The sequence below is a fragment of the Nocardia veterana NBRC 100344 genome (genome assembly GCF_000308855.1).
Lineage (GTDB): Bacteria > Actinomycetota > Actinomycetes > Mycobacteriales > Mycobacteriaceae > Nocardia > Nocardia veterana.
Genome location: NZ_BAGM01000123.1, coordinates 1 through 55,693, shown reverse-complemented (window position 1 = coordinate 55,693; position 55,693 = coordinate 1). Strand labels below are relative to the sequence as shown.

Annotated in this window: 60 protein-coding genes and 4 tRNA genes (1 of these 64 cut by a window edge); 37 read left to right on the top strand and 27 right to left on the bottom strand. The window is 67.5% G+C overall.

Features of this window, described 5'->3' with window-relative positions:
• Window positions 1–58, bottom strand: the start of a protein-coding gene (locus tag ON37_RS23560) for a BldC family transcriptional regulator (RefSeq protein ID WP_051025198.1). 176 nt of this gene lie to the left of the window's left edge; the window shows 58 of its 234 coding nt (coding positions 1–58); it begins with the start codon at window positions 56–58; the stop codon falls past the left edge of the window.
• 223 nt (window positions 59–281) lie between these two features.
• Between ON37_RS23560 and ON37_RS23555 the strand changes: the two genes are divergently transcribed.
• The 5 genes from ON37_RS23555 to ON37_RS23535 all read left to right on the top strand — a co-directional run bounded on the left by ON37_RS23555 (window position 282) and on the right by ON37_RS23535 (window position 3,209).
• Window positions 282–620, top strand: a complete 339-nt coding sequence (locus ON37_RS23555) for a DUF4229 domain-containing protein (RefSeq protein WP_040722363.1) — start codon at window positions 282–284, stop codon at window positions 618–620.
• A gap of 67 nt (window positions 621–687) precedes the next feature.
• Complete coding sequence (gene cds1, locus ON37_RS23550; protein ID WP_040722361.1) at window positions 688–1,773, top strand: L-cysteine desulfhydrase Cds1; 1,086 nt, start codon at window positions 688–690, stop codon at window positions 1,771–1,773.
• Between the two features lie 154 nt (window positions 1,774–1,927).
• Window positions 1,928–2,149, top strand: a complete 222-nt coding sequence (locus ON37_RS23545; RefSeq protein ID WP_025353045.1) for a helix-turn-helix domain-containing protein — start codon at window positions 1,928–1,930, stop codon at window positions 2,147–2,149.
• Complete coding sequence (locus ON37_RS23540; protein WP_040722360.1) at window positions 2,149–2,736, top strand: Clp protease N-terminal domain-containing protein; 588 nt, start codon at window positions 2,149–2,151, stop codon at window positions 2,734–2,736. Before ON37_RS23545 ends, ON37_RS23540 begins: the two co-directional genes overlap by 1 nt.
• A gap of 83 nt (window positions 2,737–2,819) precedes the next feature.
• Window positions 2,820–3,209, top strand: coding sequence for a phage holin family protein (locus ON37_RS23535; RefSeq protein WP_040722358.1), 390 nt, complete (start codon window positions 2,820–2,822; stop codon window positions 3,207–3,209).
• Between the two features lie 15 nt (window positions 3,210–3,224).
• Here the strand turns inward: ON37_RS23535 and ON37_RS23530 are convergent, their stop codons facing one another.
• Window positions 3,225–4,094 (bottom strand): 1,4-dihydroxy-2-naphthoate polyprenyltransferase, encoded by an 870-nt coding sequence (locus tag ON37_RS23530; RefSeq protein ID WP_040722356.1) that lies wholly within the window; start codon window positions 4,092–4,094, stop codon window positions 3,225–3,227.
• A gap of 272 nt (window positions 4,095–4,366) precedes the next feature.
• Here ON37_RS23530 and ON37_RS23525 point away from each other — a divergent pair, with 272 nt between their 5' ends.
• Entirely contained in the window at window positions 4,367–7,840 is a 3,474-nt protein-coding gene (locus ON37_RS23525; RefSeq protein WP_083893234.1) for an AfsR/SARP family transcriptional regulator, read from the top strand.
• Window positions 7,841–7,935: 95 nt separating this feature from the next.
• Here the strand turns inward: ON37_RS23525 and ON37_RS23520 are convergent, their stop codons facing one another.
• The 8 genes from ON37_RS23520 to ON37_RS23485 all read right to left on the bottom strand — a co-directional run bounded on the left by ON37_RS23520 (window position 7,936) and on the right by ON37_RS23485 (window position 14,774).
• Complete coding sequence (locus ON37_RS23520) at window positions 7,936–8,775, bottom strand: ABC transporter permease (protein WP_040722354.1); 840 nt, start codon at window positions 8,773–8,775, stop codon at window positions 7,936–7,938.
• A gap of 44 nt (window positions 8,776–8,819) precedes the next feature.
• Window positions 8,820–9,836 (bottom strand): ATP-binding cassette domain-containing protein, encoded by a 1,017-nt coding sequence (locus ON37_RS23515; RefSeq protein WP_085997376.1) that lies wholly within the window; start codon window positions 9,834–9,836, stop codon window positions 8,820–8,822.
• Between the two features lie 108 nt (window positions 9,837–9,944).
• Complete coding sequence (menE, locus tag ON37_RS23510; protein ID WP_040722421.1) at window positions 9,945–11,090, bottom strand: o-succinylbenzoate--CoA ligase; 1,146 nt, start codon at window positions 11,088–11,090, stop codon at window positions 9,945–9,947.
• A gap of 103 nt (window positions 11,091–11,193) precedes the next feature.
• Window positions 11,194–11,544, bottom strand: coding sequence for a DUF3349 domain-containing protein (locus tag ON37_RS23505; protein ID WP_083893233.1), 351 nt, complete (start codon window positions 11,542–11,544; stop codon window positions 11,194–11,196).
• Window positions 11,545–11,585: 41 nt separating this feature from the next.
• Window positions 11,586–11,879, bottom strand: a complete 294-nt coding sequence (locus tag ON37_RS23500; protein WP_040722352.1) for a hypothetical protein — start codon at window positions 11,877–11,879, stop codon at window positions 11,586–11,588.
• On the bottom strand, window positions 11,879–13,261 hold the full coding sequence (locus tag ON37_RS23495) for an inorganic phosphate transporter (RefSeq protein WP_083893232.1): 1,383 nt from the start codon (window positions 13,259–13,261) through the stop codon (window positions 11,879–11,881). Before ON37_RS23495 ends, ON37_RS23500 begins: the two co-directional genes overlap by 1 nt.
• Before the next feature lie 106 nt (window positions 13,262–13,367).
• Window positions 13,368–13,763, bottom strand: a complete 396-nt coding sequence (locus ON37_RS23490) for a VOC family protein (RefSeq protein ID WP_040722350.1) — start codon at window positions 13,761–13,763, stop codon at window positions 13,368–13,370.
• A gap of 108 nt (window positions 13,764–13,871) precedes the next feature.
• Window positions 13,872–14,774, bottom strand: coding sequence for a 1,4-dihydroxy-2-naphthoyl-CoA synthase (locus ON37_RS23485; protein WP_040722417.1), 903 nt, complete (start codon window positions 14,772–14,774; stop codon window positions 13,872–13,874).
• Window positions 14,775–14,915: 141 nt separating this feature from the next.
• Here ON37_RS23485 and ON37_RS23480 point away from each other — a divergent pair, with 141 nt between their 5' ends.
• A complete protein-coding gene (locus ON37_RS23480; RefSeq protein WP_040722349.1) occupies window positions 14,916–15,572 on the top strand; it encodes a PaaI family thioesterase in 657 nt (218 codons plus the stop codon).
• 85 nt (window positions 15,573–15,657) lie between these two features.
• Window positions 15,658–16,104 (top strand): DUF6918 family protein, encoded by a 447-nt coding sequence (locus ON37_RS23475; protein WP_040722348.1) that lies wholly within the window; start codon window positions 15,658–15,660, stop codon window positions 16,102–16,104.
• A 132-nt stretch (window positions 16,105–16,236) separates the two neighbouring features.
• On the opposite strand, the gene ON37_RS23470 is transcribed toward ON37_RS23475, so the two are convergent.
• The gene (locus ON37_RS23470; RefSeq protein WP_040722347.1) at window positions 16,237–17,061 is read right to left on the bottom strand and encodes a siderophore-interacting protein; all 825 of its coding nucleotides are present in this window, start codon (window positions 17,059–17,061) and stop codon (window positions 16,237–16,239) included.
• Window positions 17,062–17,150: 89 nt separating this feature from the next.
• Here ON37_RS23470 and menD point away from each other — a divergent pair, with 89 nt between their 5' ends.
• Window positions 17,151–18,773 (top strand): 2-succinyl-5-enolpyruvyl-6-hydroxy-3-cyclohexene-1-carboxylic-acid synthase, encoded by a 1,623-nt coding sequence (gene menD / locus ON37_RS23465; RefSeq protein ID WP_040722346.1) that lies wholly within the window; start codon window positions 17,151–17,153, stop codon window positions 18,771–18,773.
• A gap of 68 nt (window positions 18,774–18,841) precedes the next feature.
• Here menD and ON37_RS23460 read toward each other — a convergent pair whose 3' ends face one another.
• Window positions 18,842–19,054 (bottom strand): Rv3202a family protein, encoded by a 213-nt coding sequence (locus tag ON37_RS23460; RefSeq protein WP_040722344.1) that lies wholly within the window; start codon window positions 19,052–19,054, stop codon window positions 18,842–18,844.
• A 215-nt stretch (window positions 19,055–19,269) separates the two neighbouring features.
• Here ON37_RS23460 and ON37_RS23455 point away from each other — a divergent pair, with 215 nt between their 5' ends.
• Entirely contained in the window at window positions 19,270–19,851 is a 582-nt protein-coding gene (locus ON37_RS23455; protein ID WP_040722342.1) for a TIGR03086 family metal-binding protein, read from the top strand.
• Window positions 19,852–19,899: 48 nt separating this feature from the next.
• On the opposite strand, the gene ON37_RS23450 is transcribed toward ON37_RS23455, so the two are convergent.
• Window positions 19,900–20,511 (bottom strand): TetR/AcrR family transcriptional regulator, encoded by a 612-nt coding sequence (locus tag ON37_RS23450; RefSeq protein WP_040722340.1) that lies wholly within the window; start codon window positions 20,509–20,511, stop codon window positions 19,900–19,902.
• 84 nt (window positions 20,512–20,595) lie between these two features.
• Here ON37_RS23450 and ON37_RS23445 point away from each other — a divergent pair, with 84 nt between their 5' ends.
• On the top strand, window positions 20,596–21,630 hold the full coding sequence (locus ON37_RS23445) for an aldo/keto reductase (protein WP_040722338.1): 1,035 nt from the start codon (window positions 20,596–20,598) through the stop codon (window positions 21,628–21,630).
• A gap of 3 nt (window positions 21,631–21,633) precedes the next feature.
• Here the strand turns inward: ON37_RS23445 and ON37_RS23440 are convergent, their stop codons facing one another.
• From ON37_RS23440 to ON37_RS33090, 6 genes are all read right to left on the bottom strand, one after another.
• Window positions 21,634–25,797, bottom strand: coding sequence for a bifunctional nitrate reductase/sulfite reductase flavoprotein subunit alpha (locus tag ON37_RS23440; RefSeq protein WP_040722336.1), 4,164 nt, complete (start codon window positions 25,795–25,797; stop codon window positions 21,634–21,636).
• 161 nt (window positions 25,798–25,958) lie between these two features.
• The gene (locus tag ON37_RS23435) at window positions 25,959–26,663 is read right to left on the bottom strand and encodes a demethylmenaquinone methyltransferase (RefSeq protein ID WP_051031967.1); all 705 of its coding nucleotides are present in this window, start codon (window positions 26,661–26,663) and stop codon (window positions 25,959–25,961) included.
• A 324-nt stretch (window positions 26,664–26,987) separates the two neighbouring features.
• The gene (locus ON37_RS23430; RefSeq protein ID WP_040722335.1) at window positions 26,988–27,263 is read right to left on the bottom strand and encodes a hypothetical protein; all 276 of its coding nucleotides are present in this window, start codon (window positions 27,261–27,263) and stop codon (window positions 26,988–26,990) included.
• A gap of 1 nt (window position 27,264) precedes the next feature.
• Window positions 27,265–27,582, bottom strand: a complete 318-nt coding sequence (locus tag ON37_RS23425; RefSeq protein ID WP_040722334.1) for a hypothetical protein — start codon at window positions 27,580–27,582, stop codon at window positions 27,265–27,267.
• 164 nt (window positions 27,583–27,746) lie between these two features.
• Window positions 27,747–28,121, bottom strand: a complete 375-nt coding sequence (locus tag ON37_RS23420; RefSeq protein WP_040722333.1) for a hypothetical protein — start codon at window positions 28,119–28,121, stop codon at window positions 27,747–27,749.
• Window positions 28,111–28,374 carry a hypothetical protein gene (locus ON37_RS33090; RefSeq protein ID WP_157171558.1) on the bottom strand — a complete coding sequence of 88 codons (264 nt, stop codon included), beginning with the start codon at window positions 28,372–28,374 and terminating at the stop codon, window positions 28,111–28,113. Before ON37_RS33090 ends, ON37_RS23420 begins: the two co-directional genes overlap by 11 nt.
• 66 nt (window positions 28,375–28,440) lie before the next feature.
• On the opposite strand from ON37_RS33090, the gene ON37_RS23415 reads away from it, so the two are divergent.
• Entirely contained in the window at window positions 28,441–29,655 is a 1,215-nt protein-coding gene (locus ON37_RS23415) for a helix-turn-helix domain-containing protein (protein WP_040722332.1), read from the top strand.
• On the opposite strand, the gene ON37_RS23410 is transcribed toward ON37_RS23415, so the two are convergent.
• The 4 genes from ON37_RS23410 to ON37_RS23400 form a co-directional block, all read right to left on the bottom strand.
• Complete coding sequence (locus ON37_RS23410) at window positions 29,652–29,960, bottom strand: putative quinol monooxygenase (protein ID WP_040722331.1); 309 nt, start codon at window positions 29,958–29,960, stop codon at window positions 29,652–29,654. The genes ON37_RS23415 and ON37_RS23410 overlap by 4 nt on opposite strands.
• A 62-nt stretch (window positions 29,961–30,022) precedes the next feature.
• A complete protein-coding gene (locus ON37_RS33085; protein WP_157171557.1) occupies window positions 30,023–30,196 on the bottom strand; it encodes a hypothetical protein in 174 nt (57 codons plus the stop codon).
• Between the two features lie 68 nt (window positions 30,197–30,264).
• Window positions 30,265–31,404: a glycosyltransferase family 4 protein gene (locus ON37_RS23405; protein WP_217999956.1), complete on the bottom strand. Its 1,140-nt coding sequence runs from the start codon at window positions 31,402–31,404 to the stop codon at window positions 30,265–30,267.
• A 74-nt stretch (window positions 31,405–31,478) separates the two neighbouring features.
• The gene (locus ON37_RS23400) at window positions 31,479–31,961 is read right to left on the bottom strand and encodes a DUF3592 domain-containing protein (RefSeq protein ID WP_373282076.1); all 483 of its coding nucleotides are present in this window, start codon (window positions 31,959–31,961) and stop codon (window positions 31,479–31,481) included.
• Window positions 31,962–32,001: 40 nt separating this feature from the next.
• Between ON37_RS23400 and ON37_RS23395 the strand changes: the two genes are divergently transcribed.
• Window positions 32,002–32,508, top strand: a complete 507-nt coding sequence (locus ON37_RS23395) for a DUF2505 domain-containing protein (RefSeq protein ID WP_040722329.1) — start codon at window positions 32,002–32,004, stop codon at window positions 32,506–32,508.
• 54 nt (window positions 32,509–32,562) lie between these two features.
• Here ON37_RS23395 and ON37_RS23390 read toward each other — a convergent pair whose 3' ends face one another.
• From ON37_RS23390 to ON37_RS23380, 3 genes are all read right to left on the bottom strand, one after another.
• On the bottom strand, window positions 32,563–33,012 hold the full coding sequence (locus tag ON37_RS23390) for a VOC family protein (RefSeq protein WP_040722328.1): 450 nt from the start codon (window positions 33,010–33,012) through the stop codon (window positions 32,563–32,565).
• 9 nt (window positions 33,013–33,021) lie between these two features.
• Complete coding sequence (locus ON37_RS23385; protein ID WP_040722410.1) at window positions 33,022–33,483, bottom strand: helix-turn-helix transcriptional regulator; 462 nt, start codon at window positions 33,481–33,483, stop codon at window positions 33,022–33,024.
• Window positions 33,484–33,575: 92 nt separating this feature from the next.
• On the bottom strand, window positions 33,576–34,859 hold the full coding sequence (locus ON37_RS23380; RefSeq protein WP_040722327.1) for a geranylgeranyl reductase family protein: 1,284 nt from the start codon (window positions 34,857–34,859) through the stop codon (window positions 33,576–33,578).
• A 324-nt stretch (window positions 34,860–35,183) separates the two neighbouring features.
• On the opposite strand from ON37_RS23380, the gene ON37_RS23375 reads away from it, so the two are divergent.
• The gene (locus ON37_RS23375) at window positions 35,184–36,206 is read left to right on the top strand and encodes a polyprenyl synthetase family protein (protein ID WP_040722325.1); all 1,023 of its coding nucleotides are present in this window, start codon (window positions 35,184–35,186) and stop codon (window positions 36,204–36,206) included.
• Between the two features lie 109 nt (window positions 36,207–36,315).
• Entirely contained in the window at window positions 36,316–37,194 is an 879-nt protein-coding gene (htpX, locus tag ON37_RS23370) for a zinc metalloprotease HtpX (protein ID WP_040722324.1), read from the top strand.
• On the opposite strand, the gene ON37_RS23365 is transcribed toward htpX, so the two are convergent.
• Window positions 37,191–37,682 (bottom strand): YajQ family cyclic di-GMP-binding protein, encoded by a 492-nt coding sequence (locus ON37_RS23365; RefSeq protein ID WP_040722323.1) that lies wholly within the window; start codon window positions 37,680–37,682, stop codon window positions 37,191–37,193. The two genes, htpX and ON37_RS23365, sit on opposite strands and share 4 nt — an antisense overlap.
• 163 nt (window positions 37,683–37,845) lie before the next feature.
• On the opposite strand from ON37_RS23365, the gene ON37_RS23360 reads away from it, so the two are divergent.
• From ON37_RS23360 to ON37_RS23255, 22 genes are all read left to right on the top strand, one after another.
• Window positions 37,846–37,926: transfer RNA gene (locus ON37_RS23360), tRNA-Tyr, on the top strand.
• A gap of 308 nt (window positions 37,927–38,234) precedes the next feature.
• Window positions 38,235–38,307: transfer RNA gene (locus tag ON37_RS23355), tRNA-Thr, on the top strand.
• A 76-nt stretch (window positions 38,308–38,383) separates the two neighbouring features.
• Window positions 38,384–38,456: transfer RNA gene (locus ON37_RS23350), tRNA-Met, on the top strand.
• A gap of 46 nt (window positions 38,457–38,502) precedes the next feature.
• A complete protein-coding gene (rpmG, locus tag ON37_RS23345) occupies window positions 38,503–38,673 on the top strand; it encodes a 50S ribosomal protein L33 (protein WP_011211653.1) in 171 nt (56 codons plus the stop codon).
• A gap of 219 nt (window positions 38,674–38,892) precedes the next feature.
• Window positions 38,893–39,966 carry a fused (3R)-hydroxyacyl-ACP dehydratase subunits HadA/HadB gene (locus tag ON37_RS23340; RefSeq protein ID WP_040722409.1) on the top strand — a complete coding sequence of 358 codons (1,074 nt, stop codon included), beginning with the start codon at window positions 38,893–38,895 and terminating at the stop codon, window positions 39,964–39,966.
• A gap of 251 nt (window positions 39,967–40,217) precedes the next feature.
• A tRNA-Trp gene (locus ON37_RS23335) sits at window positions 40,218–40,290 on the top strand.
• A 31-nt stretch (window positions 40,291–40,321) separates the two neighbouring features.
• A complete protein-coding gene (secE, locus tag ON37_RS23330) occupies window positions 40,322–40,738 on the top strand; it encodes a preprotein translocase subunit SecE (RefSeq protein ID WP_040722322.1) in 417 nt (138 codons plus the stop codon).
• 142 nt (window positions 40,739–40,880) lie between these two features.
• On the top strand, window positions 40,881–41,672 hold the full coding sequence (gene nusG, locus ON37_RS23325) for a transcription termination/antitermination protein NusG (protein ID WP_040722320.1): 792 nt from the start codon (window positions 40,881–40,883) through the stop codon (window positions 41,670–41,672).
• A gap of 71 nt (window positions 41,673–41,743) precedes the next feature.
• Window positions 41,744–42,178: a 50S ribosomal protein L11 gene (gene rplK, locus ON37_RS23320; RefSeq protein ID WP_040722318.1), complete on the top strand. Its 435-nt coding sequence runs from the start codon at window positions 41,744–41,746 to the stop codon at window positions 42,176–42,178.
• Window positions 42,179–42,272: 94 nt separating this feature from the next.
• Window positions 42,273–42,986, top strand: a complete 714-nt coding sequence (rplA, locus tag ON37_RS23315) for a 50S ribosomal protein L1 (protein WP_040722316.1) — start codon at window positions 42,273–42,275, stop codon at window positions 42,984–42,986.
• A 442-nt stretch (window positions 42,987–43,428) separates the two neighbouring features.
• A complete protein-coding gene (gene rplJ / locus ON37_RS23310; protein ID WP_040722314.1) occupies window positions 43,429–43,980 on the top strand; it encodes a 50S ribosomal protein L10 in 552 nt (183 codons plus the stop codon).
• A gap of 61 nt (window positions 43,981–44,041) precedes the next feature.
• The gene (rplL, locus tag ON37_RS23305; RefSeq protein ID WP_040722312.1) at window positions 44,042–44,428 is read left to right on the top strand and encodes a 50S ribosomal protein L7/L12; all 387 of its coding nucleotides are present in this window, start codon (window positions 44,042–44,044) and stop codon (window positions 44,426–44,428) included.
• Between the two features lie 236 nt (window positions 44,429–44,664).
• Entirely contained in the window at window positions 44,665–45,753 is a 1,089-nt protein-coding gene (locus ON37_RS23300; protein WP_051031959.1) for an ABC transporter ATP-binding protein, read from the top strand.
• Between the two features lie 11 nt (window positions 45,754–45,764).
• Window positions 45,765–46,559 (top strand): MlaE family ABC transporter permease, encoded by a 795-nt coding sequence (locus ON37_RS23295; protein ID WP_051031958.1) that lies wholly within the window; start codon window positions 45,765–45,767, stop codon window positions 46,557–46,559.
• 41 nt (window positions 46,560–46,600) lie between these two features.
• Window positions 46,601–47,428, top strand: coding sequence for an MlaE family ABC transporter permease (locus tag ON37_RS23290; protein ID WP_085997375.1), 828 nt, complete (start codon window positions 46,601–46,603; stop codon window positions 47,426–47,428).
• A 37-nt stretch (window positions 47,429–47,465) separates the two neighbouring features.
• Window positions 47,466–48,821: an MCE family protein gene (locus ON37_RS23285; protein WP_051031957.1), complete on the top strand. Its 1,356-nt coding sequence runs from the start codon at window positions 47,466–47,468 to the stop codon at window positions 48,819–48,821.
• On the top strand, window positions 48,818–49,897 hold the full coding sequence (locus ON37_RS23280) for an MCE family protein (protein WP_174362143.1): 1,080 nt from the start codon (window positions 48,818–48,820) through the stop codon (window positions 49,895–49,897). The genes ON37_RS23285 and ON37_RS23280 overlap by 4 nt, the downstream gene beginning before the upstream one ends.
• Window positions 49,897–50,907, top strand: coding sequence for an MCE family protein (locus ON37_RS23275; RefSeq protein WP_040722310.1), 1,011 nt, complete (start codon window positions 49,897–49,899; stop codon window positions 50,905–50,907). Before ON37_RS23280 ends, ON37_RS23275 begins: the two co-directional genes overlap by 1 nt.
• A complete protein-coding gene (locus ON37_RS23270; RefSeq protein WP_083893231.1) occupies window positions 50,907–52,193 on the top strand; it encodes an MCE family protein in 1,287 nt (428 codons plus the stop codon). The genes ON37_RS23275 and ON37_RS23270 overlap by 1 nt, the downstream gene beginning before the upstream one ends.
• Window positions 52,190–53,428, top strand: a complete 1,239-nt coding sequence (locus ON37_RS23265; RefSeq protein ID WP_051031956.1) for an MCE family protein — start codon at window positions 52,190–52,192, stop codon at window positions 53,426–53,428. The genes ON37_RS23270 and ON37_RS23265 overlap by 4 nt, the downstream gene beginning before the upstream one ends.
• Window positions 53,425–54,666 (top strand): MCE family protein, encoded by a 1,242-nt coding sequence (locus tag ON37_RS23260; protein WP_040722308.1) that lies wholly within the window; start codon window positions 53,425–53,427, stop codon window positions 54,664–54,666. Before ON37_RS23265 ends, ON37_RS23260 begins: the two co-directional genes overlap by 4 nt.
• 51 nt (window positions 54,667–54,717) lie before the next feature.
• A complete protein-coding gene (locus ON37_RS23255; protein WP_051031955.1) occupies window positions 54,718–55,584 on the top strand; it encodes a hypothetical protein in 867 nt (288 codons plus the stop codon).
• Window positions 55,585–55,693 lie beyond the last annotated feature (109 nt).

Below are 55,693 nucleotides of genomic sequence, written 5' to 3'. Positions count from 1 at the left end.
GGGCCTCCTGGCCGTTGACGGAACCCAACGTGCGGCTCGCCGCGGTGATCGCAGTCATTCGCAAACCTTTCCGTAATCGACAGATCCCTCATCAGATAGCGACATCGTTGCACCGGGACCCCCACGTACTCGAATGATCTACCGTTGGTAAAGGGGAAGTAATAGACAAAACGGATATACCCGCGGTCCGGTATGTCCGGTCGGCGAACCGTGGGCGACTCCGATTCCGGCGAACGCGGGCAGGTCGGAGCGGGTGTACCCGCGTCGCCTACCCTGGTCGTGTGAGTGAAGCATCCGGATCCGACGACGCCGCGAGCGATCGGGCCCCGGCCTCGGCGGGGCGGCGGCTCGCGCGCAATCTGGCGCTCTACACCCTGGCCAGGCTGGCGCTGGTCGCGGTCATCGCCGCGATCATCCTGGTGTTGGCGCGCGTTCTGAATGTGGACATCCCGCTGATCGTGACGCTGCTGTTCGCGCTGATCGTGGCGATGCCGCTGTCGCTGGTGCTGTTCAAGCGCCTACGGGCGCGGGTGAACGAGGACATCGCCGCCGTCGACGAGAAGCGCCGCAACGACAAGGCGAACCTCCGGGCGAGACTGCGCGGCGAGGAGGGCCGGTGAGCGACACTCGCGCAGCGGCTTGCCGGCCCGATCGGGTGCGGGTGTCCTGTGGGGCTCGGGAGGGCCGGTGAAGTACTGCGATCGCAGTACTTCGCGGGAGTGGGTCGACAATGCGGTGCGGTTGATCGAGGCCGATGCGCAGCGCAGTGCCGATACCCATCTGCTCCGTTATCCGCTGCCGCCCGAATGGGGGGTGCGGCTGTATCTGAAGGACGAGTCCACCCATCCGACCGGCAGTTTGAAGCATCGGTTGGCGCGGTCGCTGTTTCTGTACGCGATCTGCAACGGCTGGGTCTGTGAGGGGACGACGATCGTCGAGGCGTCCTCGGGGTCGACGGCGATCAGTGAGGCCTATTTCGCGAAACTGCTCGGCTTGGATTTCGTGTCGGTGGTGCCGGCCAAGACCTCCCGGGAGAAGATCGCCCTGATCGAGGCGCAGGGCGGTCGTTGTCATTTCGTCGAGCGGGCACCGGATATCTACACCGAGGCGGTGCGGCTGGCGGCCGAATGCAACGGCCACTACATGGATCAGTTCACCTATGCCGAGCGGGCGACGGACTGGCGGGGAAACAACAACATCGCCGAATCCATCTATCAGCAGATGATTCTGGAGACCCATCCGGTGCCGGAGTGGATCGTCGTCGGCGCCGGTACCGGGGGCACCAGCGCGACCATCGGTCGTTACATCCGTTATCGACGGCATGCGACCCGGCTGGCCGTGGTCGATCCGGAGAATTCGGCGTTCTACGGCGGCTACGAGGTCGGCGATGCCGGCTACCAGACGGGTATGCCCTCCCGGATCGAGGGGATCGGGCGGCCGCGGGTCGAGCCGTCGTTCATCGGCCAAGTGGTCGACCGCATGATCGAGGTTCCCGATGCCGCGTCCATCGCGGCGTGCCGGCATGCCAGTGAGGTGCTCGGTCGGCGGGTGGGTGGGTCCACCGGTACCAATCTGTGGGGTGCGTTCGCGTTGATCGCGGAGATGATCGCCGCCGGCCGCGAGGGCAGTGTGGTGACGCTGCTGTGTGACGGCGGGGATCGTTATGCCGGAACGTATTTCAACGACGAGTGGGTCGCCGCGCAGGGGCTGGATCTGAACGCCGCCCGCGCGGTGCTGACCGAATTCGCCGCGTCCGGAATCTGGACCGGCTGACGCCGGATCATCGGACCGGGCGGGTGCAACCGGCCCGTCTCCGCGCCCGAATGCCGCATCCGTTCCGATGCTTCGGCGCAGTTCGCCAGGGGTGAACATCGTGAAATGTCAATTTTCGTTGACGCGACCTCGATGTCAACGTAAATTGACGTACATGAGTGAAGCAACAACTCTGGCGGCCGCCGCCGGTAGTCCGGACCCACAGGTCGGGCTGCGGGCGGTCCTCGCGTTGCGGCGCCTGCTCGAGCGACTGGAGGCGATCCAGGTGGCCAACGCCCGCAAACAGGGCTGGTCGTGGCAGGCGATCGCCGACGCGCTCGAGGTCAGCCGGCAGGCGGTCCACCAGAAATACAACCGGAGAGGCGGAATTCGCTGATGTTCGAACGATTTGCCAAAGCGCCGCGGGCCGCGATCGTGGTCGCCCAGGAGGAGGCGCGCGAATTGCGCTCGCCCAGTATCGATGTCGAGCACCTGCTGTTGGGACTGGCGATGAGTCCCGATCGGCAGCTGCGAAGAATATTGAGCGACAACGACATCAGCGCCGACGGTGTGCGCGACGTGTTGGGGCGTGCGCATCCGGAGAAGCCGCTCGGCGACGAGGACGCGGCCGCGTTGAAGGCCATCGGCATCGACCTCGATGCGGTCCGCGACAGTGTGCGGGCCACCTTCGGCGAGGACGTGTTCGCCGAACCGCCGTCCGAGCCGGAGCCGGGACGCGGCCGCTTCCGGCTGGGCGGCAGTCTGACCTTCGGCCACATCCCGTTCTCCCGGGATGCCAAGAAGGCACTGGAACTGTCCCTGCGCGAAGCGGTTTCCCGCGGCGACGACCGCATCGAAGCCGGTCATGTCCTACTGGGCCTGCTGCGGGTGGCCAATCCGACGACCCGGGCGCTACTGGGTGGCGATCAGGGGATGGACCGCCTGCGCTCGGCGGTGCGCGAAATGCTCGACCGGGCAGCATGACCGAGCGACCGGTGGGGGCCGGAGCGGAACGGGTGGTATTCGCGTACCCGGTGGGCCGGAGCGCCCGCCGCTAGCATTGCGGCATGGCACTGTTGCTCCGGCTGGCGATCAACGCCCTGGCGATCTGGCTCGCGGCCGCTTGGATCGGCGGGATCGAATTGAAGGATCCGCCCGATTCGGGTACCGGCGGAAAGATTCTCGTCGTGGTCTGCGTCGCGATCGTCTTCGGACTGGTCAACGCGCTGATCAAACCGATCGTGAAATTGTTGTCGCTCCCGCTGGTGATCATCACCCTGGGGCTGTTCCTCCTGGTGATCAATGCCCTGATGCTGTGGCTGACCGCCAAGATCACCGAAACCACCGACTACGGTCTGCGGGTCGACGGTTTCTGGGCCGCGGTGGCCGGCGCGATCATCGTGACGCTCGTCAACTGGGTGCTGGGCATCTTCGTGCCCGAGGGCGGCCGGGACTGATCCGGTCGCGGATATTCAGCCGATGCTCAGCGCCACGGCGGTGAGCAGGGACCAGCCCAGCATCGCCAGGCCGGTATCGCGCAGCGACGGAATCAAACCGGGTCCCTGCCGGCCACTCCGCACGGGTGCGTTGGATCGAATCGCGAGCGGAACGGCGAGCAAGCCGACCAGTGCCCACGGGGTGCGGACGGCCAGCAGGAGCGAGGCGACGAACGGCACCACCATCAGCACGAGATGCAGGGTGCGGGTGCGGGTGTCGCCGAGTTTCACGGCCAGGGTGGTCTTGCCGGTCACCGAATCGGTCGGGATGTCGCGCAGGTTGTTGGTGACCAGCACCGCGCTGGAGAAGGCGCCGACCGCGATCGCGCCGACCAGCCCGGCCCAATCGACCCGCTCGGCCTGGACGAATTCGGTGCCGAGCACCGCCACCAGACCGAAGAAGACGAAGACCGCGATCTCACCGAAGCCGCTGTAGCCGTAGGGTTTACTGCCGCCCGTGTAGAACCAGGCACCGGCCAGGCAGGCGGCGCCGATCAGGATCAGCCACCAGGCGGTGGTGAAAACCAGGATCAGCCCGAAGATCGCCCCGACACTCAAACAGGCGATCGCGGCGGCGCGCACGGCTTTCGGAGTGGCCGCGCCGGAGCCGACCAGGCGCAGCGGTCCGACCCGTTCGTCATCGGTACCGCGGATGCCGTCGGAGTAGTCGTTGGCGTAGTTGACGCCGATGATCAGGGCCAGTGACACCAGCAGGCTCAGCAGCGCCTTCCACCACACCGCGGCATCGAGCGAGGCAGCCGCGCCGGTGCCGACCAGGACCGGGGCGATCGCATTGGGCAGCGTCCGCGGGCGGGCGCCTTCGAGCCATTGTGCTGCACTAGCCATAGCCCGCAGCCTAATGGTGAGCGCCCGGAGGCGGCAGCGCAGTGTCACCACGGAGGGTGGTCGCCATTGGGCTGATCGGCACTGCCTAATGGTGAGCGCCCGGAGGCGGCAGCGCAGTGTCACCACGGAGGGCGGTCGCGGGCGCGGTTCGGCTGACTATCGCTAACATTATTGCGATATATCGGAGTAAGCTGCAGTGGTGTGTGCCGGGGCGGGTCCCTCGGCTGTCACGCCCGATAATCACTCGACCGGTCACATACGATTGCGACGGCATGTTTCCTGATCACCACGGCTCCGGGCCGACAGCGCGCTCCCCGCGAGCGGACATCGGGGCGACCGATACCCGGCCGGGCTCCGGCCGGGACGAACCGCTGCCCGAGGCGGTGATCGACGTGGCCCTGCTGGGGGAGATCGCGCTGCGCCGCGACGCGGACCTGGCGGCGGTGCCCGGGGCTCGGGCCCGGTTGCTGGTCGCGGCCCTCGCGGTACACCCGGGCCGCAGTCGCAGTGCCCAGGCGCTGATCGACGACATCTGGGGCGAGCAGCCACCCCGCGCGCCGATGAACGCGCTGCATACCCAGGTTTCCCGATTGCGATCGGCACTGCCGGACGGGGCCTTGGAAATCGGTCCCGCGGGATATCGGTTGCTGCTGAACGAGAATCGGATCGACCTGACCCTCGCCCGCAACCTGGAGCGCCGGGCGCGGCAACGGCTGGAGAGCGGCGACCACGCCGGCTGTCTGGATTTGGTGACCCGCGCGCGCGGGCTGTGGCGCGGCGATCCGGGCGCGGATCTGCCGCCGGGACCGGTGGCCGACGAGCTGCACGAGCTGGCCGCCGCCCGCTGGGCCGACCTGGACGGCCTGGAACTGGCGGCGCGCGAGGCCGGTGGCGATATCGACGGCGCGGTGCGAGTGGCCCGCCGGGCGGCCGCGGCCGAACCCCTGGACGAAACCGCCCACGCCACGCTGATGCGACTCCTGGCGGCAAACGGCCGGCCCACCGAGGCGCTGGAGGTTTTCGCCGGTCTGCGCACTCGTCTCGGCGAGGAGCTGGGCGCGGATCCCGGGCCGGCACTGGTGGCGTTGAACACCGCGATTCTGCGGGGAGATCCGGTGGCCGTCGGTTCCCCGCAGCGCGCGGTCACCTCGGCCGTCCAGCGGGTGTCCACCGCGCAGCACGCGTTGGCCCCCGAGCCGTCCGAGGATCGGTCGAAAACCTCTGCGGGCCCGCCGAATACGGCCTTGGGGCTGCGGGCGGCGCCCAATCCGCTACTCGGCCGCGACGGTGATCTGCTCGCCTTGGAGAAGCTGGTGCACGAATTCCGGGTGACGACCGTGCTCGGCCCGGGCGGTACCGGCAAGACTCGCGTCGCGCACGAGCTGGGCGCCCGGGTCGCGGCCCGGCAAGCGGTCGCACTGGTCGAATTGGCCTCGCTGCGCGCCCATTCCGAGGGTGATGCGGCCGAGCGGATGGAAATGACCTGCGCGGAAGTCGAGGCCGCGATCGGCGCCGTACTCGGCGTCAGCGAATACGCCCGCGAAACCAACGTGCTGCGCCGCAATCAGACCATCGACGGCCGACGCCGCTTGCGGGAGGCCCTGTCGCTGCGGCCGATGCTGCTGATTCTGGACAACTGTGAACATCTCATCGATGCCGTGGCGGAAGTCGTGGCCGATCTGGTCGGCAGTTGTGAACATCTGACCGTGCTGACCACCAGCCGGGCACCGCTGGCGATCACCGCGGAGCAGGTTTATCCGTTGCCGCCGTTGGCCATCGACGCCCACGGCTCGCCGGCGACCGAATTGTTCATCAGCCGTGCGCGGGCCGTCCGTCCCTCGGCCCGGCTGGACCTCGAGGTGGTCGCCCGGCTGTGCCGGACCCTGGACGGACTGCCGCTGGCGATCGAGCTGGCCGCGGCGCGGGTGCGGACGATGAGCGTCGAGGAGATCGAGAGCCGGCTCGACCATCGGTTCGCGCTGTTGCGCACCGGCGATCGCAGTTCGCCGGAACGACACCGGACCCTGCACGCGGTGATCGAGTGGAGCTGGAATCTGCTCGAACCCGAACAGCGGATCGCGCTGCGGCGGCTGTGCCGGTTCCCGGCCGGCTTCTCGCTCGAAGCGGCCGAATCCGTCTGCGGCGGAGCGGATGTGCTGGACGCCGTGGCGGCGGTGGACGGCCTGGTCGGCCAATCGCTGCTGACGGTCCTCGCCGACGACGACATGGTCGCCACTCGCTACCGCATGCTCGAGACGGTCCGCGAATTCGGCGAGGAGCAGCTGATCGCGGCCGGTGAAGCCGATCTGGTGATGGACCGGATGTGCGGCTGGGCACGGCATTTCGCCGAGTACGTGGCAGAGCACTACGAGGGGCCGGAGCAGGTCCGCACGGTGCTGTCGGTCGCCGCCGAACTGGACAACCTGCTGGCGGTGCTGCGCTACGCCACCGAGACCGCCGATTCCCGCACGGTCTACACGATTTTCGGGCCGATCGGGATGCTCTGGGTGATGCGTGGCGCCCATATGGAACTGATGAGCTGGGCGCCGCGCATCGTGCCGGTCCCACCACCGACCGGGCCACGGACCCGGACCGAGGCGGACCTCGAATTGCAGAGCTACATACTGCTGGCGATGCATCTGGCCTTCGCCGACGCCGGGCTGCGGCCCTTGGCGATCGTTCGAGCCGGCGCACGCCGGCTGCTCGCCACCGCCGACCTCGCGCCCGGACTGCGCTTTCTGGGGAAGATGCTCTGCGCCCCCGTGCGGGTGAATCACGGGATGCGCCTGATGGCCGAGGGCACCCGCAGTGACGACGAAGTGGCTCGCGCCATGGCTCACCTGTTGCGCGCGAATCTTCGGGAGAACGCCAGTCATACGGCCGGCTCGATTCGAGACGCGCGGCACGCCCTGGCGATCCTCGACGGCCGTGACATCTGGGGCACCGCGATGTGCTGCCAGCATCTCGGTCAGATGGCCTCGCAGGCGGCTCGCTACGAGGAGGCGGTGGACTACTACCGCCGGGCGGCGGAGCTGATGCAGGAGCTGCGCTGCTACGAGGAGAGCGTGGAACTGCGGAGCTTCCTGGCGGTTTCGATGGTCGGCGCCGGGCAGTTGGTGCAGGCCCGCCGGGAATTGGAATATGCGCTGGGCGTGATCGACGACGGCGTCGGGCTCGACGAACCGGTGACCCGGCCGAACCATCGCAAGGGCGCGGTCGTCGCCGGGATGGCGGAACTGGAGCTCGCCGAAGGGGAGATCGAGCGGGGCCTGCGCACCTTCCGGCGCAGCCTGCAACTGTTCGACTGGCCCAATACCGGCCCGGGGCCCGGCCCCGGCGACATCATCGTCGCCAGCGCGGTCCTCGACGCGCACCTGCTCAACCATGCCGTGCACGAGGTGCCGGAGCTGCCCGGGCAGTTGGCTCGGGTCGCTCGCGAGCGATTGACGCAGTTCATCGACCTGCCGCAGATCGGCGGGGCCGCCTGTGCGCTGGGCTCGCATCTGATTCAGTCCGGGCTCGACCCGCAGGCCGGCGCGCTGCTGCTGGCGATGGCGATGAAAGTCGTGGGTCGCCAAGACTATTCGTCGATGCGGTGGAATCGGCATCTGGCCTTGGCGCGTGAATCGGTCGGTGCGGACGTGCTCGCGGCCGGGCACGAGGCGGTGTCGAGTCTCAACCGGCGGTCGGCCGCGCAGCGATTGCTCCGGATGCTGCCGGAGCTGGAGGTTCTGCTCGCCGGCTGATCGGTCGACCGGCGGGCGGCGGAAGGTACGGAACCCAACTGCCCGCCGGTCGCTGTCACGGCCGGCGGGCAGTTGGGTGGGGGAGGGTTCGCTGGTCACGCCCGGCGCATGTAGGCGCGGATGGCCAGCGGGGCGAAGATCGCGATCACGACCGCGGACCCGATCAGGCACCAGGCCAGATTGCTGCTGTAGACGTTGCCGTTCATCAGCTCGCGGCACGAATTCACCATGTAGTACACGGGATTGGCCTTGTTGATGCCCTGCATCCAGCCGGGCATCGTGCTGACGAGTGCGAACGCACCGGACATGAAGGTCAGCGGGAACATGATCATCATCGAGATGCCCTGCACCGAGGCCGCGCTCTTACCGGTGACGCCGACCAGCGCCCAGATCCAGCTGACCGCGAACGAGCAGAACACCACGACCAGACCGGCGACGACCACGCCGATCACGCCGCCCTCGGGCCGGTAGCCCAGGATCAGGCCGACCACGATGGTGAGAACGGTGGCGATGCCGTACCGCACCATATCGGCGATCAGCGCGCCGGCCAGCGCCGAAACCCGGGCGATGGGAAGGGATTTGAAGCGATCGAAGACGCCCTTGTCCATATCCTCCCGGAGTTGGGTGCCGGTGACGACCGAGGTGAGCACGACCGTCTGGACCAGGATGCCCGGAATCAGCACCGGTAGGTAGGCCTGCACACTGCCGCCGATGGCGCCGCCGAAGATGTAGGCGAACAGTGCGGTGAACAGGATCGGCTGCACGGTGACATCGAACAGCTGTTCCGGATTGTGTTTGATCTTGAGGATGCCTCGGTAGGCCATGGTGAGCGAATTCGCGACGGCCTGGCGGAACGGAATGCGGTTCGTGGCAACGGGAATAGTGGCGCGCGCGGCGTGCCGTCCCGTGGCGGGGGCGGGCAGGGTAGTGGTCACGGTAAGTCCTTCGAGAGTGGGGGGAGATTCGGCGGGATACGGGCTCACGCCGCGGTGCCCTCGGCATCGGTTGCGGCATCGTCCGATTCGGCGGCATGGCCGGTGAGGGCGAAGAACACCTCGTCCAGGCTCGGCTTGCTGACGGTGATCTCGTCGACGCGGATATCGTTGTCGCGCAGCCTGATCAGTAGGTCCGCGGTCACACTCGGATCGCTGAGCGGGGCGGTGACGCGTCCGGCCTCGGGCGAGACGCTGGCCTCGACCAGCTTGCCGTCGGCGCGGGAGAGGAATTCGCCGATCAGTGTGCGGGCCCGTTCGATCGAACCGCGGTCGGCGACGGTGATCTGCAGCGCCGACTGGCCGACCGAGGCCTTGAGCTGATCGGAGGTGCCGTCGGCGATGACCTTGCCGTGGTCGATGACCGCGATCCGGTCGGCCAGCTGATCGGCCTCGTCCAGGTACTGCGTGGTGAGCAGCACCGTGGCGCCCTCGCGCACCAGGCGGCGGATGGTGTCCCACATCTGCGCGCGGGTGCGGGGGTCCAGGCCGGTGGTCGGCTCGTCGAGGAACAGCAGCGGCGGCGTCGCGATCAGGCTGGCGGCCAGATCCAGGCGCCGGCGCATACCGCCGGAGAAGTTCTCCAGGGCCTTGGTGGCCGCCTCGGTGAGCCCGAACTCCTCGAGCAGTTCGGCCGCGCGCCGTTTGGCGGCCGGCCGGCTCAGGCCGAGCAGCCGCGAGAAGATGATCAGATTCTCGGTGGCGCTGAGCTTCTCGTCGACCGAGGCGTACTGGCCGGTGACGCCGATCAGCGAGCGGACCGCGGTCGGTTCGGCCACCACGTCGTGGCCGAAGATGCGGGCGTGGCCGCCATCGGGCCGCAGCAGGGTGGCGAGCATCCGGATGGTCGTGGTCTTACCGGCCCCGTTCGGGCCGAGCACGCCGTAGACGGCGCCCTGCGGCACCGCCAGGCTCACGCCGTCGACGGCCCGCTGCTCCCCGAAGACCTTGACCAGCCCGTCCGCCTCGATGGCGAGTGCATCAGCAGGTGCGTTAGTAGTCATGCCGATACTGTGCGTGGCCGGTCTTGCACCCGGCTTGCGTCGCTGTTGCGTCCCCACGCAAGGGCACCGCGGCACGCTTGCGTGCCGGCCGATCGCCGCCGACGCCGACTACTCCGTGCGGTCCAGCGCCGCCTGCTCGAGCAGATGTTCGCGCAGCTTCACCCGATCCGGTTTACCCGGTCCGCGCAGCGGGATCTCGTCGACGAGCGCGAGCTCCCGCGGGGCGGCGATCGGGTCCAATTCGGCGACCACATGGGCGCGCAGTTCGTCGAGGGAGGGCGCGGTACCCGGATTGGGCACCACCGCGACCGCCACCCGCTGCCCCAGGCGCGGGTCCGGCAGGCCCAGCACCACGGCCTCGTTGATCGCCGGATGGGTCGCCAGCACGGCCTCGACGACCTGCGGAATCACCAGCAGGCCGCCGGTCATGATGGCCTCGTCCAGACGGCCGCTGATGGTGAGTACGCCGTTGTCGAAGGTGCCCGCGTCCTCGGTCCGGAACCAGCCGGGTTCCGCGAAGGCCGGATGATCGGGTATGCCGCGATAGCCCTTGGCCAGCATGGCCCCGCCCAGCAGCACGCGGCCGTCCTCGATCCGTACCTTCGCCCCCGTCAGCGGGACGCCTTCGTAGACACAGCCGCCGCAGGTCTCGCTCATCCCGTAGGTGCGGACCACGTTGATACCGGCCGCGCGGGCGCGATCCAGTACCGGTTGCGGGGTGGCCGCACCGCCGACCAGGACCGCGTCCAGCGCGGCGAGCGCCTGCGCGCCGACCGGGTCGTCGAGGGCCTTGATCAGCTGCGTCGGAACCAGGGAGGTGTAGCGCCGGGGGCCGGTCATCCCCGATACCGCGGTCGCCAGCCCACCGGGCAGGAAACCGCCGGAGACGTCGAGCACCGCCGGTTCGGTGCCGGCCTGAATACTGCGCAGCAGCACCTGCACGCCGGCGATGTGATGGGTCGGCAACGCCAGCAGCCACTGGCCGGGACCGCCCAGCCGCTCGTGGGTGGCATCACCGCTGGCTCGCAGGGCAGCGGCGGTGAGCATCGCGCCCTTGGGCACGCCGGTGGTTCCGGAGGTGGTGACCACCAGGGCCACATCGTCGTCGATCGGCTCACCCGGGCGCAGCGCGCTGGAGAGACGATGGGATTCCCGGCGGTCGCCGGTGGGGATCGGCAGCCACGCCGGACCGTTGCCCTCCAAGGCTTCCCGCAGGTGCGGCAAGACGTCACCCACCGCGGCTCCGGTGGGCATGGGGAGGGTCCGCAGGGTGGTGCTCACGTTCGCGATGGTGTCATGTCGAGATCGGTGACCCGTGAACGGGTCCGCACTTCCTTCACTGAATAGGGGAGTGAGATCAGTCCGACGTCGGTGTCGCCAGTGGCCAGCCACCAGCTGCCAGGTGAGATGCCACTCGAGCGATATCGTCCTCGCCCGGCAGCTCCTTGGCAACTCGGGCGATGGCGGCCTCGATCTCGTGCTGGGCGATCTCGTCGTCGCCCGCGCGTTCGCGCACCAGCTCCTCGACGACCAGATGCACCTCGTAGTCGGTGAGGCGGCGGTGCAGGACAGCGAGCAGGGCGACATAGTCGGATTGGGGCACACCCTGCGGATATCCCGCGCGCAGCCAGCCCAGCACCTTCTGCAGGACCGACGGCGAGGCGTCCGAGGATTCGGGTTGCTGTGGTGATGCGGATTCAGTGCTCACAGATATCCTTTCGACGGTCGGACCGGCGCCGGGTGGGCGGCTCAGTCCTGACCGAACAGATGGATGCCGAGTCGGGCGGCCAGAAAACCTTTGGCAACGAACAACACTCCGGCGATGACGGTCAGCAGTACCACCGCATAACACAATCCGGCGACGGTCGCAGCCGCGCGGCGGCGGGTGACCGACGGGTGTGGCGCATCTCCCGCGATCGAATCTCCCGCGATCGAATGCAGCCGCACACCGAGCGCGAAGATCGCCGGCAGTCCGGCCCCGAAGATCAAGGCCGCGAGCGTAACCCGCCACAGCTCGGTCAGATCGTCGATCAGGGTCTGCATCAGAAGTTCCTTGCGGCGCGGTGGGGTGCGCGTGAGTCGTCGGAGCGTCGGCGGGTACCGGGTCCGATGGGACCGGACGGTCCCGGATCGGTCGAACCGCCACCGGATCGGGCGGTCGTGGCGGTGTCGTCCGCGCGGGCGGCACCCGGATCGGCGCCCGCCGCATCGGTCGCGGCCCGGGTGGCGCCGGTGTCGCGCGGATCGGCCGCCAGGCCGGATTCCCCGGCCGGATCGGCGCCCGGCAGCGTCGTCCACTGCTCGTTGACGTTGGCGGCATGCACCGGGGCGCGGCGCGAGCGCAGGTAGATGACTCCGGCCAGCACGATCAGGATGGCGAAGACCACGAGGACGCCGGGTAGCCCGCCGATCAGGTGGGCCAGCGCCCAGCAGATCGCACCGGCCAGCCCGGCCAGCGGGAGGGTGAGAACCCAGGCCACCACCATGCGGCCCAGGACCGACCAGCGCACTTCGGCGCCGGGCCGGCCGATGCCCGTGCCCAGGATCGCGCCGGTGACGGTCTGCGTCGTCGACAGCGGCAGACCGAAGTGCGCGGAGGTGAGAATGATCGCCGCACTGGTGGATTCGGCCGCCAGGCCCTGCGGCGGCGTGATGTCCACCAGCCCCTTGCCCAGGGTGCGAATGATCCGCCAGCCGCCCAGTGAGGTACCGGCGGCGATGGCGACGGCGCAGGCCACGATGACCCACAGCGGCAGTGGATCGGTGGGTTGCCGGGAGCCGTAGGCGATCAGGGCGAGAAAGATGATGCCCATCGTCTTCTGGGCGTCGTTGGTGCCGTGCGCCAGCGAGACGAGGGAGGCCGAACCGATCTGTCCCCATTTGAAGCCCCGGTCCACCACCCCGGGATCGCTGCGGCGGGTGATCCGATAGACCAGCCAGGTGCCGACCGAGGCGACCAGCGCGGCGACCACGGGCGCGAGGACGGCGGGCACGATGATCTTGGTGAGCACGCCCTTGTGCCCGGCGGACCAGATCACCCCGCTCCAGCCGAGGCCGGCGATGGTGGCGCCGATCAGCCCGCCGAACAGCGCATGCGAGGAACTCGACGGCAGCCCGAACAGCCAGGTGAGCAGGTTCCACAGGATCCCGCCGACCAGCCCGGCGAAGACGATGGCGAGCAGATCGGCCCCGCCCACCTCGTCGAGCCGCACGATGCCCTCGGCGACGGTGGCGGCGACCTCCACGCTGAGGAAGGCGCCGATGAGATTCAGCCCGCCGGACAGCAGCACCGCGGTGCGCGGGCGCAGCGCGCCGGTCGCGATCGAGGTCGCCATGGCGTTGGCCGTGTCGTGGAAGCCGTTGGTGAAGTCGAAAACGAGAGCCGTGACGACGACGATGAGCAGAACGAACAGTTCGGCGGTCACGCCTCCAGTGTGCGTTATCGATCCGTTAACGCGGAGGCCAGGTGGCCGACATGTCCGACCGACCGGGATGGTAAGGCGACTTCGGGCGGATTGTCGGGTATTGCATTCAGTCCGGTGGCCTGCGCGTGTCGCGGCGCAGCGGGTGGTCGCCCGGGACCTCCACCAGCACGATCGGAACCCCGTCCGGATCGCGTAGCCACATCTCGATCAGCCCCCACGGCTCCCGGATCGGCGCGCGATCGATCGGAATGCCTCGGGTCGCCAATTCCGTGGCCGCGATACTCGCATCGCGCACCTGTAACCACACCGCGCCCGCGAATCCGGTGGGCGCCTCCTCGGCCCGGCCGTGCGCGGCCACCTCGATCATCGACTGCCCGGCGAAGAACACCGTCCCGCCCGGATACTCCCGTGCGATCGCCAACTCCAGCCCGTCGCGATAGAACGCGAGCGTGCGTTCGTAATCGGTCGGGCGCAGGATGATTCGACTGCTGAGGATGTCCACGATTCGAGAGTAGAGGGCGGTCCGGGCTGCTGGTGCCGGTTCCGGCCGCGAGCGGACCGCCCGCCGACTCCGCCGAATCTCGCGACGAGCGGTCGGCGGGCCCGCCGCTCAGAAGTGGTACGGGTAGGGACTCCAGTCCGGCTTGCGCTTCTCCAGGAAGGCGTCGCGACCCTCGATGGCCTCGTCGGTCATGTACGCCAGCCGCGTGGCCTCACCGGCGAACAGCTGCTGGCCGACCAGTCCGTCGTCGGTCAGATTGAACGCGTATTTGAGCATCCGCTGCGCCTGGGGAGACTTGGCGAGGATGTCCGCGGTCCACTCGAGGGCCTCGTCCTCGAGCCGGTCGTGGTCGACGACCGCGTTCACCGCGCCCATCCGGTGCATCTGCTCGGCGGTGTAGGGCCGGCCGAGGAAGAAGATCTCGCGGGCGAACTTCTGCCCCACCATCTTCGCCAGATAGGCGCTGCCGTACCCGCCGTCGAAGCTGCCCACATCCGCGTCGGTCTGCTTGAACCGGGCGTGTTCCCGGCTGGCCAAGGTGAGGTCGCAGACCACGTGCAGGCTGTGCCCGCCGCCCGCCGCCCAGCCGTTGACCAGTGCGATGACCACCTTCGGCATGAACCGGATCAGCCGCTGCACCTCGAGGATGTGCAGGCGCCCGGCGCGGGCCCGGTCCACGGTATCGGCGGTCTCGCCGTCGGCGTACTGGTATCCGCTGCGGCCGCGGATGCGCTGATCACCGCCCGAGCAGAACGCCCATCCGCCGTCCTTCGGGCTCGGACCGTTGCCGGTGAGCAGCACGGCGCCCACATCGGGGGTCGTGCGCGCGTGATCGAGCGCGCGATACAGCTCGTCGACGGTGTGCGGCCGGAAGGCGTTGCGGACCTCCGGCCGATCGAAGGCCACGCGCACGGTGCCCTGTTCGATGTGCCGGTGGTAGGTGATGTCGGTCAGGTCCTCGAAACCCGCGACGGGCTCCCAGAGTTTCGGATTGAACGTCACCCGAGCCATCATGCACCCGGTCGGGTTCGCGGGCGTGCGCCCGGGGACCGGGCGGGATGCGAAATGTGATGTTCGTCCGGACCCGCCGGTTACGCGCAGCTACCGACGAGTTGGGTTGGACAGTGTAAGAACTGGGGTTACCGTGCACGTATGAGTGAGCGCGCGGAACCGGCGATCGACACCAGTGCGATCGATGCCGATCGGTACGAGAAGCACGGCGGATTTCCGAAGGTCGTCGAGGCCGAGCTGGGGGCGAACTACGCGCCGTTCCTGGAGGCCATGCGCACGCTGCAGGACCTCACCGTCGCCGTCGACTGCCCCGACGAGGTCTTCGGCCGGGCGCTCGACCAGGCTCGGGCGCTGATCGATCTGCTCGAGCCCTATCGCGCGCCGGAATTGCAGGGGCCGTCCGGCCGGGTGCCGTCGTTGCCCGGGCGGGGCAGCCTGCTGCTGCCGCCCTGGGTGATGACCGAGGCGGGCCCCACCGGCGTGCGGATGCGCGGCGAATTCCGGCGCTATCACCTGGGCGGCAACAACGCCGTGCACGGTGGCGTGCTGCCGCTGCTGTTCGACGATCTGTTCGGATCGCTGGTGCACTACGCCGGTCGCCCGATCAGCCGCACCGCATTCCTGCACGTCAACTACCGCAAGATCACTCCGTTGGAAACGCCGCTGACCGTCGAGGGAACCGTCGATCGGGTCGAGGGGCGGAAAACTTTCGTCTCCGCGCGGTTGCGCGACGAATCCGAAACGTTGCTCGCCGATTGTGAAGGGCTCATGGTGCAGTTGCTGCCCTGGCAGCCGTAGTGGGTGAGGACGGTGTGCCCGGTGCGTCCGATGCGTATAGTTACCCGCGCTCGCTCATCGAAAAACTATCCGGAGGAACCTGAAAGTGGTTGCAGCACTGTCTGAATCCCTGCTCGATGACGCCAAACGCCCGGCCTTCCTGGCCGATGCCCAGGAGGTTCTGGATGCGGAGGTGTCGGATAAGGGGGGTGCATCGGGCCTGGCCGTGAAGGGCGGCTACGCCGCGGTGAAGAAGGTCAGCCCGACCATCGTCTCGGACGCGCTGGAGTCGTTCGCACCCAAGTTCGTCGAACGGCTGGAACCGTACTGGGCTCAGTACCAGGCGTCGGGTAGCGGCTCGTTTGCCGATCTGCTGGTCGCCAACTCCGACGAGGTTGCCGAGGCGCTGCTCGCGGTGACCGACGCCCGGGCCGAGGCCTCCTCGCGGCCGGCGCTGAAGAAGGCGTACTCCTCGCTGCGTTCGTCGGCGAAAAAGCATGTGGTCGAGGCGCTTCCGCGGGTCGGCGACCTGATCCAGCGGCACGCCGGCTGAGTTGCGATTCGAGGACCTCGTCGTCCGGCGTCTCGAGGGACTGTGATCCCGGATGCCGGACGACGGGGGGCCGCGCCGCCGCGGGCTCGGATGCCGCGCGGTGCGGTGCGGTGCCACTCGGTTCGTCGCAGGTCAGTTCGGGGCGGCTCTGCCGACGCGCCAGTAGCCCGTGAAAGTGATGTTGGACTTGGCGATTCCGTGCTCGTGCACCAGTTGCCGCCGCAGGCCCGAGGCCAACTTCTGTTCGCCCGCCAGGAAGGCGTAGACCCCGCTCGCCGGGAGGTTCGCGGTCCGCACGGCCGCCGATGCGGCACTGCCGACTTCGGCCGCCGGATCGCTGCGTACCAGCCAATTCACCTGCACCCCTTCGGGTTCGCCCAGGTCCTGGGCGTCGTCCGGATGGGTGATCTCCAGATAGGCCGCACCGTGCAGGTCGCGGGGCGCCGACCGCAGAATGCCCGCGATCGCCGGCAGCGCGCTCTCGTCACCGGCCAGCAGCGACCACGAAGTGTGTTGCGGCGGTTGGTACATGATGCCCTCGTCGAGTAGCCCGACCGGGGTGCCCGCGGCGGTGTTCGCCGCCCATTCGCAGGCCGGTGTGTCCTCGCCGTGCATCGCGAAATCGATATCCAGCTCGGCGGTTTCGCCGAAGTGGCCCTGTCCGGCGGGCCGGAATTCGCGCACGGTGTAGTTGCGCACCACCGGCCGCTGCTCCTTGCCCATCATCAGCCACTGCGCGTACCAGAGGTTGTTCGCCGCCGAGGGCAGGCGCAGTTCCCCGTGCCGCGGGAGGAACAGCCGGAACCACTGGTCGAAGCCCATCGGCGTGAACTCGTCCAGCTCCGCGCCGCCGACGGTGATGCGGACGAAATTCGGGCTGATCCGCTTGTTCGCCACGACCTCGGCGGTGCGGATCTGCCGCACCTCGGGCTTGACGTATTTGGTGCGCTTGGCCATGAAGATTAGGTTAGCAAAACCTAAGTAGGACGCCAGGGTGTGAGCGGGTCGACGTGCCACCCGGCCCGAAGGTCTGACAGGCTGAGGGTGTGAATCCGTCGACAGCACAGGCCCAGGTCGTGGTGGACGAGCTGGTGCGCGGGGGGGTGCGCGATGTGGTGCTCTGCCCAGGCTCGCGTAACGCACCGCTGGCTTTCGCGCTTCAAGCCGCCGACGCGGCCGGGCGGCTGCGACTGCATATGCGCATCGATGAGCGCACCGCGGGTTTCCTCGCCATCGGTATGGCGATCTCCAGCGGAGCCCCGGTGCCGGTGGTGATGACCTCGGGAACCGCGGTCGCCAATCTCGGGCCCGCCGTGCTGGAGGCCAACTACGCCCGGCAGCCGCTGATCGTGTTGAGCGCCAACCGGCCCTACGAGATGCTCGGCAGCGGCGCCAACCAGACCGTCGAACAGTTCGGTCTGTTCGGCAGTCAGGTGCGCGCCGCCATCAGCCTGGGGCTGGCCGAGGAGGAACCGGACTACCGCCGGCAGAACAGCGTCTGGCGGGCGGCGGTGTGCCGGGTCCTGGCCGCGGCCCGCGGCACCCGCTCCGGCAATGCCGGGCCGGTGCATTTCGATATTCCGCTGCGCGAGCCGCTGGTACCCGATGCCGTCGTCGGTGAGCCGATCCCGGCCGGACGCCCGGGCGACGCGCCGTGGACCGAGACGCAGTACGCGACCCTGGACGTGCCACTCGAGATCGATCTGACGCCGGACACGGTCGTCATCTCCGGGCACGGCGCGGGGTATCGCCCCGAACTGGCACAGCTGCCGACGGTCGCCGAACCCACCGCCGCGATGCCCGGGCCGGCGCTGCATCCGCTCGCGCTGCCGCTGCTGAAGCCGCGGCAGGCGATCATCACCGGGCGTCCCACGCTGCATCGGCAGGTGTCGCGCGTGCTGTCCGATCCGGATGTGACGGTCTTCGCGCTGACCACCGGCCCGCGCTGGCCCGATGTTTCCGGCAATGTGGTCGGCACCGGGACCCGGGCGGTCACCTCCGGCGCCCCGCGGCCGGAGTGGCTCGCGCACTGTCGCGAACTCGATGCCATGGCCTGCCGAGCGGTGCGCACGGAACTGGCACGCCATCCCAAGCCGACCGGCCTGCACGTCGCGGCGGTGGTGATGGACGCGCTACGCGAGGGCGATCAACTCCTGCTCGGCGCCTCGAATCCGGTGCGGGACGCGGCCCTGGTGTCGTATCCGCATCGCGATGTCAAAGTGCTGTCGAACCGGGGCGTGGCCGGCATCGACGGCACCGTGTCGACCGCCGTCGGCGCGGCACTCAGCCACCCGGGGCGCACCTTCGCGCTGATCGGTGATCTGACCTTCCTGCACGACGCGTCCGGATTGCTGATCGGTCCGGGCGAACCGCGACCGGCCGATCTGACCATCGTGGTCGCCAACGACGACGGTGGCGGCATCTTCGAACTGCTGGAACAGGGCGACCCGCAGTATGCGGGCGTGTTCGAGCGGATCTTCGGCACTCCGCACGGAATGGACCTGGCGGCGCTGTGCGCCGCCTATCGCATCCCGCATCGGCAGGTCGATCCGAGCGAGCTGGCCACGGAGCTGACCGGGCACGCGCACGGAATCCGGGTGCTGGAGGTCGCGACCGAGCGGTCCAGCCTGCGCGAACTGCACGCCGCGGTACGGGCCGGTATCGCATAGCACCGGCAGCCCGGCCGGAAGCCGGACTGCCGGTGCTCGTCGGTCCTCGCCGGGCTCGGTAGCCGGACTCAGTACTCGGATTCGGGTTCGTCGTATTCGTCGTCGAGCGGCACGGGGATCGACTGCTCGACGACATCGGCCTCGGTCGCCTCGCGGTCGATGGTGGCGACGCTCGGCTCGTCGAATTCGGCGTCGTCGGGTGCTACCTCGAGATTCTGCTCCAGGTGATCGGCCTCCGGGACGGGGTCGATGGAGGAGGTGTCGACGGTGCGATCGGTCATCGGGTGCTCCCTTCCGCTGGGGTCCGACTTGCGCTGGGTCCGACTTGCACTGGGTCCGACTTGTCGGATACGGCGGCCCGGCACTGTCGAGGATGCCCCGACCGCGTCCGGCTGGCAACCCCGATCCGCCGCCCGCCGATGAGTTGAACCGCCGCGCCCCGTCCTCATCTACGGCGGCCCGTGCGGGTCGATCCGCGCTCTGAGGAGGAGTAATCATGGCGACACCGCAGTTCGATCTGGGGAATGCCACGGACGGGATGGTCGAGATAATCGCCGCGATCGGCGCCGACGATCTCTCCGCCGCCACCCCGTGTCCGGATATGACCGTGCGCGATCTGCTGTTCCACACCCTCGGCTTCACCGAGGCATTCCGGCAGGGCGCGACCAAGGAGGGGATCGGCCGATCCGCACCGCCGGAACCGGCTCCGCAGACCGACCTGCCGGCCGGCTGGAGTGAGCTGATCACCACTCGGTTGAAGGCCCTGGCCGAGGCATGGCGTGATCCGGCCGCCTGGGACGGCGAGACGGAGGTGGGCGGGGTCACCGCTCCGGCCGCCGTGATGGCCGGTTTCGCGCTGGACGAGGTCGTGGTGCACAGCTGGGATCTGGCCCGGGCTATCGGCCGCCGCTACGAACCCGCCGACGCCGATGTGGCGGTGTTGCTGGAGCAGTTCCGCGATACCCCGCGCGAGGGGATTCCAGGCCTGTTCGGCCCGGTGGTCGAGGTGCCGGCGGAGGCGACGCCCTGGGAGCGCCTGCTCGGGCTCACCGGGCGCGATCCCGCCCGGCGGTCCTGACCCGGGCGACCGGGTGCCGGGCTCCGATCAGCGGGCGCCCGGGCTGTCCTAGCGGCCGAACAACCCGGCGAGGGCGGCGGTGGCGGCCGCCTCGGCGGCGGTGTCGGCGACCGACTCGTCGATCGGGTCGCCGGAGATCAGAAATCGGTAGTACAGCGGTGCCGAAACGGCGGAAAGCACGGCGCGGGCATCGGTTTCGGAGGTCAGGTCACCGCGTTCGACGGCCGCGGCGATACACGGCTCCCATTCGGCGAGCCGCACATCGTAGAAGCGGTGCAGCGCGCGGTCGGTTTCCGGATCGCAGACGGCCGCGGCGACAAGGGCTTTGAACAGCGGGCCCTGCCGTGGGTCGGTCAGAGTGCGCGCGACGAGTCGCGCGTTGGCGGCCAGGTCGCCTCGCAAGCTGCCGGTATCGGCGTGGGGCAGTGAGGTTTCCGCCATCTCGGTGAGCAGGTCGGCGATCAGGCCGGCCGGGGTGCGCCACCGGCGGTAGACGGTCGTCTTGCCTACTTCCGCCCGCGCGGCCACCTCGGCCAGATCGAGTTCGGCGAAGCCGCGTTCGGCGAGGAGATCGCCGGCCGCGCGCAGGACGGATTCGCGGACGCGGGCGGTGCGGCCGCCCGGGCGTACCGACCCGGGGGCGGCGGTGTCCGAGCTCATAACGGTCCTCCAGTTTCATTAACGGCGAATCAAGTGTATCGTCTGGCTTGTTAATGAAACTTCAGTTCCGTTAGGGAGTTGATCATGGAATATCGGCGACTGGGAGCGTCGGGGCTGCTGGTTCCGGCCCTGAGTTTCGGCGCGGGCACCTTCGGCGGTCGAGGTGAGCTGTTCAGCGCCTGGGGTGAAACCGATGCCCGGGAGGCGCGGCGGATGGTCGATGTGGCGCTGGACGCCGGCGTGACGATGTTCGATACCGCGGATGTCTATTCCGACGGCGCCTCGGAGGAGGTACTCGGCGCGGCTATCAAGGGCCGCCGCGATCGAGTCCTGCTGTCCACCAAGGCCTCGCTGCCCACCGGGCCGGGCCCGGCCGACGCCGGATCGGGCCGGTCCCGCCTGATCGGCGCGGTGGACGCCGCCCTGCGCCGGCTCGGCACCGACCACATCGACCTGTTCCACCTGCATGCCTTCGATGCCGCGACACCGGTCGAGGAGGTGCTGTCCACGCTCGGAGATCTGGTGCGCGCCGGCAAGATTCGCTACCTCGGCGCCTCCAACTTCGCCGGCTGGCAGCTGATGAAATCGCTGGCGGCCGCCGAGCGCGACGGGTACCCGCGCTATGTCTCGCACCAGGTCTACTACTCGCTGGTCGGCCGCGACTACGAATGGGAACTGATGCCACTCGGTCGCGATCAGGGTGTGGGCGCGATGGTCTGGAGTCCACTCGGCTGGGGCCGGCTGACCGGGAAAATCCGCCGCGGACAACCACTTCCGGCCGGCAGCCGGCTACACCGCACGGCCGAAGCCGGACCGCCGGTGAACGACGATCTACTCTACGACGTGGTCGACGTGCTGGACGAGATCGCCGCCGAAACCGGAAGGTCGGTGCCGCAGATCGCGCTCAACTGGCTGCTGACCCGTCCGACCGTGTCGACCGTGATCGTCGGCGCCCGTAACGAGGAGCAGCTGCGCCAGAACCTGGGCGCGGTCGGCTGGCAGCTCACCACCGACCAGGTGGCGCGGCTGGACAAGGCGAGCGCCGTGACCCCGCCGTACCCGTACTACCCGTACTACCGCCTGTCGGATTTCACCCGCCTCAACCCGCCGGCGGTGTAGCGCTCAGTACACGTCGCGCACGTACCGCTTCTCGGCGGTCAGTTGCTTCTTGAACGCCAGGGCCCCGTCCTCGTCGAGGTTGCCGTGGATGCGGGCGATGGTGAGGAGGGTGTCGTCGACGTCGCGGGCCATCCGCGCGGCGTCGCCGCAGACATAGAGGTGGGCGCCGTCGCACAGCCAGGCCCACAGTTCGGCACCGTGCTCGATCATGCGGTGCTGCACGTAGATTCGCTCCCGCTGGTCGCGGGAGAAGGCGAGGTCGAGCCGGGTGAGGAAGCCGCTGCGGAACATGTCCTCGAGTTCGGTGCGGTAATAGAAGTTGTCCCGCGCGTGCTGATCGCCGAAGAACAACCAGTTGCGGCCGCGGCAGCCCAGCGCGCGGCGTTCGTGCAGGAAGCCGCGGAACGGGGCGATACCGGTGCCCGGGCCGATCATGATCATCGGAGTGTTCGGATCCAGTGGCGGCCGGAAATGCGGTGCGCGCTGCAGGAATACCGGCACCGGACCGGAATGCTCCCGGTCGGCGAGATAGGTGGTGCAGACGCCGCCGCGCGGATCGTCCGCGGCGCCGTAGCGCACCACACCGACCGTGAGTTGTACCTCGTCCGGACTGACCAATGGACTCGACGAGATCGAATATTGGCGCGGCTGCAGCTTTTTCAGTACCGACAGCCACTCCACCAGATCGGCCCGGACCGGGAAATCGCGGAGGACGTCGACGGCGTGCCGGTCCCACAGATAGCGGTCGAGTTCGTTGCGATTGTCCCGGCGCAGCAGTTTCGCCAGCTGCGGATTCGGATTATGGCTCGCCACGAAGGACAGCAGGTCGCCGCTGACTTTCGTGATGTCGAAGTGGGTGCGCAGCGCCACCGACAGCGGCACCTCGCGGCCCTCGACCTCGACATGCCGGGCACCGTCGAGCCCGGTGGTCGCCAGCCAGCGTCGCACCGCGGTCTCGCTGTTGGCGGGCCAGATGCCGAGACTGTCGCCCACCTCGTAACCGGCGTCGAGATCGGTCAGGTCGAATCCGAATTGCCGGACCTCCTTGTCCGACCCGGGCCGCGACAGCAGTTCGTTGCGGACCAGCGGGGCGAGTACCGGCGCGTTGCGGGTGAACGGTGCGGGCAGCGATCGCGGTGTGCGGGCGGGTGCGGCCGAGACCGCGGTGCGGTCGAGCACCCGGACCGCGCCACCGGAAGACGAGGCGCCGGAGGACGAGGTGGCGGCGGCGCGGGCCGCGGGCCCGCCGCCACCGGTCGGCCGGTCGATCCCGGAATCCGCACCCAGCGCCGCGATGACCGCGGCGATCCACTGATCGGACAGTTCGCCATGGTCCGGTTCGCTGTCCACGCGGTCGAGCAGCCGGGTGGCTCCGCGTTCGGACAACAGCCGGTCCAGTTTGCGACCGTAGCCGCAGAAATCGTCGTAGGAGGAATCACCCAGGGCGAAGATCGCGTACCGCAGCCCGGTGTGCCGAGCCGCGCTCTCCTGCAGCCGATCCCAGAAATCGGTGGCGTTGTCCGGCGGCCCGCCGTCGCCGAAGGTGCTGGTGATCAACAGGACGTCCCCGGTCAGTTCGGGCAGCTCGCACCCGTTCATCTCCACCAGCCGGGGGAGGTGGCCGTGCTCGGCCAGGGCGGCCGCCGCCGTCGCCGCCAATTCCTCCGCGGTTCCGGTTTGCGAGGCCCACAGCACGGTCACGGGACGCGCCACGGTGCCGGACGGCTGTGCCGATGCCGGATTCGTCTCGGTCGCGCCGGCCCGCGAGTACATTCCGGCCAGCAGCCCGTCGACCCACCAGCGGCTACGCTCCGACAGCGGCGCCGATTCCGGCAGCACCGGCTGACCCCGCACCGGAATAGATTGCAGGGCAGCCAGATAGCCGCCGAGATAGATCCGTTCCGCCTCGCTGAGTGTCGGGGCGAGGGCGTTGTCGAGGCCCAGGACGGCTGCCAGCGGATGCGCTGCGGTCCGGCCCGTTTCGATATCCGGCTCGCCACTCGCATCGTCCTGCGGAACCGCCGCCACCCGGCGCAGCGTCACCGCACACGCCTTGAATTCCGGCTGCAGCGAATCCGGATCGACGGCATCGTTGGTCACGGCGTTGATGGTCAGATATTCCCCTTGTTCGTCGTTCCAATGGAAGGGTGCGAAGCACGCACCCGGCCGCACCCGGTCGGTGATCGACACCGGCAGCACTGCTCGCCCACGGCGCGAAGCGATTTCGATCTGATCGCCGGGGCGAACCGTCAATCGCTCGGCATCCTCGGGATGTATTTCCAGAAACGGCGCCGGATTCAGTTTGTTCAACTTCGCCACCCGGCCGGTTTTGGTCATGGTGTGCCAGTGATGTTGCACTCGGCCGGTATTCAGCACGAACGGATAGTCGTCGTCGGGCATCTCCTGGGGCGGCAGATGTGGTCGTGCCCAGAACGCCGCCCGGCCGCTCGCGGTCGGAAAGCGCGGTCCGGACGGGTCGTCGGTGCCGCGATAACGAATCGGGTTGCGGCGCTGTCCCGGATCGGCGCAGGGCCATTGCATCGGGCCTTCGCGCAGTGCGGGATAACTCATACCGCTCAGGTCGTAGCCCGTCGCCGGATTGGTGAAGCGCCGAATTTCGTCGAAAACCTCGGCGCTGGAGGAATAGTCGAATCCGGCGAACCCCATGGCGGTGGCGATGCGGGCGATCCACGCCCAATCCGGCAGCGCCGAACCGACCGGATCGACCGATCGCTGCAGCAAGGTGACGTTGCGTTCGGAATTGACCATCACTCCGTCCGCCTCCGCCCACAGGGTGGCGGGGAGCAACAGATCGGCATAGGCATTGGTCGCGGTGTCGAGATAGACGTCCTGGGTGATGACCAGTTCCGCCGCCTCCAACCCGGCGATCACGGTTTTGCGATTCGCCACCGAGGCCACCGGATTACTGCAGATGATCCAGCACGCCTTGATCGTGCCGTCGGCCAATTCCCGGAACATCTCGACGGTGCCGCGCCCGGATTCGGCACGGATGGTGCCGGCCGGCAGTCCCCATTCGGTTTCGACGAAACGACGATCGGCCTCGACCAGTGCACTGCGCTGCCCGGGCAATCCGGGGCCCATGTACCCCATTTCCCGGCCGCCCATCGCATTCGGCTGGCCGGTGAGCGAGAACGGGCCGCTACCGGACCGGCAGATCGCCCCGGTGGCCAGGTGCAGATTGCAGATCGCGTTGGTGTTCCAGGTGCCGTGCGTGGACTGGTTCAAGCCCATCGTCCACAGCGTCATCCATTCACCGGCGGTGCCGATCCAGGCGGCGGCGGTGCGGATATCGGCCTCGGCCAATCCGGTGATCTCGGCGACGCGGTCCGGTGGATAGCCGGCGAGGAATTCCGGCATCGCCGCCCAGCCCTCGGTGTGGGCGGCGATGAATTCCGCGTCGATATCACCGTTGTCGACCAGCAGATGCAGCAGGCCGTTGAGCAGTGCCAGATCCGTGCCGGGCGCGATCTGCAGGAAAAGGTCGGCGCGCGCGGCGGTTTCGGTGCGCCGCGGGTCCACCACGATGAGTTTGGCGCCCGCCTTGAGCCGATCGGCCATGCGCAGGAAAAGAATCGGATGACAGTCGGCCATATTCGAGCCGATCACGAAGAACAGGTCGGCGCGGTCGAGGTCGTCGTAGGAGCCCGGTGGGCCGTCGGCTCCGAGCGATTGCTTGTACCCGGTGCCCGCACTCGCCATACACAGCCGGGAGTTGGATTCGATATTGATCGTGCGCAGATAGCCCTTGGCCAGTTTGTTCGCCAGATATTGCGCCTCGAGCGACATCTGCCCGGACACATACAGCGCGATGGCGTCGGGCCCGTGCTCGTCGGCGATCGCGCGCAGTCGGTCGGCGGCGTGGCGCACCGCCTGTTCGACCGCCAGCTCCTGCGGCTGCTGTCCGCGCTGCGGGCGGTGCAGGGGAGTGGTCAAGCGACCGGGCGCTCGCATCAGTTCGAGGTGGGTGGCGCCCTTGGTGCACAGCCGGCCGCCGTTCACCGGATGCAGCTTGTCCCCGCTCACCTTGGCGATGACCGGTGCGCCCGCCTCGTCGCGACCGGTCTGCACCGTGATGCCACAGCCCACGCCGCAGTACGAGCACGCGGTGCGGACGGTGCTCGCGGGGTTCTCGGCGGGACTCGACACATCCCCGATGATGGCGAGCCGCCGTTGCGACGGATTTACCGAACGTTATCGGCAGATGACGAAAATTCTCACCGACGTCGCGCCGGCGCGGTGAGAATTCCGGTCGACGCCCGGTCCGGGCCGCATTAGGCGGCCCAGCTCACGACGCGTGGTGAGCTGTTTCACCCCAGTTTGAAGCCGCGATGCAGGGCGACGATGCCACCGGTCAGATTGCGCCACTGCACCGACGACCATCCGGCGTCGGTGAGCCGCATGGCGAGTTGCCGCTGATTCGGCCAGGCCCGGATCGACTCGGCCAGGTAGACGTAGGCGTCCGGATTACTGCTGACCGCCTGGGCGATCTTCGGCAGCACCTTCATCAGGTACTCCATGTACACCGTGCGGAAGGGGCCGAAAACCGGGGTGGAGAATTCCGCCACCACCAGTCGCCCACCGGGTTTGGTCACCCGCAGCATTTCCCGCAGCGCCGCATCCGGATCCGAGATGTTGCGCAGGCCGTAGGAGATCGCGACCGCGTCGAAGGAATCGTCGGCGAACGGTAGCGCGGTGGCATCGCCGTTGACCATCGGAATCTGCCGGAAGCGCCCGGCCTCCAACATGCCCTTGGAGAAATCCAAGGCCAGGCACCAGGCGCCCGATTTGGCGAATTCGGCGGTCGAGACGCCGGTACCGGCGGCCAGATCGAGGACCCGCTCGCCGGGCCGCAGCGCCAGCGCCCGTCGAGTCGCCCACCGCCAATAGCGGTCCTGGCCGCCGGTGAGCACCGTGTTGGTCAGGTCGTACCGCTTCGCGACACCATCGAACATGGACGCGACCTCATGCGGTTGCTTGTCCAACGAGGCCCGAAACGACTCTGTCTTCGCCACGAATGTGACCCTAACGTGGATCGCGCGGGTGGCGGACGCGGGTCCGTGCGCGTTCGCCCGGCGGCCGGCCGCGGTGCAGGCCGCACTCACCGCACACGCGGGATATGCGCCGCAGCGATACCGCGATGATCCACCGTCACCGGAGAATCTGGGGTAGCGCGGGGCCTGCGGCTCGGTGGGGTCCGCGGTGGTGGGCTTTCTGCGCCACCAGGGAATCATGCTCATCGGCGCGGAAGGTAGCTATCGGGGGTGCAACATCCGCGGAAGAACGAATCCCCACCTGTTCCTAGGTCAGGTGGGGATTCGGGAAGGGGTCGGAGAAGGTCAGACCCCGAGTTTGGCGGCGTACCAGTCCAGCGCCGCGTCACGGTCGGTGACCGAGCGGGTGGCGGCGGTGGGCGGGGTGATCCAGCGAAGCGACCGCCATCCCGACACCGGGCGCAGCACCCATGCGCCGTATTCGCGGTGCATGGTGTAGCCGCCGCCGTTGTCGCGCGGGTCGCGGCGCAGCGACCGGACCGCGAGGGCGGCGCGGTGGGCGAGCCATCCGAGCGGGTTGCGGTGGCTGGTGTCGCCGTAACGGCCTGTGGTCAGCGGCATTTCAGTTCCCTCTCGCGCAGTCGTCGGCGGTCACGAAACGCTCCATCGAGTAATCGACGAAATCGAACGGGCGTCCGCTCAGGCTACCCACCGCCTGGGCCTGGACGCGCCACAAACCCGGTGTGCAGGACGCTTTCACTGCGTAGGTGGCGCGCGGGTAGGGGATCGTGGCGTTGCTGATCAGCTGCTCGGTTCTCCAGCTGCCGCCGGTGCGGATCTGCAACCCGAGTCGCAGTTCGTGACGCTCGGGTGCGACATCGCATTTCACCCACGCGTTGCCGATGATCGACCCGACCCCGACCGTGGGTTTGGTGGGCATGAATCCCAGATCGCACGCCTTCGCAGCGGCGTGCGCCGGGGCTGCGCCGTGGACGGCCCCGGTGAGCAGTATGGCCGCGACAGCGGCGGTGATTGTTGATCTGATGCGACGCACCTGATCCCCCTGTCTGTGTGTTCTTCCTGCCGCCACACGGCGACCAGGTCCTATTGGGCGGCGGGTGACGGTGCCGGATGGGGCTGCAACGGATTCGGTCGCCCCTGCTCCGGTGCGTAGCCGCCGCCCCGCTCGTGGGTTTCGCCGGTCGACATGTCGTGAATGTCGGTCATCTCCGCCAGCTCCGCCGGGATTCGGCCCCGCAGGTGACGCATATTCGGCACGATCAGCAGCTCAATCGCGTGGGTTTGGACGTGATCGAGCAGCGCCTCGGGGATAACGAGGCTGGAGGATCTGGTGAGCCCGATGTAGTCGTAGCCGAGCCGGTTGGCGACCTGCACGGCCTGCCGGTTCAGACCGGTCAGGGTATCGACCAGATCGATGCACACGTACCCCATCGCACGGGGCGGGGCCTCAACCTCCATAGGAGCCTCCTTGCGGGTGGTGAGTACGGGTCTCGGATTCGACACGGCGGTGGATCGATTCGACGGTGTGGTCCTTCGGAATCCTTTGCGGCCAAAGGACAATCAACGCGTAGATGGCGGCCGCGAGCACGACGCAGCCAAAGGCGAGCGCGATCACTGTCGGCTCCTCGGTGTCGAATGCGGACGATTGGTTCGCGCCCGCCGCCGGGGTCTGCGGCGCCCGGCGGCGGGGCTTGATCTGACAGTGCCGCACCGCGAGAGCGTGAAGTACCAAACTTTTTCGCACTTTTCGCACCCCGATGGGAGTTGAATAGGAGGGGTGAACCGACAGGGCAGCAACGGTGGAGTGGGGCCGCGCGTCGCGCAGATGCGGAAGCTGGGCGGGCTCACTCAAAAGCAGCTCGCCGAACGCTCGAACATCTCGGTCGGCCTGATCCGGGCCGTCGAGCAGGGCCGGGCCCCGGCGACGCCGGCATTCCTGGGTGCGCTGTCGAAAGCGTTGCGGGTCAGCGTCCCTGACCTGACTGGCCAGCCGTACGTGCCTGCCACCGAGCAGGACACGGAAGTGCACGCGGCTATCGCGGTCCTGCGTACCGAGATGGCCGCCTACGACCTGGACAACACCGGCATCCTCGAACCGCGTCCGCTACAACAGATCAGCGAGGACGTGGACCGGATATGCCGGTACCGGCGTAATGCGTCGTTTCACCGGCTGGGCGAGGAATTGCCGCCGCGGCTCGGCGAGGTCCGCGCTGTCATCCATCGCTCAACGGGCGAGGTGCGGGACCGGGCGTTGGTGATGATGTGCGAGCTGTACTACTCGGCCCACAGCCTCACCCACAAGCTCGGATACGCCGACCTGGCCGCGCTCGCGGTCGACCGGCTCGCCTGGGCCGCACGCGAATCCGACAACCAGCTGTGGACCGCCACCGCACAGTTTCAGCGGGCCGCGCTACTCACCTCCGGCGGCGACTGGACTGCCGCCCTGACCTTCTTGGAACGCTGCCGCGCCGATATCGAACCGCGCCTCGACGTTGGCCGGCGGTCTGACCTGATCGCCTGGGGCGGGCTGCATCTGCAATCCGGGCTGGCGGCGTCACGCGCCGGGAACCGCGGTCTCGCCGACGCGCACTTGGCCGAAGCGCGGGAGACCGCCGCACGCGTCGGCGATGACCGGGATCCGATCCTGTCGTTCGGGCCGACGAACGTCGACATCTGGTCGGTCGCGCTCGCGGTGGAGGCGATGGACGGCACCGAAGCGTTGAACCGTGCCCGCTCCCTTGTGATTCCGGCCGAAGCGCCGAAAGAACGCGCAGGACACCATTTCATCGACCTGTCGCGCGCCTACCTGCTGCACGGCGACCGTCGTCACGCGTTCGGTGCGTTGCAGACCGCGCGGACGATCGCCCCGGCGCAGACCCGCTATAACCCGATGGTGCACGAGACCGTGCGGGCGCTGGCACGGGCGGAGGCCCGCAGCGTGGACACCGTGCACGGGTTCGCGGTGTGGTGTGGGATCGCCGACCGCCTCTAGGCGGGTAGCCCCTTCACCGCGGCGGGGGTGAGGAACTCGACCCGGAACGACTCGACATACTCGCCGCGCTGGTCGAGGAACCGGCGGGTGTGTGGCTGGCGTTCGTGCTCATCGAACGCCGCCCGGTCCTGGTACACCTCATAGAAGATGCGTGCCAAGGGTTCGTCAGCGACCGTGTGGGTGGCGTAGACGAGTGTGCCCGGTTCGTGCTCGGTGATCGCGGCGACGGTTTCGGCGACCAGCGCATCGAACGCTGCCGCCTTCTCCTCTGACTCCAGATTGAATTTCACGACCAGCGCGAACATTCGGCTCCCTCGAACGATGAGTGCGGACGTTCGGAGGGTATCGCGCAGTGAGGTGCCCACGCTCACCGAGCGGCCCTGAGCGCCCGCCCGGGCACCAGCTGCCGCACCCGCACGCGGCCCTGCTGGATCCCGGTCGTGAGCACGAATTCGACCAGACCCAACCAAGTTCCGTCAGCGGCGCCCGCCCATGCGCGGAGCTGGCCGGTAACGACGAACTTGCCGGCCTTGATGTCCATGGCGACCTGATTGCGGCCGAACGGGGGCCGATGTCGGCACCGCTCCGGCGCGCCGACCGGTTCGACGCTCAGGCGCTGCGGTGCAGGGCCTCCTGCCCGCCGATCACCTCGCGATAGTGGCCCATCAGTTCGGTGCAGATCGCGGGCCAGGTGCGGTGCAGTACGGATTTGCGTGCGGCACCGGCGAATCGGGCCCGCAGTGCCGGATCCCGGAGTGCCGCAACCGCACTGGGCAGCAGTTCGGTGAAGCGGTCCACCGGCAGCAGATAGCCGTTGCGGCAGTGCGCGATCAGATCGCGCGGACCGCCCGCATCGGGCCCGATCACCGGCACTCCGCAGGCCAGCGCCTCCTGCACGCCCTGGCAGAAGGTTTCGTGCTCGCCCGGATGCACCATCAGATCGAGGCTGGCGTAGGCGTGCGCCAATTCCGCGCCGCCGAGCTCGCCGGTGAAGATCGCGTTCGGCAGCAGGCGACGCAGCCGGCCCCGCTCGGGACCGTCGCCGACCACGACCAGTTGGACCGCACGATCCTGGGCCAGCACCGCCAGCCGCTCGACGTGTTTCTCCGGCGCCAGCCGGCCCACGAATCCGACGATCAGCCGATCGGGGTCCGCCCACGACGCGCGCAGTGCCGCATCGCGTGCCGTCGGGGTGAACCGCACCGCGTCCACCCCGCGGGCCCACCGGTGCACGCGGGTGATGCCATGGCGGGCAAGGTCTTCCATCGCCGCCGAGGACGGCGCCAGGGTGCGCGCGGCGCGGTTGTGGATGCGCCGGGTCCAGGCCCAGGCCGCCCGCTGCGCCGCGCCCAGCCCGTAGCTGGCCGCGAAACCGGCGACATCGGTCTGGTACACCGCCACCGCCGGCAGATCGAGCCGCAGCGCCGCCGCCGCACCACCCGCCCCGAGCAGGAACGGCGAGGCCAGATGCACCACATCGGCATCGAAATCCTCGATCGCCGAGGTGAGCAACGGCTGCGGCAGGCCGACCGGAAGCGAACTGATCCGCGGCACCATCACCGCCGGGACCCGGATCACCGGGAAGCGGCCGTACGAACGCTCCGCGGCGGCCTGGCCGCGCGGGGTGTCCGGCGCGATGACGAGGGCGTCGTGTCCGTTGCGGTCCAGATGGTCCAGGACCCGCAGCACGGAGTTCACGACACCGTTCATGTTCGGCAGAAACGATTCGGAGACGATCGCTACACGCACTCCTGCAGTGTGCGACGTGCGGCACGCCACGACACCACACCCATATGACGGGCACACGAAGTTCGGGCGAACAGCTAAGCGGTCACCGGGCGGAGGGTCCGTCGCCGTTCGACGCGGCGCACCAGCCACAACACCGGCAGCGCCACCGCCCACACCACCACGATCACCGACAGTGCCGGAATGATCGCGACCCGGGCATCGCGCCCGGCGACCCGGACCAACTCCGGGTCACTGCGGCTGTATTCGACGTTGATCCGCTCGCCGGCGGTGAGTTTGGTCGGATACAGCACGCCGACCTTCGGATTGTGCGTCACGCCGTCCGGGGTGACGTAGGTGACCGCCGACCGCAGACGTCCCGCCGAGAGCACTTCCGCGCTGGTCACGCCCTTGTCGGAGGTGATCAACAGATCGTCGCGCCAGGCGGCCAGCACCAGCAGGACGGCCAGCACACTCACCGCGGTGGCGATCACCACGAGGGTGATCCGGGTCCGGCGTAAGCGAGGTGAACCGGCCTCGGTTCGATGCTCGCGCGCAGCAGACTCGGTGGTTTCCGACACCGCCCCAGGCTATTGCATCGTTCGGATAGCGTGTGCGCTCATGTCCCGTAACTTCCGCTTCACCGTGTCCTACACCGTCCCGGTCGAGGAATTGCACCGGGCGCTCACCAGCGACGAATTCTGGCAGGCCCGGTTCGAGGGCGCCGAGACCGCGACCCTGGAACTCGCGCACCCCGCCGGACCGGGCACCATTCACCTGCGGATGACCGAACGAGCCCGGCAGGACAAGATTCCGGCCATCGTCCGCAAGGTCCTCAAGAGCGAGCTGGTTCTCGAACGAGTCGACGACTGGGGGCCGCTCGAGGGCGACACCGCGACCGGAACCTTCTCGGCCACCTCGTCGGGCATTTCCTCGGAGATGACCGGAAAGTACCTGCTGCGCGGTACCGCTACCGGTTCCGAACTCGAGGTCACCGGCACCGTGAAGGTGAAGGTCGCGCTGGTCGGCGGTGCGATCGAACCGCTGGCCGAGCAGTTGCAGCAGCGCGTGGTCAACAGTGAGCGGAAATTCGCCGAGCAGTACTTCGCGAGCAAGTCCGAGGCCTAGCGGCAAGGGGTGGGTGCGAGCAGCGGCGGCCGCTCGCACCCGGCTCGTCCGGCGCTACTGCGCTCCCGGACCGAACGCGCCGGCGTCGAATTCACGCTGTTCGACCAGGACGAGCCAGTTGCCGGAGTTGTCGCGCATCACGGCCTCCACGCCGTAGGGGCGTTCCGCGGGCGGCTGGACGAATTCGACGCCCTTCGCGGTGAGCTCCTCGTAGGCCTTCTGGCAGTCCTCCGTGCGCAGTCCGAGCGCGCCCATGGTGCCGTTGCCGAGCGAGCGGCGGATCGCCTCGGCCATGGTCTCGTCCAGCGGCGGCCCCGGAAGCATCAGGGTCACCTCGAGTTCGGGGTGATCCGGCTGGGCGACCGTGACCCAGCGAAACCCGTTGTCGCCCATGGTGATATCGGCGGTCTCCACGAAACCGAGCTTGTCGATGTACCACTGCTTGGCCGCGGACTGGTCGGTCACGTACACGGTGACCAGCGAAACGTTGGTGATCGTCGTCATGAGCTCAGGCTATGGGTCGCCGGCGTCGCTCGGCTTCTCCGAAATTGCGCCACCGGAACCGGGCGCGGGTTCGGCCGGTTTCCGGTCCGAGAGCCCGTGCATGAACACGTAGCATCCCGGAATGCGCGGAACCCCGTCCGCCGCGAATTTCGCCTGGTACGCCGACGGTGTCATTCCCACCAATTCGGTGAATTTTCGGCTGAACGATCCCAGGCTGGTGTACCCGACCAGCATGCACGCCTCGGTCACGGTGATATTCGTGGAGCGCAGCAGATCCTGCGCGCGTTCGATCCGGCGCTCGGCCAGATACAGCGCCGGGGTGCGGCCGTAGGTGGCCGCGAAACAGCGCAGGAAATGGTATTTCGAGACGCCGGCGGTGGCGGCCAGTTCGTCCACGTCGAGCGGGCGGGCGTATTCGCGATCGACCAGATCCCGCGCCCGGCGCAGATGGGGGAGGAGATCCTCGGGCACCGACGGAGTGCGATCGCGGCGTGCCCGGCCCGCGCCGCGCTCGTCCACAGGGCGGTCCACGCTGTCACCTCCTCGGCCGTCGTCGGCGCGGATCAGCTGAACGGTGCCGGTTCGTCGAATCGGAGCGAGGCCCGGCCCGCCGCACGCCAAGCCCGCGCGGTGATATCGGTGTCCTCTTCGTCGACCAGATTGCCCATCACCCGCACCGCCGTACGCTGCAGCAGCGCCGACCGCATCACCGGCGGTCCGCCGGTCGGCACCATGCGCGGATGGGTGGCCAGCGCGGCGATTCGCCGGGCCACCGAGAAGGTCCGCCCGTACCGGTCGCGCAGCAGATCCGGCCACACCGTGGTCAGATCCGGCTCGTCCAGCAGGTGCGACAGCAGATGCCCGCCCTCGAGGCCGTAGTCGATGCCCTCACCGTTGAGCGGATTCACGCATCCGGCGGCATCGCCGACCAACACCCAGTTGCGGCCCGCGATATTGGATACCGCCCCGCCCATCGGCAGCAGCGCCGAGGCCACCGCGCGCGCCTCACCCTCGAATTGCCATTCCGCCCGCCGCAGCGAGACATAATGCTGCAGAAGCGGTTTCAACGCGATGTGCGAAGGCCGGCGCTCGGTCGCCAGCGACCCCACCCCGATGTTGACCTCGCCGTTGCCCAGCGGGAACACCCACCCGTACCCGGGTACCAGGCCGCCGTCGGCGTCGCGCAGCTCCAGATGCGAGGTGATCCACTCGTCGTCGCTACGGCCGGAGCGGATGTACGCGCGAGCGGCCACGCCGTAGGCGAAGCGGCGATGCCAGACGCGGCCCAGCAACTTCCCGACGGGCGAGCGCACCCCGTCGGCCACGATCAGGATGTCGCAGCGGATGTCGTGGGTGCCCGATTCGGTCTGCACGGTGACACCGGTGACCCGATCGTCCGCGCGCGCCACCGCGACCACCCGCACCCCGTCGACCATGCCCGCACCCCACTTGACCGCGGTCTCGCGCAGCTTGTCGTCGAGCTCGGTTCGGGGAACAGCACTTCCGTAGGTGGGGAAGGATCCGCCCGGCCAGGGCAGCAGCGCCTCCCGGCCGAACCCGGCCATCCGCAGTCCCCGGTTGACGGTATGCGCGCGCAGCCATTCCCCGAGCCCGAGCGCCTCCAGTTCCGCGGTGGCGCGCGGGGTCAAGCCGTCGCCGCAGGTCTTGTCCCTGGGGAAGACCGCGGCGTCGGTCAGCAACACCTCGCGTCCGGATCGAGCGGCCCAGGCCGCGGCCGCGGAACCCGCCGGTCCCGCACCCACCACCAACACCTCGACGTGCTCGGGGAGAACGGTGCCACGCTCCCGTTCCGATGCTGTCGAACCGCCGTCCTGAGCTGAACCCATGGGCTCAATAGTGGCAGAGTCGCAGCTCCCGGTCCGCTCGGGCGGCCGTTCGGCCGAGCCGGTAGGAGCCCGTGCGCCCACCCCTCGATGAGCGCTGAAGAGATTCGGTCGAACCGGATAGCCGGTGCCCACTTCGGGGTATGCACTTCCGGGACGGTGTTCCACCACAGTTCTCGGCCAGGGTGCCGAAAACGCGCCGGAGCGAAGCAGAAGCCACCGGCACAGCGAAGCGGAGGCCAATCACACAGACGGTGTTCATGGGAGCTCGGCGGGCGACACGCTAGGTTCTTCGGTGTGGGGACGGACGCGGCATTGGGAGAAGACATGAGTGCATCGGCTGTGAGCGATGAAAGCACCGTGGTTGCCGGGGTCGATCTCGGCGATCCCGAGCTCGCGGCGACCGTGCGCAACGGGCTCGACGAGGTGGAGAAGCTGCTGGTCAGCGAGCTCTCCGATGGGGAGGACTTCCTGCTGGAGGCGGCCCTGCACCTGGCCCGCGCCGGCGGTAAGCGGTTCCGCCCGCTGTTCACCATCCTCACCGGTCAGCTCGGCCCGCGCCCGACCGACCCCGATCTGATCACCGCCGGCACGGTGGTGGAGCTGGTGCATCTGGCCACCCTGTACCACGACGACGTGATGGACGAGGCGTCCATGCGCCGTGGAGCCCCCAGTGTGAATTCGCGGTGGGGCAACAGCATTGCCATCCTGTCCGGCGACTACCTGTTCGCCCACGCGTCCCGGCTGGTGTCCACACTCGGCCCGGACGCGGTGCGCATCATCGCCGAGACCTTCGCCGAGCTGGTGACCGGGCAGATGCGGGAAACCTTGGGCGCCAAGCAATCTCAGGACCCGGTCGAACACTATCTGCGGGTGGTGTGGGAGAAGACCGGTTCGCTGATCGCGGCGTCGGGGCGGTTCGGCGGCACCTTCTCCGGCGCGAGCCTCGAGGATGTCGAACGCCTGGCCCGTCTCGGTGACGCGGTCGGCACGGCCTTCCAGATCTCCGACGACATCATCGACATCTCCTCGGTATCCGAACAGTCCGGCAAGACTCCCGGAACCGATCTGCGTGAAGGTGTGCACACGCTGCCGGTGTTGTACGCGTTGCGCGACGAGGGCGCCGAGGGCGATCGACTGCGGACCCTGCTCGCCCGGCCGTTGGAATCCGACGACGAGGTCGCCGAGGCGTTGGATCTGCTCTCCCGGTCGCGCGGCATGGTGCTGGCGAAGCAGAAGTTGCAGGGGTACGCCGATATCGCCCATGCCGAGCTGTCGGCGTTGCCGCAGGGGCCGGCCAACGACGCACTCGAACGCCTGGTCCGCTACACCATCGAGCGCGTCGGCTGAGTTCGCGGCCGATCTCGGCATCCGATTCGGCCGGAATGTGATCGATCTCGCACCTATCGACCGCTGGTCGGGGGTGGAACCCGAATCGGACGCCGCTCGTTGATCCGACATGCATGGTTACGCGAACGGTTTGAAGACCTTCGGGCTGATGGTCGGCCTGTCGGCACTGATCGTGTTCGCAGGTGCGATGTTCCGCAACCCCGCAATCCTGATCATCGCGATCCTGCTGGCGGTGGGCATGAACGCCTACGCCTATTTCAGCAGCGACAAGCTGGCCCTGCGGGCCATGCACGCGCAGCCGGTATCCGAACTCGAAGCGCCCGTGATGTACAAGATCGTGCGCGAGTTGGCGACGACCGCCCGCCAGCCCATGCCACGGCTCTACATCAGCCCGACGAACGCCCCCAACGCGTTCGCGACCGGTCGTAACCCCCGGCACGCGGCCGTCTGCTGTACCAGCGGCATCCTGCAGATCCTCGACGAACGCGAGTTGCGGGCGGTGCTCGGGCACGAGCTGTCGCACGTCTACAACCGCGACATCCTGATCTCGTCGGTGGCCGGTGCGCTCGCCGCGGTCATTTCCGGGCTCGCGAACCTGGCCTTCTTCGCGAGCATGTTCGGCGGCGGCAACCGCGACGGCGAGGGCCCGAACATCCTCGGGGTGCTGCTGGTCTCGCTGCTGGGGCCGATCGCCGCCACCCTGATCAAACTCGCGGTCTCCCGCTCCCGCGAATACCAGGCCGACCAGGACGGCGCCGAACTCACCGGCGATCCGCTGGCCCTGGCCTCGGCGCTGCGCAAACTCGAACGCGGTACGCAGGCCGCGCCGCTGCCGCCCGAACCTCAGCTGACCTCGCAGTCCCACCTGATGATCGCCAACCCGTTCCGGGCCGGTGACAAGATGGCCCGCTGGTTCTCCACCCATCCGCCGATGGCCGAGCGGATCCAGCGGCTCGAGCACATGGCCGGTGGCCCGCGGCGGTACTAGCGGTAGTTGACGAACTGCAGCGCCACGTCGAAGTCGGCGCCCTTCAACAGGGCGATGACAGCCTGCAGATCGTCACGCTTCTTCCCGCTGACCCGCAGTTCGTCGCCCTGAATCTGCGCCTTCACGCCCTTGGGCCCCTCGTCGCGGATCTTCTTGGCGATCTTCTTCGCGTTCTCCGCGGAGATGCCCTGGACCAGGGTGCCGGTGATCTTGTACGTCTTACCGGAGGCGGCCGGCTCGCCCGCCTCGAAGGCCTTCAGCGAGATGTCGCGGCGAATCAGCTTCTCCTTGAAGACCTCGAGGGCCGCCTTCACGCGCTCCTCGGATTCGGCCGTCAGCACGATCTTCTCCTCGCCCGACCATTCGATACTCGCGCCCGTCCCGCGGAAGTCGTAGCGGGTGTTGAGCTCCTTGGCCGCCTGATTGAGGGCGTTGTCGACCTCCTGCCGGTCGACCTTGCTGACGACATCGAATGACGAATCGGCCACGCTGCGCTCCTGTCTGACGGCTCACATTTCACCGGGTATTCCGGTAGGGAACTTTCTACCCCGGCCGGCCCGACTCGGTCACGGCACCCCCGCTGGCCTGCCGGTTTGCATCCGCCCGCCCTGGTCGTTGTATTCTGCTCTGCGCGCTGGCAACAGTGCGCAAGGCGGATTGCCCGAGTGGCCAAAGGGAGCTGACTGTAAATCAGCCGCGAAAGCTTCGGAGGTTCGAATCCTTCATCCGCCACCCTCTCAGGGCCCTCCCTAATCGGGGAGGGCCCTCTTCTTGTTCGAGGGTGATTTGTGGGGGCCCGGCCCCCACACCCCCACGCCGGAGGGGCTTCGCCCCCCGGACCCCCCTTCCAGCCGATTGCTTTTACGCGTCGGTTGTCAGCCCCATTCGGGGCAACCTGACGAGATGGTTCATCCTGGTGGGAAGCGGAGGCCAATGGCTCTGACCAGCTGGTTTGGTAAGTTTGCGGTGCAGTGTGTAACCTCGTTCAAGGCTTCAGCGCCCCGGGTTCGAGAATTCGAGTTCGGAGCGAATGTAGCCATGCCCCCTTAGCTCAGTCGGCAGAGCGTTTCCATGGTAAGGAAAAGGTCAACGGTTCGATTCCGTTAGGGGGCTCGCCGGATTGCCGGTGGTGACCGACTCGGCACTCCACTAGAGCCGAACCTGGTTCCGCCCGCATTGCCGCGCATATGGCGGTGTAGCTCAGGCGGTAGAGCAAACGACTCATAATCGTTGTGTCGCCGGTTCGAGTCCGGCCATCGCTACCCATACTGATTGACCCTCTAGGTTGACCGGAAAGAAGGCATAATCGTGGCCGCGAAGTCCACCGATGTCCGGCCAAAGATCACCTTGGCCTGCGAGCAGTGCAAGCATCGCAACTACATCACCAAGAAGAACCGGCGTAACGACCCGGATCGTCTGGAGCTGAAGAAGTTCTGCCCGAACTGCGGCACCCACCGGGCGCACCGCGAATCTCGCTAGATTTCATCGCGTGCACGCTGCCGCGCGCGAAGTCGGCGCCCGGATCGAGGGAGGTATATCGATGACCTTCCCGAATCTCCGTGGACCACGCCGACCCGAGCAGCACTCCATGCCGGAGCAGGTTGATCAACCCGCTCCGGCATTTGCTGTACTTGCGGTAGTTTCACGCTCCGCAGACTCCCGGTAGCGGAGTCAGATAGGGACTCACTTTCCGTGACAATCAACACCGGAACCGATGCAGTGGACGCGCGCAATACCGGCGAGGAGCCGTTCGATCCGTCCGCTCACGCCGCCGCCATGGTCGGCCACCACTACCGCGTAGACGACTACTACGAGGTGGGCCGCGAGAAGGTGCGCGAATACGCGCGCGCGGTGCAGGACTACCACCCGGTCCACTGGGACGAGACCGTCGCGCGGGAGTACGGCTACGACAGCCTGCTCGCCCCGGTGACCTTCATCTCGTTGGTCGGCATCCTGGCCCAGCGCAAGCTGTTCGAGCAGGTCGTCACGGGTTACGACCTGAGCCAGATCATGCAGACCGACCAGATTCTGGAGTTCCACCGGCCGATCAAGGTCGGTGACCAGCTCACCTGCGATGTGTATCTGCACTCGTTCCGGCAGGCGTTCGGTGGCGACATCATCGTCACCAAGAACATCGTCACGGCGCAGAACGACGAACTGGTCCTCACCACCTACACCACGCTGGTCGGCCGCAGCGGGGGCGACGTCGATCCCAATATCGCCGACGCCGTCCGCAACATCCTCATGCACGGCGTGGGTGAGGCGCCCGAGCACCGGCCGCCCACCGAGACCCCGATCACCGCGCCGCCGGTTCCGGTTACGACGGTCCCCGAGTTCACGGTCGGCGCCCGCGCCCGGTCCTTCGACGAGGTCGCCGTCGGCGACGAACTGCCCGCCCGGATCGTGCGGCTCACCCGCGGCGATCTGGTGAACTACGCCGGCGTCTCCGGCGACGCCAATCCGATCCACTGGAGCGACGAGGTCGTCAAGCTGGCCGGGCTGGACAACGTGGTGGCCCACGGCATGCTCACGATGGGCCTGGGCGGCGGATTCGTCACCTCCTGGCTGGGGGACCCGGGCGCGGTCAAGGAGTACAACGTGCGCTTCACCAGCCCGGTGTACGTCCCCAGCGATCAGCCGGCCGAGGTGGAGTACACCGGCAAGGTGAAGTCCGTGGATCCCGACACCCGCACCGCTGTGATCGCCATCGTCGCCAAATCGGGTGGCCGCAAGATCTTCGGACGTGCGACCGCGACCGTGCAGCTGGCATGATGATCCGCGGTGGCGGATGCGCCGATGCGCAGCCGTCCCCGCGGTAGTCGGCCCGATTGGCTATCCGCAGGGGCGGTAACGTACACTCGGGTTTCTGGGGTCGCCAGCCACTGCGCGCTGCTCTGAGGGGCTGGTTCCGGGCGGGTGACCGCCGGGGCCGGCATACCGCCGGAGCGGCGCGCGTGTTGTGTGATCCCGGGTTGGCACAACTGAATACCTACCGTGCTGGACGAGTATGTGAGTTCAGCCGAAGGGGCGTAGCTCAATTGGCAGAGCAGCGGTCTCCAAAACCGCAGGTTGCAGGTTCAAGTCCTGTCGCCCCTGCACTGGATGCCAGCGACGAGAGAGGGTTCACGTGAGCGACGAGCGGGACATTCGCCACGGCGCGCATGCCGCCGATGACGAAGACACCGCTGCGGTCAGCCGGCCGAGTGGTAAGCGGTCGGCTCGCCGGGCTCGCTCCTCCTCGGGCAGCGACACCGGTACCCTCGCCACGATCGACCGTGGCGAAGGCTCGGATCTGGCATCGCGTAAGGCGTCCAAGTCGGCGGGGAAGAAGAAGACCGCCGACCGCGGTCGGGGCAATCCCTTCAAGCGCCTGGTGAAGTTCCTGCGGGAAGTCATCGCGGAACTGCGCAAGGTGATCTGGCCCAACCGCAAGCAGATGGTCACCTATACAAGCGTTGTCCTGGTGTTCGTGATTTTCATGGTCGCGTTCATCAGCGGGTTGGACCTGGCGTTCATCAAGGGTGTCAACTGGCTGTTCGGCTAGCTGACCGTCGGCGTCAGGAGCGGAGCATGCGTGGTCCCGAACGGGTTCCGCGCCGTCGCTCGGCCACGCGAGGACGGAACCATCCGTCGGATTCACCTCCGGCGCAGTGGATGTACGTGACGACACAGGAAGCGAGTGCCCAGTGAGCACCCCGGAGAACGGCACAACCGACGAGTTCCCGGTCGACGACGAGGCGGCGGCGACGACCGCCGACGAGGCGACCGTCTCGGAGGGGACCGAGGCGTCCTCCGATGACACGGCCGCCGTGGCCGCGGAGCCGGCCGTCGCGGACGAGCCTTCCGACCCGGTCGCCGAGATGAAGGCCGCGCTGCGCCGGGCCCCGGGCGACTGGTACGTCATCCACTCCTACGCCGGGTACGAGAACAAGGTGAAGACCAATCTCGAGACCCGTGTGCAGAACCTGGGCCTCGAGGACTACATCTTCCAGGTCGAGGTCCCGACCGAGCAGGTCACCGAGATCAAGAACGGCCAGCGCAAGAACGTGCAGCGCAAGGTGCTGCCCGGTTACATCCTGGTCCGGATGGACCTCAACGACGAGTCGTGGGGCGCGGTTCGCAACACCCCGGGCGTCACCGGATTCGTCGGCGCCACCTCGCGCCCGTCGCCGTTGACGATCAACGAAGTGGTCAAGTTCCTGGTCCCGGCCGAGCAGCAGCAGAAGAAGCCGGCCGCCGCGGCGGCTGGTGCGCCTGCGGCCACGTCCGAAACCGTCACCGAGACCGCCGCCAAGCCGGCCATCGAGGTTGACTTCGAGGTCGGCGAGTCGGTGACCGTCATGGACGGTCCGTTCGCGACCCTGCCGGCGAGCATTTCCGAGGTCAACGCCGAACAGCAGAAGCTCAAGGTGCTGGTGTCGATCTTCGGGCGTGAGACTCCGGTCGAACTCGCGTTCACGCAGGTCGCGAAGATCTAAGACTTCCGGGGTTCCGCGCCCCGGGACAGGCTTACGGAAGTCCGTAAGGAACCTAAACCAAGGAAAGAAAGATGCCCCCCAAGAAGAAGAAGGTCGCCGGGCTCATCAAGCTCCAGATCCAGGCCGGCCAGGCGAACCCCGCCCCGCCGGTGGGTCCCGCGCTGGGTCAGCACGGCGTCAACATCATGGAGTTCTGCAAGGCGTACAACGCGGCGACCGAGTCGCAGCGCGGCAACGTCATCCCGGTCGAGATCACGGTCTACGAAGACCGCTCGTTCGACTTCAAGCTGAAGACTCCGCCCGCCGCGAAGCTGCTGCTGAAGGCCGCCGGTGTGCAGAAGGGCTCCGCCGAGCCGCACCGCAACAAGGTCGCCACGGTCACCATGGATCAGATCCGGGAGATCGCAAAGACCAAGCAGGAAGATCTGAACGCCAACGACCTCGATCAGGCGGCCAAGATCATCGCGGGTACCGCTCGCTCGATGGGTATCACCGTCGCCGACTGACGGTCCCCGTCTCCGCCGGTGACCGGCGGGATGTGCGTGGGAGGGACGGCCAGTCCCGACAACCACTTCTGACTTACGAACAGGACAGACAATCATGGCAAAACGAAGCAAGGCTTATCTCGAGGCGGCCGCCAAGGTCGACCGTTCCCAGCTCTACTCTCCGCTGTCGGCCACCCGGCTGGCGAAGGAGACCGCGACCAAGAAGACCGATGCGACCGTCGAGGTCGCCGTCCGTCTGGGCGTCGACCCCCGTAAGGCCGACCAGATGGTCCGCGGCACCGTCAACCTGCCGCACGGCACCGGTAAGACCGCTCGGGTCATCGTGTTCGCGGCCGGCGAGAAGGCCGCCGAGGCCGAGGCCGCCGGTGCCGACGCCGTGGGCGCCGAGGATCTGATCGAGCGCATCCAGGGCGGCTGGCTGGACTTCGACGCCGCGATCGCCACCCCGGACCAGATGGCCAAGGTCGGTCGTATCGCGCGTGTGCTGGGCCCCCGCGGCCTGATGCCGAACCCGAAGACGGGCACGGTCACCACCGATGTGACCAAGGCGGTCAACGACATCAAGGGCGGCAAGATCAACTTCCGCGTCGACAAGCAGGCCAACCTGCACTTCGTGATCGGCAAGGCCTCCTTCGACGAGAAGAAGCTGGTCGAGAACTACGGCGCCGCGCTGGAGGAGATCCTGCGTGTGAAGCCCTCGACCGCGAAGGGCCGCTACGTCAAGAAGGTGACGATTTCGACGAACACCGGACCGGGCATCCCGGTGGACCCGAACCGCACCCGCAACCTCACCGAAGAGGACGCGTAAAGGCGTAGGTAGTTCCAAAGGCTCAGGGCCGGTACGGATTTCCCGTACCGGCCCTGAGTCGTTCCGGGTGCAACGAGGTCCGGGGCGGCGGGAGGAGCGGCCATTTCGAGGCCCCGTTTTTGATTCCCGCTGCTCATCGGCTAATCTGTACTGTGGTCGTCGGCCAGTTCGGCGATCACCCCCAATCGTTCTACCGAAGACCGTTGGTTGCTGCCGTCAGGCAGTCGAAGGTCCGGCGATATTGCCGGCGGCCCACGCAGGGAGAGCCGAGGTGAGGGACGACATGTGAGCCGTGTGTTCATGTCGAGTTTCTTGTGCGCCCCGGGACCACTCTGCGTCCGGGGCGTTTGCTTTGTCGCCGGGTCGACGTAGCCTCCCCGGGCCCAGCCTCCGTGAGTCGGTAGTTCATCGCAGAACCGACCATCCAGAGAGGAGGCGAAGTATGGCGAAACCCGAAAAGGTCACCGCGGTTGCGGAGATCACCGAGCAGTTCAAGAGCGCTACGGCCACCGTGGTCACGGAATACCGTGGTCTGTCGGTCGGCAGCCTCACCCAGCTGCGACGTGCCCTGGGCAGCAATGCCACCTACTCCGTCGCCAAGAACACCCTGGTCAAGCGTGCCGCCGCCGAGGCCGGCATCGAAGGCCTGGATGACTTGTTCGTCGGTCCGACCGCGATCACCTTCATCACCGGTGAGCCGGTCGACGCCGCCAAGGCCCTCAAGACCTTCGCCAAGGACAACAAGGCGCTGGTCATCAAGGGCGGGTACATGGACGGCGCCCCGCTGTCGGTCTCCGAGGTCGAGCGCATCGCCGACCTGGAGTCGCGCGAGGTGCTGCTGGCCAAGCTGGCCGGCGCCATGAAGGGCAACCTGCACAAGGCGGCCGGCCTCTTCGCCGCGCCTGCCGGCCAGGTGGCTCGCCTGTTCGCCGCGCTCGAGGACAAGAAGCGCGCAGAAGGCGGCGAGGCGGCTCCGGCTGCCGAGGCCGAATAAGCACACCCACAAACTCTTTCTCCCCGCCGCGCGGGGTTGATCCCAATCGAAAGGAAACACCATGGCCAACGTGGACGAGCTGCTCGAGACCATCGGCAACATGACCCTGCTGGAGCTGTCGGACTTCGTCAAGAAGTTCGAGGAGAAGTTCGAGGTCACCGCCGCCGCTCCGGTCGCGGTTGCCGCTGTTGCCGGTGGCCCGGCCGCCGGTGGCGCCGAGGCCGAGTCCGAGCAGGACGAGTTCGACGTCATCCTCGAGGGTGCCGGCGACAAGAAGATCCAGGTCATCAAGGTCGTGCGTGAGATCGTCTCCGGCCTGGGCCTGAAGGAAGCCAAGGACCTGGTCGAGGGTGCCCCGAAGCCGATCCTGGAGAAGGTCGCCAAGGACGCCGCCGACGCCGCCAAGGCCAAGCTGGAAGAGGCCGGCGCGAAGGTCACCGTCAAGTAATTGCGGTAATCGAGTCCGGAAAAGGGCGGTCCCGTTGCGGGGCCGCCCTTTTCACATATTTCGCGACGAATGTTGTGAACAGTCGTGGCCGGCTCATTGCCGCCGACATTTCTACCGACCGGTCAGGTAGGGTGTCCTGCACCAGCGGCATGCGATACAGTGGCCGCACCCCAGTGTGACGCGTCACACCGCGCGGAAATACGGTGACGCGGCCGTGGGCGCTCGTCAGAAGAATTATGGAGGTCGGCGTGGGCGTCGAGGTCAGGACCGAAGGTGTTACGAAATCTTTCGGGTCCCAGCGGATTTGGCAGGATGTCACTCTGACTCTGCCCACGGGGGAAGTCAGCGCCTTGCTCGGCCCCTCCGGTACCGGTAAATCGGTGTTCCTGAAGTCCCTGATCGGTCTGCTGCGCCCCGAGCGTGGCTCGATCTACATCGACGGCACCGACATCACCACCTGCTCCAACAAGGAGCTCTACGAGATCCGCAAGCTGTTCGGCGTGCTGTTCCAGGACGGCGCCCTGTTCGGTTCGATGAACCTGTTCGACAACGTGGCCTTCCCGCTGCGCGAGCACACCAAGAAGAGCGAATCCGAGATCAAGCAGATCGTCATGGAGAAGCTCGAGCTGACCGGTCTGCTCGGCGCCGAGGGCAAGCTGCCCGGCGAGATCTCCGGTGGTATGCGCAAGCGTGCCGGCCTGGCCCGCGCGCTCGTGCTGGATCCGCAGATCATCCTCGTCGACGAGCCGGACTCCGGTCTGGACCCGGTGCGTACCACCTACCTGTCGCAGCTGCTGATCGACATCAACGCGCAGATCGACGCGACGATTCTGATCGTCACCCACAACATCAACCTGGCCCGGACCGTGCCCGACAACATCGGCATGCTGTTCCGCCGTCAGTTGGTCATGTTCGGCCCGCGTGAGGTGCTGCTGACCTCGGAGGAGCCGGTGGTCAAGCAGTTCCTCAACGGCCGCATGGTCGGTCCGATCGGTATGTCGGAGGAGAAGGACGAGGCCCAGATGGCGCGCGAGCAGGCGCTCGCCGACGCCGGGCACTACGACTCCGGTATCGACGAGGTCGAGGGCATCCCGCCGCAGATGAAGGCTCAGCCGGGTATGCCGGTGCGTCAGGCCGTGGAACGCCGTCGTCGGCGCGTGCTGGAAATCATGCACACCCTGCCGCAGCCCGCCCAGATCGCGATCCGGGAATCGATGGAGCAGAACGGCGATACACAAGTGTTGCCGGCCTACACGGGCAACGCTCCGCAATATCAGAGCGGCACGTACGACACCACCGTGCGTCACGACACAACCAACGGGTAACATACGCAACCGTGAATCAACCCCTGGCACGGCTGCGCACTCCGGTCGAGTCGGGATTTGCGCAGGCCGGCAACATTTTTGCGCTGCTCATTTCCGTGGCACGCAATACCCTGCGCCGGCCTTTCCAATGGCGTGAGTTCATCGAGCAGTCGTGGTTCATCGCGAGCGTCTCGATCCTGCCCGCCGCCCTGGTGGCAATCCCGTTCGGCGCCGTTGTGGCATTGCAGACCGGTTCACTTATCAAGCAGCTCGGTGCGGAATCGTTCACCGGCGCAACGAGTGTGCTGGCAACCGTGCAGCAGGCCGCCCCCGTCGTCACCGCGCTCATCATCGCGGGTGCGGCGGGTTCGGCCGTGGCTGCCGACCTCGGCTCCCGCACCATCCGCGAAGAGATCGACGCGATGGAGGTGCTCGGCATCGATCCGGTACAGCGCCTCGTGGTACCGCGGGTGCTCGGCATGATGCTGGTGGCTCTGTTGCTGAACGGCCTGGTTTCGGTCGTCGGTATCTGCGGTGGATATTTCTTCAATGTGTTGCTGCAGGGCGGAACTCCGGGTGCCTATCTGGCCTCCTTCTCCGCGCTGGCCCAACTTCCGGACCTTTGGATCGGTGAACTCAAAGCACTTATCTTCGGGCTGCTCGCGGGCGTGATCGCGGCGTACAAAGGTTTGAATCCCAAGGGGGGACCGAAAGGTGTTGGTGACGCGGTGAATCAATCCGTGGTGATCACCTTCCTGGTGCTCTTCTTCGTCAATCTGCTTTTGACGTTGGTGTACCTGCAGGTCGTCCCGGCCAAGGGTTCGTGACGATGGTTGTTGCACAGCGTTCTCCGATCTTTTCGAGGCGGATGCGCCGAGTAGGCGCTGCCCTCAAGTCGCCGGTGAATGTCATCGATCGCGCCGGCGACCAGATGTCCTTCTATTCCAAGGCCATCGCGTGGATTCCACGCACCGTCGTGCACTACCGCAAGGAGGTCATGCGGCTGCTGGCCGAGGTGACCTTCGGCTCCGGCGCCCTCGCGGTCATCGGCGGCACCATCGGCGTGGTGGTGATGATGTCGGCCTCGGTCGGTGTGGTCGTCGGCCTGCAGGGTTTCAAAGCCCTGGACGCCCTGGGCAGTTCGGTACTGACCGGCTTCCTGACCGGCTACATCAACACCCGTGAGCTGGCTCCCCTGGTCGCGGCGCTGGCCCTGTCGGCGACGGTCGGCTGTGGTTTCACCGCGCAATTGGGTGCGATGCGCATTTCCGAGGAAATCGACGCGCTCGAGGTGATGGCGGTCCCCGGCGTGCCGTTCCTGGTGACCACCCGCGTGATCGCGGGTTTCGTGGCGGTGATTCCGCTCTACATCGTCGGTCTGCTCGGCACGTTCGTGGCGTCCAGGCAGATCAGTGTGTGGTTCAACGGGCAATCCACCGGGTCCTACGACCATTACTTCGGCCTGTTCCTACCACCCGAGGACGTGTTGTATTCGTTCCTCAAGGTGCTGGTCTTCGCGTTCGTGATCATCCTGATCCACTGCTACTACGGCTTCAACGCCACCGGCGGTCCGGCGGGTGTGGGCGTGGCCGTGGGCCGCGCGGTGCGCGCGTCGATCGTGCTGGTGAACATCCTCGATTTCTTCCTCAGCCTGGCGATCTGGGGAACTACGACGACAGTGCGGGTCGCGGGATGAGCGGACCCGACGCGGCGGCGTCCCGGAAGGTGGCAGCATGAGCGCGCGCGGTGTGCAGTTCTGGCGCTCGACCGAGAAACTGCGGGTGCGCACATTGGGCATCGTGTTCTTCGTGGTGATGGCGCTGTTCCTCGGCACCACGATCGCGGCCTACAACAAGGTGTGGGTCAAGGTGGTCAAGGTCGATCTGATCACCGACACGGTCGGAAACGCGTTGACCCGCAACGCGGATGTGAAGGTCCGTGGCGTCAACGTGGGCGAGGTCCGCTCCAGCGAATCCGCCAACGGCAAGGTGACCCTGCATCTGGCGCTGGACCCGGCCAAGGCCGCCGAGATCCCGTCCAACGTCACCGCGCGGCTGCTGCCGAAGACGCTGTTCGGCGAGCGCTATGTCGATCTGGTGTGGCCGGAGCAGCCCAGCCCGCAGCATCTGAAGGCGGGAATGACGCTGTACCAGGACGCCAGCGGCAACGCGGTCGAGGTCAGCCAGCTGCTGGACTCGATCATGCCGCTGCTGCAGGCGATTCCGCCGCAGTATCTGGCGTCGACGCTGGGCGCGCTGTCGCAGGCGCTGGGCGGACAGGGTGAGGAACTGGGGCACACCATCGATCGTCTGGACGACATCTTCCGCGACATCAACGGCGTGATGCCGCAGCTGCAGGAGGATATCCGCACCTTCGCCACGGTGGCCGACACCTATTCCGACGCGTTGCCGCAGCTGGTGGACACCTTCGACAACCTGCGCGCGCTCAACGCCACCATCGTGCAGAAGCGGTCGCAGCTGGACACGCTGTACGCGGTGCTGACCCCGACGTCGTCGAAGACGGCCGACTTCCTGGCCGCCAACCACGACAACATCATCGACATCGCGGCCGATTCGCGGGATGCGCTGGAACTGCTGGCCACCTACTCGCCCGAATACGCCTGCACGATGAAGAATTTCGCGCAGCTGAAACCGCGCATCGACACCCTCTTCGGTAAGGGCACCGATCTGCCGGGCTCGCGGGTGACGATCGAGATCACCAATACCCGCGGCCGCTATCTGCCCAACCAGGACGAGCCGCGCTGGCTCGACACCAACCGGCCGCCGGCCTGCTTCCCCGAGTACCCGCTGGGCGTCGACCCCGGTCAATACCCGACCGGATCGGCCAACGACGGCTCCTATCAGCCGCCGACCCGGAATCCGGGCGACCAGAACATCGGTCAGCTGCCGCCGGCGCAGTTCTCCGTCTACGGCGCGCAGAGCGCCACGACCATGGGTTCGCCCGCCGAACAGCACACCCTGGGTGCGATCTACGGTGCGGCGAACGGGGTTTCGCCCGACCAGGTGCCCAGCTGGGTGACCCGGATCGGCGCCCCCGCGATGCGTGGAAGTGAGGTGAGTGTGCGATGAAGGCCAAGTTGCGTGGTCTGGGCGGGCCCCTGACCAAACTGGGCATCTTCGTGGTCGTGACATTGCTCGCGACCGCGTTCCTGGCGCTCACCATCGCCAACTACTCCGGTGGGGGCACCGAGTTCAAGGCGCGGTTCAGCGATGTGACATCGCTGAACAAGGGCGACGAGGTTCGCATCGCGGGTGTGCGGGTCGGCAAGGTGACCAAGGTGTCGATCGTCGACCGCAGCCTGGCCGAGGTGAAGTTCGAGCTCACCGATCGCGATTGGCTGCCGGCCTCCACCACCGCCACCATCCGCTACCGCAATCTGGTCGGCCAGCGCTACATAGCCCTGGAGCAGGGCACCGGGCAGCAGGGTCGCAAGATCACGAAGGGCGCCACGATTCCGCTGGAGCGGACCAAGCCCGCGTTGAATCTGACCACGCTGTTCAACGGCTTCCGGCCGCTGTTCCAGACGCTGTCGGCGGAGGACGTGAACAAGCTGTCCTACGAGATCATCCAGGTCTTCCAGGGCGAATCGGGCACGATCACGGAGCTGGTGCGCAATACCGCGAGCCTGACCAACAAGATCGCCGACAAGGACGCGGTGATCGGTGAGATCGTCAAGAACCTCAACCAGGTGCTGGACGAGGTGAACGCTCGCGACGGCCAGCTCAACGATCTGATCGTCAACACCGAGGCGTTGGTGAGCGGTCTGAACGCCGAGCGCGGCACCATCGGTTCGGCCGTGCAGTCGCTCGGCAATCTGGCCTCGGCCACCGCGGATCTGCTGGTTCCGACCCGGCCGACCCTGCAGGGTTCGATCGCCGGTCTCAACCAGCTGACCGGCACCCTGAACGATCGTTCGGACGAGGTGAACGAGGCCCTGACGAACCTGCCGATCAAGATGGAGAAGCTCGGGCGCGCGGCCAGTTACGGCTCGTGGTTCCAGTTCTATCTCTGCGGAATCGATATCGTCGCCGGTCCCGGCGTCAAGGACGCACCGCAGCTGAATCTGCCGGCCGATATGCCGACGGTGAATCAGCCGCTGTACACGAATCCGGCGCCACGGTGTCATGGGAAGGGTGGCCGCTGATGGAAGACCGGGTTCTTCTCGGCAAGCGCAGCCCCGCGTTCATGGGCGGGCTGGGCCTGTTCATGGTGTTGCTGATCGCGCTGTCGGCGTTCTTTCTGAACAAGCTGCCGATCATCGGCGCGGGTACCAAGTACACCGCGGAGTTCTCCGAGGCGGCGGGCCTGAAGAAGGGTAACGAGGTACGGATCGCCGGCGTGAAGGTCGGCGATGTCTCCGACGTGCGTCTCGACGGCGATCGGGTGCTGGTCGATTTCCGGACCAAGGACGCCTGGATCGGCGATGCCACCACGGCATCCATCCAGATCAAGACCCTGCTCGGGCAGAAGTATCTGGCGCTGAACCCCAAAGGTTCGCATCCGGCCGATCCGGACAAGCGAATTCCGTTGTCGCGCACGGTATCTCCGTACGACGTGGTGGATGCCTTCAGCGATGCGGCGAAACAGGTCGAGCAGACCGACACCGCGCAGCTGGCCACCAGCTTCCGGGTGCTGTCGGACGCGTTCTCCGGCACTCCGCCGGAGATCCGCGGTTCGATCGACGGGGTGGCTCGGCTCTCGGAAACGCTCGCCAAGCGCGACGAGGAGCTCAAGCATCTGTTCAACGCGACCAACAAGACCACCAAGGTGCTGGCCGACCGCAACGAGCAGTTCGAGCGGTTGCTGGCCAACGGCGGCCAGCTGCTGGCCGAGCTGAACGTTCGGCAGCAGGCCATCTCGCAGCTGCTCACCGGCGCGAAAACCGTTGCCGCCGAATTGAGTGCGCTGGTGCACGACAACGAGGAACAGATCGGTCCGGCGCTGACCAATCTGAAGAAGTCCATCGACATGCTCAACGACAACCAGCAGAACATCGCCAAGACGTTGCAGCTGGCCGCCCCGTTCTACGGCCTCTACGCCAACGTGCTCGGTAACGGTCGCTGGTTCGACGCGGTGATCGTCAACCTGATCCCGCCGGCGCTGCCGGAGATCCCGGGTGACCGCCAGCCGATCCGCACCCTGGGAGGCAACTGATGCAGGCTGCTCTCGGTAAGGGATCGCGCCGGGACCCGCTGACCGCGATCCGGGAATCCGGGCGCGGGACGAAGATCTTCCTGGCGCTGGGCACGGTCGCGGTGGTGGTCGTCGCGGGTGTGCTGTGGTGGTTGTTCTCCGGCTACAACACAACCAAGATCACCGCGTACTTCGACAAGTCGATCGGCATCTACGAGGGTTCCGAGGTACGCATCCTCGGTGTCCCGGTGGGCAAGGTCGATTCGGTGACGCCGCAGGGTGACCAGGTGAAGGTCACCATGCACGTCGACCGGAAATACGACATCCCGGCCGATGCCAAGGCCGCCCAGATCACACCCTCGGTCGTGTCGGATCGCTACATCCAGCTCACGCCCGTCTACAAGGGCGGGCCGAAGATGCCGCGCAACGCCACCATTCCGCGGGACCGCACGGCCACCCCGGTGGAGGTCGACCGGCTCTACAAGAGCATCCAGGAACTGTCGGACGCCTTGGGGCCCAACGGCGCCAACAAGGACGGTGCGGTCAACGAACTGGTGCGCACCGGCGCGGCGAATCTGTCCGGCAACGGAGACGCGCTGGCCAACAGCCTGACGCAGCTCTCGCATGCGGCCCGGTACCTGTCCGATGCGCGCGGCGACATCTTCGACACGATCAAGAACCTGCAGATCTTCGTGCACACCCTGGCGGTCAACGACCAGCAGGTGCGCGAATTCAACACGCAGCTGGCCGACCTGGCCGGCTTCCTGTCCGGGGAGCGGGAGAACCTCGGGCAGGCGTTGAACCTGCTGTCGATCGCGCTCGGCGACGTCGCCCGGTTCATCGACGACAACCGGGATCTGGTCGCGGAGAACGCCGATGCGTTGACCAAGCTCACCCAGACGCTGGCCGATCAGCGTCAGAACCTGGCCAACGCGCTGCCGGTGCTGCCGTTGGCGCTGAGCAATCTGATCAACATCCACAACGGTGAATCCGGCACGCTCGACATGCGCGCCAACTTCACCGATCTGCAGAACCCCTTCGGCGCGGTCTGCAAGATGCTCGATCTCGGCCAATTGCGGCCCGGTGACCCGAAATTCGAGGCGATCAGCCGGCAGATGCGCCCGATCCTGGATCAGTGCAAGGTGATCACCGACCAGATCAAGGACGGCGTGCAGACACCGACGCTGGTGCTGCCGTTCGGCATCCTCAGCGGTGAGAACATCCAGAAGACCCCGGCCCCCGGCAGTGTTCCGGGTACGCCGTCGGACCGGCAGCCGCCGTCGCAGCAGGAAGGTGGCCAGCGATGACAGCGTTCGCATTCCGCAGGACGGCGCGCGGGCTGGGCGCCGTCGCGGTGGTCGGCGTGACCGCGTTGCTGGTGGGGTCGTGTTCGTCGGACGGGATCTACAGCGTGCCGCTGCCCGGCGGCGCCGATGTCGGGGACCACCCGATGCATATCGATGTGCGGTTCGACGACGTCCTCGACCTGGTTCCGCAGTCCGCCGTGAAGGTGGAAGGCGTGCCGGTGGGGCGCGTCGAATCCATCGACGTCGCCCCCGACGGCTGGACCGCCAGCGTGCACACCGTGGTGAACTCGTCGGTGAAACTGCCGGCCAACGCCCATGCCGAAGTGCGTCAATCGAATCTGCTCGGGGAGAAATTCGTCGAGCTGTCGGCGCCGAAACAGGACCCGTCGGCGGAACCGTTGCAGGACGGGGCCGTCATCACGGTCGATCGGACCCGGCACGCGGTCGAGATCGAGCAGGTGCTCGGCGCGCTGTCGCTGCTGCTCAACGGCGGTGGGGTGGCGCAGCTGCAACCGATCGTGGTGGAACTGAACAAGGCGCTGGCCGGCCGGGAGAACCGGGTGCGGTCGCTGCTGGATCAGGCCGACACCCTGATCGACGGACTCAACCAGCAGGTCTCCGATATCCAGCGCGCGCTCGACAGTCTGGGCACCCTGTCCACCCGGGTGGGGCAGCAGACCGAGCAGATCGGCAAGATCCTCGACGAACTGCCCGCCGGTATCAAGATCCTCGACGAGCAGCGACCGCAGCTGATCGGTCTGCTGCAGCAGCTCGACCGCGTCGGCCAGGCGGGCTTCGACGTGCTCGACAAGTCCAAGGACAATCTGATCCGGGATCTGCAGGCGCTGCGGCCGACGCTGCAGGAGCTGGGCCGTGCGGCGCCGGACCTGGTGACCGCCTTCCCGTTGGTCCCGACGTATCCGTTCCCCGACGAGGCGATCAAGTCGACCTTCGGCGGTTCGGTCAACACCTGGCTGTCGGTGGATACGCAGATCGGCACGACGCTGTCGAATCTCGGTGTGGGCAAACCGGATCCGGTGTACATCCCGCCGAAATACGGACCGCCGGTGCCGGTGGATCCGACCAACCCGTACTACAACGGCAACGGTCCGCGGCCGGGATGGCCGACGGTCTCGCTGGTGCCGCTGCCGCCGACCGTGGTGGCTCCCGCGCCCGCCAAGCCGGGTGATCCGATCGGGTCGATTCTCGATCAGTTGGGAGTGAAGCCGCGATGAGTAGATTGGTCCGCTATCAGCTCGTCGCCTTCGCGGTGATCGCCGTGCTCGGTGTGGTCTACGTCGGCGCCAGGTACATCCACCTCGACCATATGCTCGGGTTCGGCCAGTACCAGGTGAAGGTGAAGGCCAAGGAGACCGCCAACCTGTCGAAGGGAGCCGAGGTCACCTATCGCGGTGTGCCGGTCGGCCGGGTGGATTCGCTGGACATCACCCCCGACGGCGTGCTGATCTCGTTGCAGCTGGACTCCGGAAAGCCGAAGGTGCCGGCCAGCGCGAAGGCGATCATCGCCAACCGCTCGGCCATCGGTGAGCAGTATCTGGACCTCGTCCCCGAGACGTCGAAGGGTCCCTACCTGCGCGACGGCTCGGTGATCGACAGCGCCGAAACCCCGATCCGGGTCGAGGATCTGCTCGCGAGCGTCAACCATTTCGCGAGCACCACCGATCTGCAGGCGCTGAGCACCACGGTGACCGAACTCGGTAAGGCCTTCGACGGGCAGGGCGACAACCTGCGCATCCTCGTCGATTCGCTGAACAAGTTCTCCCAGACCGGCGTGGAGGCGCTGCCGCAGACCGTGCAGCTGATCCGGGATGCTCAGACCGTGCTGGGCACCCAGGCCGATCAATCGCCCGCGATCCGGACCTTCAGCGAGGGCCTGGATCGGCTCGCGGTGCAGTTGAAGGCCAACGATCCCGATATCCGGCGCCTGATCGGCACCGGCGCCGACGCCGGTACGTCGATCGGGAAGCTGCTCGACCGTAGCGCGCAGCCGCTGACCACGGATCTGGCGAATCTGCGCCTGCTGCTGCAGGCGGTGTCGCCGCAGACCTACACGCTCAAGCCGCTGCTGCAGATGCTGCCGCTGCTGTCGGTCGGTGGTTCGGCGACCGCGCCGGGCGACGGGACGACCCACTTCGGCCTGGTGCTGGAAACCAACAATCCGCCGGCCTGTACCGTCGGGTACGAGGGAACTCAGCGCATTCTCGACCAGATGAAGGCGCAGAACCCCAACTTCGACGACACCCGTGACGATTTCCCGTTCAACACGGACGCGAAATGCACGGTGCCGTTCGGAAGTCCGACCGACGTCCGCGGCGGTGCGCGCGCGCAGTACGCCGATCCGAATGTCCCGCAGCCGTGGGATTCCAAGCCCAAGACCGATCCGGACAAGCTGAACCTGAGCCCCGTCGCCATCCAGTTGGCCACCCTCATCGGAGTGACCCCCAAGCGGTGAGGCGGGCGAGGGCGGCCGAATCCGGAAAACCGACGACGCTAGGGTGTCGCTGTGAGTTCTGATCTGCCCGAATCCTCCTCGCAACCTGCGCCGGACCATGCCGAAAAGCCGGTAGCCGATCCGTCGCCGGCGGGGGACACCGCCGCCGAGACCGTGCGCATGGACGGCGACGCGACCGAGACGGTGCGCGCGACCACCGCCGCGCCGGCGGCGGATGCGGGCCGCGACACCGACTCCGAGCAGACGGTGAAACTTCCGCAGCCCGCCGCCGCGGAGCGGGAGCGATCCGGCTCTGCCACGCTGCGCACGGTCGTGACCTCGGTCGCGGCGGTGTGGCTGGTGGCGGCCCTGGTGCTGGCGGCCTGGTTCGGCACCGGCTGGGTGCGGGCGATGTGGTTCACCGACGGTCCGCGCGCCGATGCGCGCGATACCGCGCTGGATGCGGCTCGGCAGGCGGCGATCAACCTCACCTCGATGAATCCCGGCGACGTCGAGGGTTCGATCGCCACCATGCGGTCCTCGATGACGGGCGACATGCTGACCCAGCTGAACGAGAACCACGACCGCATCAAGGACGCCGCCGAGAAGTCGAAGACCAAGATCGACAGCAAGGTGCTGGGCGCCGCGCTGAGCTCGCTGGACAGCGAGCGCGACAAGGCGTCGGCGATCGTGGTGCTGAAGCTGACCCAGACCGCGCCCAATGTTCCGGTGCAGTCCTTCCGGGCCACCTGGACTCTGGACATGAAGAAGGACGGCGATACCTGGAAGGCCGAGCAGGCCAATTCGCTCGGTCAGCTGGTGTCGCTGGATACCCCCGGTCCCGCCGGGGCGGCACCCCAGCCGAACGGAAACGCCGCGCCGCCGCCGAGCGCGCCCGCGAATCCGTCCGAGGCGCCCGCCCCCCAGCCGGGATCGTAGGAGGTAATCGATGGCATCCCGTCCGCCGATCAACAAGGTCTCGCCCCGGCTGAAGCCCGGCGAGCGCACATCCGACGCGGCCGAGCGCACGATCCGGCGCCGCAGCCCC

Excerpts from the sequence above, each read along its gene's own strand:
- ON37_RS23380 (WP_040722327.1), bottom strand. The coding sequence starts at position 34,859 with ATGGGTTCAGCTCAGGACGGCGGTTCGACAGCATCGGAACGGGAGCGT.
- ON37_RS23375 (WP_040722325.1), top strand. The coding sequence starts at position 35,184 with ATGAGTGCATCGGCTGTGAGCGATGAAAGCACCGTGGTTGCCGGGGTC.
- ON37_RS23515 (WP_085997376.1), bottom strand. The coding sequence starts at position 9,836 with ATGACTACTAACGCACCTGCTGATGCACTCGCCATCGAGGCGGACGGG.
- ON37_RS23275 (WP_040722310.1), top strand. The coding sequence starts at position 49,897 with ATGGAAGACCGGGTTCTTCTCGGCAAGCGCAGCCCCGCGTTCATGGGC.
- ON37_RS23430 (WP_040722335.1), bottom strand. The coding sequence starts at position 27,263 with ATGCCGCTGACCACAGGCCGTTACGGCGACACCAGCCACCGCAACCCG.
- ON37_RS23425 (WP_040722334.1), bottom strand. The coding sequence starts at position 27,582 with ATGCCCACCAAACCCACGGTCGGGGTCGGGTCGATCATCGGCAACGCG.
- ON37_RS23290 (WP_085997375.1), top strand. The coding sequence starts at position 46,601 with ATGCGCCGAGTAGGCGCTGCCCTCAAGTCGCCGGTGAATGTCATCGAT.
- ON37_RS23455 (WP_040722342.1), top strand. The coding sequence starts at position 19,270 with ATGGCGACACCGCAGTTCGATCTGGGGAATGCCACGGACGGGATGGTC.
- ON37_RS23540 (WP_040722360.1), top strand. The coding sequence starts at position 2,149 with ATGTTCGAACGATTTGCCAAAGCGCCGCGGGCCGCGATCGTGGTCGCC.
- htpX (WP_040722324.1), top strand. The coding sequence starts at position 36,316 with ATGCATGGTTACGCGAACGGTTTGAAGACCTTCGGGCTGATGGTCGGC.
- menE (WP_040722421.1), bottom strand. The coding sequence starts at position 11,090 with ATGCCCACCGGAGCCGCGGTGGGTGACGTCTTGCCGCACCTGCGGGAA.
- ON37_RS23445 (WP_040722338.1), top strand. The coding sequence starts at position 20,596 with ATGGAATATCGGCGACTGGGAGCGTCGGGGCTGCTGGTTCCGGCCCTG.
- rplA (WP_040722316.1), top strand. The coding sequence starts at position 42,273 with ATGGCAAAACGAAGCAAGGCTTATCTCGAGGCGGCCGCCAAGGTCGAC.
- ON37_RS23460 (WP_040722344.1), bottom strand. The coding sequence starts at position 19,054 with ATGACCGATCGCACCGTCGACACCTCCTCCATCGACCCCGTCCCGGAG.
- ON37_RS23480 (WP_040722349.1), top strand. The coding sequence starts at position 14,916 with ATGAGTGAGCGCGCGGAACCGGCGATCGACACCAGTGCGATCGATGCC.
- ON37_RS23545 (WP_025353045.1), top strand. The coding sequence starts at position 1,928 with ATGAGTGAAGCAACAACTCTGGCGGCCGCCGCCGGTAGTCCGGACCCA.
- ON37_RS23500 (WP_040722352.1), bottom strand. The coding sequence starts at position 11,879 with ATGCAGACCCTGATCGACGATCTGACCGAGCTGTGGCGGGTTACGCTC.
- ON37_RS23530 (WP_040722356.1), bottom strand. The coding sequence starts at position 4,094 with ATGGCTAGTGCAGCACAATGGCTCGAAGGCGCCCGCCCGCGGACGCTG.
- ON37_RS33085 (WP_157171557.1), bottom strand. The coding sequence starts at position 30,196 with ATGGACATCAAGGCCGGCAAGTTCGTCGTTACCGGCCAGCTCCGCGCA.
- ON37_RS23260 (WP_040722308.1), top strand. The coding sequence starts at position 53,425 with ATGAGTAGATTGGTCCGCTATCAGCTCGTCGCCTTCGCGGTGATCGCC.
- ON37_RS23470 (WP_040722347.1), bottom strand. The coding sequence starts at position 17,061 with ATGGCCAAGCGCACCAAATACGTCAAGCCCGAGGTGCGGCAGATCCGC.
- ON37_RS23410 (WP_040722331.1), bottom strand. The coding sequence starts at position 29,960 with ATGTTCGCGCTGGTCGTGAAATTCAATCTGGAGTCAGAGGAGAAGGCG.
- ON37_RS23535 (WP_040722358.1), top strand. The coding sequence starts at position 2,820 with ATGGCACTGTTGCTCCGGCTGGCGATCAACGCCCTGGCGATCTGGCTC.
- ON37_RS23420 (WP_040722333.1), bottom strand. The coding sequence starts at position 28,121 with ATGGAGGTTGAGGCCCCGCCCCGTGCGATGGGGTACGTGTGCATCGAT.
- ON37_RS23450 (WP_040722340.1), bottom strand. The coding sequence starts at position 20,511 with ATGAGCTCGGACACCGCCGCCCCCGGGTCGGTACGCCCGGGCGGCCGC.
- ON37_RS23265 (WP_051031956.1), top strand. The coding sequence starts at position 52,190 with ATGACAGCGTTCGCATTCCGCAGGACGGCGCGCGGGCTGGGCGCCGTC.
- ON37_RS23395 (WP_040722329.1), top strand. The coding sequence starts at position 32,002 with ATGTCCCGTAACTTCCGCTTCACCGTGTCCTACACCGTCCCGGTCGAG.
- ON37_RS23285 (WP_051031957.1), top strand. The coding sequence starts at position 47,466 with ATGAGCGCGCGCGGTGTGCAGTTCTGGCGCTCGACCGAGAAACTGCGG.
- rplL (WP_040722312.1), top strand. The coding sequence starts at position 44,042 with ATGGCCAACGTGGACGAGCTGCTCGAGACCATCGGCAACATGACCCTG.
- rplK (WP_040722318.1), top strand. The coding sequence starts at position 41,744 with ATGCCCCCCAAGAAGAAGAAGGTCGCCGGGCTCATCAAGCTCCAGATC.
- ON37_RS23270 (WP_083893231.1), top strand. The coding sequence starts at position 50,907 with ATGCAGGCTGCTCTCGGTAAGGGATCGCGCCGGGACCCGCTGACCGCG.
- ON37_RS23390 (WP_040722328.1), bottom strand. The coding sequence starts at position 33,012 with ATGACGACGATCACCAACGTTTCGCTGGTCACCGTGTACGTGACCGAC.
- ON37_RS23280 (WP_174362143.1), top strand. The coding sequence starts at position 48,818 with ATGAAGGCCAAGTTGCGTGGTCTGGGCGGGCCCCTGACCAAACTGGGC.
- ON37_RS23300 (WP_051031959.1), top strand. The coding sequence starts at position 44,665 with ATGGAGGTCGGCGTGGGCGTCGAGGTCAGGACCGAAGGTGTTACGAAA.
- ON37_RS23485 (WP_040722417.1), bottom strand. The coding sequence starts at position 14,774 with ATGGCTCGGGTGACGTTCAATCCGAAACTCTGGGAGCCCGTCGCGGGT.
- rplJ (WP_040722314.1), top strand. The coding sequence starts at position 43,429 with ATGGCGAAACCCGAAAAGGTCACCGCGGTTGCGGAGATCACCGAGCAG.
- ON37_RS23525 (WP_083893234.1), top strand. The coding sequence starts at position 4,367 with ATGTTTCCTGATCACCACGGCTCCGGGCCGACAGCGCGCTCCCCGCGA.